Origin of the sequence: Marisediminicola sp. UYEF4 (assembly GCF_040546025.1) — a bacterium.
In the GTDB taxonomy this organism is placed as follows: domain Bacteria; phylum Actinomycetota; class Actinomycetes; order Actinomycetales; family Microbacteriaceae; genus Marisediminicola.
On the sequence record NZ_JBEPNA010000017.1, the window covers coordinates 1 to 56,765 of the forward strand.

55 protein-coding genes (1 of these 55 running past the window's edge) are annotated in these 56,765 nt (G+C 69.1%); 17 read left to right on the forward strand and 38 right to left on the reverse strand.

The genetic code is table 11. The features are described 5' to 3' along the window. Window positions 1–317: 317 nt before the first annotated feature. The gene (locus tag ABIB15_RS12925; protein WP_354479320.1) at window positions 318–2,150 is read left to right on the forward strand and encodes an HNH endonuclease signature motif containing protein; all 1,833 of its coding nucleotides are present in this window, start codon (window positions 318–320) and stop codon (window positions 2,148–2,150) included. A gap of 506 nt (window positions 2,151–2,656) precedes the next feature. On the opposite strand, the gene ABIB15_RS12930 is transcribed toward ABIB15_RS12925, so the two are convergent. The 6 genes from ABIB15_RS12930 to ABIB15_RS12955 are packed head-to-tail and all read right to left on the reverse strand — an operon-like array spanning window position 2,657 to window position 7,367. Next, window positions 2,657–4,129, reverse strand: coding sequence for an amidohydrolase (locus ABIB15_RS12930; RefSeq protein ID WP_354479323.1), 1,473 nt, complete (start codon window positions 4,127–4,129; stop codon window positions 2,657–2,659). Next, a complete protein-coding gene (locus ABIB15_RS12935) occupies window positions 4,126–4,740 on the reverse strand; it encodes an FMN-binding negative transcriptional regulator (protein WP_354479326.1) in 615 nt (204 codons plus the stop codon). The genes ABIB15_RS12930 and ABIB15_RS12935 overlap by 4 nt, the downstream gene beginning before the upstream one ends. A 60-nt stretch (window positions 4,741–4,800) precedes the next feature. Then, window positions 4,801–5,862: an Fpg/Nei family DNA glycosylase gene (locus ABIB15_RS12940; protein ID WP_354479329.1), complete on the reverse strand. Its 1,062-nt coding sequence runs from the start codon at window positions 5,860–5,862 to the stop codon at window positions 4,801–4,803. A 4-nt stretch (window positions 5,863–5,866) separates the two neighbouring features. Then, window positions 5,867–6,385, reverse strand: coding sequence for a ribose-5-phosphate isomerase (locus tag ABIB15_RS12945; RefSeq protein ID WP_354479332.1), 519 nt, complete (start codon window positions 6,383–6,385; stop codon window positions 5,867–5,869). Between the two features lie 20 nt (window positions 6,386–6,405). Continuing rightward, window positions 6,406–6,735 (reverse strand): cupin domain-containing protein, encoded by a 330-nt coding sequence (locus ABIB15_RS12950; protein WP_354479335.1) that lies wholly within the window; start codon window positions 6,733–6,735, stop codon window positions 6,406–6,408. Further along, a complete protein-coding gene (locus ABIB15_RS12955) occupies window positions 6,735–7,367 on the reverse strand; it encodes a mycothiol-dependent nitroreductase Rv2466c family protein (protein ID WP_354479338.1) in 633 nt (210 codons plus the stop codon). The genes ABIB15_RS12950 and ABIB15_RS12955 overlap by 1 nt, the downstream gene beginning before the upstream one ends. Before the next feature lie 113 nt (window positions 7,368–7,480). Here ABIB15_RS12955 and ABIB15_RS12960 point away from each other — a divergent pair, with 113 nt between their 5' ends. The 7 genes from ABIB15_RS12960 to ABIB15_RS12990 all read left to right on the forward strand — a co-directional run bounded on the left by ABIB15_RS12960 (window position 7,481) and on the right by ABIB15_RS12990 (window position 16,151). Beyond that, window positions 7,481–9,343, forward strand: a complete 1,863-nt coding sequence (locus ABIB15_RS12960; RefSeq protein ID WP_354479464.1) for an alpha-amylase family glycosyl hydrolase — start codon at window positions 7,481–7,483, stop codon at window positions 9,341–9,343. Window positions 9,344–9,423: 80 nt separating this feature from the next. Further along, window positions 9,424–10,101, forward strand: a complete 678-nt coding sequence (locus ABIB15_RS12965) for a hypothetical protein (RefSeq protein WP_354479340.1) — start codon at window positions 9,424–9,426, stop codon at window positions 10,099–10,101. A gap of 69 nt (window positions 10,102–10,170) precedes the next feature. Further along, window positions 10,171–12,717, forward strand: a complete 2,547-nt coding sequence (gene pepN, locus ABIB15_RS12970; protein ID WP_354479343.1) for an aminopeptidase N — start codon at window positions 10,171–10,173, stop codon at window positions 12,715–12,717. A 55-nt stretch (window positions 12,718–12,772) separates the two neighbouring features. Then, window positions 12,773–13,732 (forward strand): ABC transporter ATP-binding protein, encoded by a 960-nt coding sequence (locus ABIB15_RS12975; protein ID WP_354479346.1) that lies wholly within the window; start codon window positions 12,773–12,775, stop codon window positions 13,730–13,732. Beyond that, window positions 13,729–14,586, forward strand: a complete 858-nt coding sequence (locus ABIB15_RS12980; RefSeq protein WP_354479349.1) for an ABC-2 transporter permease family protein — start codon at window positions 13,729–13,731, stop codon at window positions 14,584–14,586. Before ABIB15_RS12975 ends, ABIB15_RS12980 begins: the two co-directional genes overlap by 4 nt. Window positions 14,587–14,646: 60 nt before the next feature. Then, on the forward strand, window positions 14,647–15,660 hold the full coding sequence (locus ABIB15_RS12985) for a mechanosensitive ion channel family protein (protein ID WP_354479352.1): 1,014 nt from the start codon (window positions 14,647–14,649) through the stop codon (window positions 15,658–15,660). After that, complete coding sequence (locus ABIB15_RS12990; RefSeq protein ID WP_502908974.1) at window positions 15,657–16,151, forward strand: globin; 495 nt, start codon at window positions 15,657–15,659, stop codon at window positions 16,149–16,151. Before ABIB15_RS12985 ends, ABIB15_RS12990 begins: the two co-directional genes overlap by 4 nt. Window positions 16,152–16,252: 101 nt before the next feature. Here ABIB15_RS12990 and ABIB15_RS12995 read toward each other — a convergent pair whose 3' ends face one another. The 4 genes from ABIB15_RS12995 to truB are packed head-to-tail and all read right to left on the reverse strand — an operon-like array spanning window position 16,253 to window position 19,037. Next, window positions 16,253–17,200, reverse strand: a complete 948-nt coding sequence (locus ABIB15_RS12995; protein WP_354479355.1) for a bifunctional riboflavin kinase/FAD synthetase — start codon at window positions 17,198–17,200, stop codon at window positions 16,253–16,255. Between the two features lie 3 nt (window positions 17,201–17,203). Beyond that, window positions 17,204–17,647 (reverse strand): hypothetical protein, encoded by a 444-nt coding sequence (locus ABIB15_RS13000; RefSeq protein ID WP_354479358.1) that lies wholly within the window; start codon window positions 17,645–17,647, stop codon window positions 17,204–17,206. A 53-nt stretch (window positions 17,648–17,700) separates the two neighbouring features. Continuing rightward, window positions 17,701–18,069 carry a hypothetical protein gene (locus tag ABIB15_RS13005; RefSeq protein ID WP_354479361.1) on the reverse strand — a complete coding sequence of 123 codons (369 nt, stop codon included), beginning with the start codon at window positions 18,067–18,069 and terminating at the stop codon, window positions 17,701–17,703. After that, window positions 18,066–19,037, reverse strand: coding sequence for a tRNA pseudouridine(55) synthase TruB (gene truB, locus ABIB15_RS13010; protein WP_354479364.1), 972 nt, complete (start codon window positions 19,035–19,037; stop codon window positions 18,066–18,068). The genes ABIB15_RS13005 and truB overlap by 4 nt, the downstream gene beginning before the upstream one ends. A gap of 101 nt (window positions 19,038–19,138) precedes the next feature. Between truB and ABIB15_RS13015 the strand changes: the two genes are divergently transcribed. Continuing rightward, a complete protein-coding gene (locus tag ABIB15_RS13015; protein ID WP_354479367.1) occupies window positions 19,139–20,137 on the forward strand; it encodes a ketopantoate reductase family protein in 999 nt (332 codons plus the stop codon). Here ABIB15_RS13015 and ABIB15_RS13020 read toward each other — a convergent pair. After that, window positions 20,134–20,694: a nucleoside/nucleotide kinase family protein gene (locus ABIB15_RS13020; protein ID WP_354479370.1), complete on the reverse strand. Its 561-nt coding sequence runs from the start codon at window positions 20,692–20,694 to the stop codon at window positions 20,134–20,136. The genes ABIB15_RS13015 and ABIB15_RS13020 overlap by 4 nt on opposite strands. Before the next feature lie 138 nt (window positions 20,695–20,832). Between ABIB15_RS13020 and nhaA the strand changes: the two genes are divergently transcribed. Both nhaA and ABIB15_RS13030 read left to right on the forward strand, forming a co-directional pair. Then, a complete protein-coding gene (gene nhaA / locus ABIB15_RS13025; RefSeq protein WP_354479373.1) occupies window positions 20,833–22,236 on the forward strand; it encodes a Na+/H+ antiporter NhaA in 1,404 nt (467 codons plus the stop codon). A gap of 199 nt (window positions 22,237–22,435) precedes the next feature. Next, the gene (locus ABIB15_RS13030; protein WP_354479469.1) at window positions 22,436–23,314 is read left to right on the forward strand and encodes an iron-sulfur binding domain-containing protein; all 879 of its coding nucleotides are present in this window, start codon (window positions 22,436–22,438) and stop codon (window positions 23,312–23,314) included. Between the two features lie 19 nt (window positions 23,315–23,333). Here ABIB15_RS13030 and rbfA read toward each other — a convergent pair whose 3' ends face one another. The 16 genes from rbfA to ABIB15_RS13110 form a co-directional block, all read right to left on the reverse strand. Continuing rightward, window positions 23,334–23,873 carry a 30S ribosome-binding factor RbfA gene (rbfA, locus tag ABIB15_RS13035; RefSeq protein WP_354479376.1) on the reverse strand — a complete coding sequence of 180 codons (540 nt, stop codon included), beginning with the start codon at window positions 23,871–23,873 and terminating at the stop codon, window positions 23,334–23,336. Between the two features lie 146 nt (window positions 23,874–24,019). Beyond that, window positions 24,020–26,731 (reverse strand): translation initiation factor IF-2, encoded by a 2,712-nt coding sequence (gene infB, locus ABIB15_RS13040; protein WP_354479379.1) that lies wholly within the window; start codon window positions 26,729–26,731, stop codon window positions 24,020–24,022. Between the two features lie 90 nt (window positions 26,732–26,821). Further along, a complete protein-coding gene (locus tag ABIB15_RS13045; protein WP_354479382.1) occupies window positions 26,822–27,130 on the reverse strand; it encodes a YlxR family protein in 309 nt (102 codons plus the stop codon). A gap of 226 nt (window positions 27,131–27,356) precedes the next feature. After that, a complete protein-coding gene (gene nusA / locus ABIB15_RS13050; RefSeq protein WP_354479385.1) occupies window positions 27,357–28,349 on the reverse strand; it encodes a transcription termination factor NusA in 993 nt (330 codons plus the stop codon). Between the two features lie 92 nt (window positions 28,350–28,441). Beyond that, a complete protein-coding gene (locus tag ABIB15_RS13055) occupies window positions 28,442–29,161 on the reverse strand; it encodes a hypothetical protein (RefSeq protein WP_354479388.1) in 720 nt (239 codons plus the stop codon). Beyond that, the gene (locus ABIB15_RS13060) at window positions 29,158–30,213 is read right to left on the reverse strand and encodes a vWA domain-containing protein (protein WP_354479390.1); all 1,056 of its coding nucleotides are present in this window, start codon (window positions 30,211–30,213) and stop codon (window positions 29,158–29,160) included. The genes ABIB15_RS13055 and ABIB15_RS13060 overlap by 4 nt, the downstream gene beginning before the upstream one ends. Next, window positions 30,210–31,196: a vWA domain-containing protein gene (locus ABIB15_RS13065; RefSeq protein WP_354479393.1), complete on the reverse strand. Its 987-nt coding sequence runs from the start codon at window positions 31,194–31,196 to the stop codon at window positions 30,210–30,212. The genes ABIB15_RS13060 and ABIB15_RS13065 overlap by 4 nt, the downstream gene beginning before the upstream one ends. Further along, window positions 31,187–31,660: a hypothetical protein gene (locus tag ABIB15_RS13070; protein ID WP_354479395.1), complete on the reverse strand. Its 474-nt coding sequence runs from the start codon at window positions 31,658–31,660 to the stop codon at window positions 31,187–31,189. Before ABIB15_RS13070 ends, ABIB15_RS13065 begins: the two co-directional genes overlap by 10 nt. Continuing rightward, on the reverse strand, window positions 31,647–32,534 hold the full coding sequence (locus ABIB15_RS13075) for a DUF58 domain-containing protein (RefSeq protein WP_354479396.1): 888 nt from the start codon (window positions 32,532–32,534) through the stop codon (window positions 31,647–31,649). The genes ABIB15_RS13070 and ABIB15_RS13075 overlap by 14 nt, the downstream gene beginning before the upstream one ends. Window positions 32,535–32,545: 11 nt before the next feature. Continuing rightward, window positions 32,546–33,547 (reverse strand): AAA family ATPase, encoded by a 1,002-nt coding sequence (locus ABIB15_RS13080; protein WP_354479399.1) that lies wholly within the window; start codon window positions 33,545–33,547, stop codon window positions 32,546–32,548. A gap of 26 nt (window positions 33,548–33,573) precedes the next feature. Further along, entirely contained in the window at window positions 33,574–35,430 is a 1,857-nt protein-coding gene (locus ABIB15_RS13085; RefSeq protein WP_354479402.1) for a proline--tRNA ligase, read from the reverse strand. A 295-nt stretch (window positions 35,431–35,725) separates the two neighbouring features. Then, on the reverse strand, window positions 35,726–36,874 hold the full coding sequence (ispG, locus tag ABIB15_RS13090) for a flavodoxin-dependent (E)-4-hydroxy-3-methylbut-2-enyl-diphosphate synthase (RefSeq protein ID WP_354479404.1): 1,149 nt from the start codon (window positions 36,872–36,874) through the stop codon (window positions 35,726–35,728). Between the two features lie 494 nt (window positions 36,875–37,368). Then, window positions 37,369–37,848, reverse strand: a complete 480-nt coding sequence (locus tag ABIB15_RS13095; RefSeq protein WP_354479406.1) for a GNAT family N-acetyltransferase — start codon at window positions 37,846–37,848, stop codon at window positions 37,369–37,371. Between the two features lie 3 nt (window positions 37,849–37,851). Next, a complete protein-coding gene (locus tag ABIB15_RS13100) occupies window positions 37,852–38,520 on the reverse strand; it encodes a DUF4166 domain-containing protein (protein WP_354479409.1) in 669 nt (222 codons plus the stop codon). Next, complete coding sequence (locus ABIB15_RS13105; protein WP_354479412.1) at window positions 38,517–39,134, reverse strand: SRPBCC family protein; 618 nt, start codon at window positions 39,132–39,134, stop codon at window positions 38,517–38,519. The genes ABIB15_RS13100 and ABIB15_RS13105 overlap by 4 nt, the downstream gene beginning before the upstream one ends. A gap of 84 nt (window positions 39,135–39,218) precedes the next feature. Then, on the reverse strand, window positions 39,219–40,154 hold the full coding sequence (locus ABIB15_RS13110) for a LysR family transcriptional regulator (RefSeq protein ID WP_354479415.1): 936 nt from the start codon (window positions 40,152–40,154) through the stop codon (window positions 39,219–39,221). Window positions 40,155–40,224: 70 nt separating this feature from the next. Here ABIB15_RS13110 and ABIB15_RS13115 point away from each other — a divergent pair, with 70 nt between their 5' ends. After that, complete coding sequence (locus tag ABIB15_RS13115; protein ID WP_354479418.1) at window positions 40,225–41,184, forward strand: DMT family transporter; 960 nt, start codon at window positions 40,225–40,227, stop codon at window positions 41,182–41,184. Window positions 41,185–41,236: 52 nt separating this feature from the next. Here the strand turns inward: ABIB15_RS13115 and ABIB15_RS13120 are convergent, their stop codons facing one another. The 7 genes from ABIB15_RS13120 to ABIB15_RS13150 form a co-directional block, all read right to left on the reverse strand. Next, window positions 41,237–41,818, reverse strand: coding sequence for a GIY-YIG nuclease family protein (locus ABIB15_RS13120; protein WP_354479420.1), 582 nt, complete (start codon window positions 41,816–41,818; stop codon window positions 41,237–41,239). A 240-nt stretch (window positions 41,819–42,058) separates the two neighbouring features. Further along, window positions 42,059–43,144, reverse strand: a complete 1,086-nt coding sequence (locus ABIB15_RS13125) for an alpha/beta fold hydrolase (RefSeq protein WP_354479423.1) — start codon at window positions 43,142–43,144, stop codon at window positions 42,059–42,061. Next, window positions 43,141–43,806 (reverse strand): 3-oxoacid CoA-transferase subunit B, encoded by a 666-nt coding sequence (locus ABIB15_RS13130; protein WP_354479426.1) that lies wholly within the window; start codon window positions 43,804–43,806, stop codon window positions 43,141–43,143. Before ABIB15_RS13130 ends, ABIB15_RS13125 begins: the two co-directional genes overlap by 4 nt. A 2-nt stretch (window positions 43,807–43,808) precedes the next feature. After that, window positions 43,809–44,642, reverse strand: coding sequence for a CoA transferase subunit A (locus ABIB15_RS13135; protein ID WP_354479429.1), 834 nt, complete (start codon window positions 44,640–44,642; stop codon window positions 43,809–43,811). Beyond that, window positions 44,639–45,595, reverse strand: a complete 957-nt coding sequence (locus ABIB15_RS13140; RefSeq protein ID WP_354479432.1) for an alpha/beta fold hydrolase — start codon at window positions 45,593–45,595, stop codon at window positions 44,639–44,641. The genes ABIB15_RS13135 and ABIB15_RS13140 overlap by 4 nt, the downstream gene beginning before the upstream one ends. Further along, complete coding sequence (locus ABIB15_RS13145) at window positions 45,592–46,341, reverse strand: 3-hydroxybutyrate dehydrogenase (protein ID WP_354479434.1); 750 nt, start codon at window positions 46,339–46,341, stop codon at window positions 45,592–45,594. Before ABIB15_RS13145 ends, ABIB15_RS13140 begins: the two co-directional genes overlap by 4 nt. 13 nt (window positions 46,342–46,354) lie before the next feature. Beyond that, a complete protein-coding gene (locus ABIB15_RS13150) occupies window positions 46,355–47,023 on the reverse strand; it encodes a TetR/AcrR family transcriptional regulator (RefSeq protein ID WP_354479437.1) in 669 nt (222 codons plus the stop codon). A 304-nt stretch (window positions 47,024–47,327) separates the two neighbouring features. On the opposite strand from ABIB15_RS13150, the gene ABIB15_RS13155 reads away from it, so the two are divergent. Next, on the forward strand, window positions 47,328–48,509 hold the full coding sequence (locus ABIB15_RS13155; protein WP_354479440.1) for an acetyl-CoA C-acetyltransferase: 1,182 nt from the start codon (window positions 47,328–47,330) through the stop codon (window positions 48,507–48,509). 16 nt (window positions 48,510–48,525) lie between these two features. Here ABIB15_RS13155 and ABIB15_RS13160 read toward each other — a convergent pair whose 3' ends face one another. Continuing rightward, window positions 48,526–49,851, reverse strand: a complete 1,326-nt coding sequence (locus tag ABIB15_RS13160) for a M50 family metallopeptidase (protein WP_354479443.1) — start codon at window positions 49,849–49,851, stop codon at window positions 48,526–48,528. A 102-nt stretch (window positions 49,852–49,953) separates the two neighbouring features. On the opposite strand from ABIB15_RS13160, the gene ABIB15_RS13165 reads away from it, so the two are divergent. Together ABIB15_RS13165 and ABIB15_RS13170 are read left to right on the forward strand one after the other, a co-directional pair. After that, a complete protein-coding gene (locus ABIB15_RS13165; protein WP_354479445.1) occupies window positions 49,954–51,414 on the forward strand; it encodes a serine/threonine-protein kinase in 1,461 nt (486 codons plus the stop codon). Next, entirely contained in the window at window positions 51,411–51,887 is a 477-nt protein-coding gene (locus ABIB15_RS13170) for a hypothetical protein (RefSeq protein ID WP_354479448.1), read from the forward strand. The genes ABIB15_RS13165 and ABIB15_RS13170 overlap by 4 nt, the downstream gene beginning before the upstream one ends. A gap of 21 nt (window positions 51,888–51,908) precedes the next feature. Here ABIB15_RS13170 and ABIB15_RS13175 read toward each other — a convergent pair whose 3' ends face one another. The 3 genes from ABIB15_RS13175 to ABIB15_RS13185 form a co-directional block, all read right to left on the reverse strand. Continuing rightward, a complete protein-coding gene (locus ABIB15_RS13175; RefSeq protein ID WP_354479451.1) occupies window positions 51,909–52,991 on the reverse strand; it encodes a 1-deoxy-D-xylulose-5-phosphate reductoisomerase in 1,083 nt (360 codons plus the stop codon). Window positions 52,992–53,093: 102 nt separating this feature from the next. Continuing rightward, window positions 53,094–54,068 carry an FKBP-type peptidyl-prolyl cis-trans isomerase gene (locus ABIB15_RS13180; protein WP_354479453.1) on the reverse strand — a complete coding sequence of 325 codons (975 nt, stop codon included), beginning with the start codon at window positions 54,066–54,068 and terminating at the stop codon, window positions 53,094–53,096. Window positions 54,069–54,164: 96 nt separating this feature from the next. After that, a complete protein-coding gene (locus tag ABIB15_RS13185) occupies window positions 54,165–54,656 on the reverse strand; it encodes an OsmC family protein (protein ID WP_354479456.1) in 492 nt (163 codons plus the stop codon). Window positions 54,657–54,693: 37 nt separating this feature from the next. Here ABIB15_RS13185 and gabT point away from each other — a divergent pair, with 37 nt between their 5' ends. After that, window positions 54,694–56,040, forward strand: a complete 1,347-nt coding sequence (gabT, locus tag ABIB15_RS13190; RefSeq protein WP_354479458.1) for a 4-aminobutyrate--2-oxoglutarate transaminase — start codon at window positions 54,694–54,696, stop codon at window positions 56,038–56,040. Continuing rightward, window positions 56,037–56,765 carry the 5' portion of an asparaginase gene (locus ABIB15_RS13195; protein WP_354479461.1) on the forward strand. 297 nt of this gene lie beyond the right edge of the window, so the window shows 729 of its 1,026 coding nt (coding positions 1–729); it begins with the start codon at window positions 56,037–56,039; its stop codon lies beyond the right edge, outside the window. The genes gabT and ABIB15_RS13195 overlap by 4 nt, the downstream gene beginning before the upstream one ends.

Consider the following 56,765-nt stretch of genomic DNA (forward strand, 5'->3'; position numbering starts at 1 on the left):
GCCCCCCCCCGCCCCCCGCCGCCCCCCCCCGCCCCCCCCGCCTCCGCTTCAGTGTTTCCCCGCTTCGGGGCCTTCTCCTTCTCGGGCGCATCGGCCCTTCGCCCCGCGAGCTCGGCGCCGTCCGGTCCTACTCCGCGTTTCACCTCCACCAGCTCTTCTCGCCGTTTCACCTCCACCGGCTCTTCTCCCCCGCTCTTCGTCTCCTGCTGTTCTTCTCCTCCACAGGCACCTCTCCTCACCGCCCCCTGTGGACAAATACTTATCCCCATCAGGCGTTTCCTCTTTCGAAAGTTTGTTCGAAGTGGGAGAATTGTGGCATGGAACAGCTCCCGAACACGCTCCGCGAGACCGCCGACACGGTCGCCGCGCTCGGGGCGTCCGCGGGGGAGTTCACCGCGCTGGACAACGTGTCGCTGTTCGCCGCGCAACGCTCGGTCACCTCGTTGCGCCGGGCGGCGGATACCTATGCGGCGTGGATCGCGGCGGCGATCGCGAAGCACTCCGACCGGGCCCTGGGCCATGCGGGGATGGCGATCAGTGCCGGGTTCGTCAGTGCGGAGGCGTTGATCCAGTCGATCTCCGGCAGCACCCGGGCCGAGGCCGCGAAACTGGTCCAGGTCGGCACGATGCTCGCCGAGACCGAAGCCGCCGCAGCGTTCGCGGAGACTGCAGCGTTCGCGGAGGCGAACCCCGACTGGGACGGGACCGGTCCCGCCGGAATCGATCCCGGCGCGCCTGCCGGTCACGGCTCCGACCCCGCTGGCCACGACCCTGCCGCGGCCGACCCGGGCACGCCGGGCACGCCGGGCACGCCGGGCAACCCCGGCAACCCCGGGCGTCTGCCTCCGGGGATGCCGGTGTGGCAGGCGCCGATCGCCCGCGCGGTCGCCGCCGGTGTCCTCTCCGTCGACGGCGCCGAGGCGATCCGCCGCGGGTTGGGCGGGATCGATGACGCGGTCACCGTCGAGCAGCTCACCGCCGCCGCGGAACACCTCATCACCGCCGTGAACCCCGGCACCGCCGGCGCCGGCCGCGTCCTGGGTGCGGACGAAGTGCAGCGTCTGGCCCGTAGGCTGCGGGACGAGCTCGACACCGACGGGATCCGCCGGCGGGAGAAGGAACAGTACGACCTGCGTGCGGTGCGCAAATGGCGCACCGCCGACGGCATGCACCACGGCATCTGGCGCCTGCACCCCGAGGACGGTGCCCTGCTCGATGCCGCGTTCTCCACGATCCTGTCCCCCAGGCGTGGCGGTCCCCGCTTCGTCGACGAGGAAGAACAAGCCAAAGCCCAGAAACTGGTCGAGGACCCCCGCACGGACGAGCAGATCCTCGCCGACGCCCTGATCGGCATGATCCGCCTCGCCACCGACGCCGACCCCGGCACCATGTTCGGCTCCCGCCGCCCCGCCGTCCGCGTCATCATCACCAAGAAAGACCTCCACACGAGCACCTCGCCGACAGGCGCCAGACCCGGCACTGCAGGCGGCCCCGGCACCGGAGTCGCCACCTTCACTACCACCCCGAGCACGCCCGGCGATGCCACCTCCACCGCCACCTCCAACGCCAACCCTGTCGCCGTTCCGCTCGGAGACCTCGGCCACCACACACTCCCGCTCCTGACCCCGCCACTCCTGCCACCTGTGCTGCCCTTGCAACCGCTGCTGCCGCTGCTTCCCGGGATCAGTGCCGATCAGGGGTGGATCGAGGGCACCCTCGACCCGGTCTCGATCGAGACCATCGGGCGCAACCTCTGCGACACCGGACACATCCCCGTCCTGTTCGACGACGACGGCCAATGCCTCAACGTCGGCCACACCCAGCGCCACTTCACCGCCCGACAACGCATCGCCCTCGCCCTGCGCGACGGAGGCTGCATGTTCCCCTCCTGCGACAGACCACCCTCCTGGTGCGAAGCACACCACGTCCGACACTGGGAACGAGACAACGGACCCACCGATATCGACAACGGCATCCTCCTCTGCCGAAGACACCACCTCCTCCTCCACGACAACCACTGGGAAATCATCAACATCAACAACAGCTACTGGCTCCAACCACCAAAAAACATCGACCCCACCCAAACCCTCATCCTGCTCCCCAGCAGAACACCCACCATCGCCGCGATCACCAAAGGGAGTGCCAAATGATTGGGAACACGAGCAGCGCAGGCACTCCGTGTAGGCGGGCGACGAGGCCGCTCTCCGGCTCGCGGTCACCGCGGCCCTCAGACCCGCAGCGGAGGCCGCCCTCAGCTCTGCAGCCATGGTGGCTCTTCAGCCACGCATCGCGTTGCTCCCGCATGTGCGCCGATGAGCCTCGGCACTCAAGCCTCCGAATACGGTCCCCGTGCGGCATGCCGTGAGTGCCACGCGAGCCCCGCATGGGATCCGACCCCTGCCCGGGTGGCACTCCGCTAACCCGCCGCTCTCTCGGTTCCCGGGCACCCGACCGCTCGCCGGCGAAGGCGGGGATACCGCCGGAACCTCGTAGTCCGGGGGCAGGACTTGGAGACTGGAGACTGGAGACTGGAGGCTGGAGGCTGGAGGCTGGAGGCTGGAGGCTGGAGGCTGGAGGCTGGAGGCTGGAGGCTGCTACCTGCTGCCTGCTACCCGCTGCCGGCGCACTGTCAGCGGGGCCCCGCATACCTTCTCGGTCAGAGTTCGTTGTGCGTGAAGTACCCCGCGAGCAACGTCGCGGCCACCGGCATCGCCCGCAGCTGGTCCGGAGTAGCAGCGAGTGGGTCGATGTCGAGGATCGCGAGATCGGCCACGTTGCCGCGCGTTACGGTCTGCACCCCGTTGGTCGACGCCGCGATGGCCTGCGCGATCGTGATTCGTTGCTCCGGATGCCACGGCTCCCGGCCGTCCCTCGTTCGACCCACGGCCGCCGCGATCGTCACCCAGGGGTCGAGCGGCGCGACCGGAGCGTCGGAGCCGAGGATCAGTTCCGCACCGGCATCCAGCAGGCTGCGCAGGGCAAAGGCGCGATCGGTGCGTCCCGACCAGTACCGGTCGGCGATGTCGCGGTCGTCCATGGCGTGCTCCGGCTGCACGCTCGCGGCGACACCGAGCTCCGCGAAGCGCGCATAGTCGACCTCGCGGACCAGTTGGGCATGCTCGATGCGTCCGCGGCAGCCCGCCGCCGCGAACGAGTCGAGTGCGAGCCGGTTCGCCTCGTCCCCGATCGCGTGAACCGCCGGGGTGAACCCCGCGCGCGATGCCTTGCGCATCAGCGCAACGAGTTCGGCGGTGGGCAGATTGAGCTGCCCGCTCGCATCCGACCCCACGAGCCCCTCGTAGGGCTCGCCGCAGAACGCGGTTCGGGTGTTGAGCGACCCGTCGGTGATGATCTTGAACGGGCCAACGCTCAGCAGACCGTCCGTGCCCTCGATCACCTGCCCCGTGCGCAGTCCGGCCTCGATGGCCGAGTCGAGCCACGGGGTGTAGACGCCCGTCGCGATTCGCAGGCCCCGGAATCCCGCGGCGAATCGTCTCGTCCAGTCCTGCACCGTGTCGGCCATCTCGAGATCGACGACACCGACGACACCGCGCCGCGCGACGTCTGTCGCGGTCGCCGCCACCCACTCGTCAAGCACGTCTGCAGGAACCGTCTGCGCCTCGGTGGTGACCTTGAACGCGTCGTCCTCGCGAAGAATGCCGGTCGGATGCCCCGCCATGCCGAACGCCGCGAGCGCGGCACTGTTGAGCCAGGTGCAGTGCAGGTCGCCGCTCAGGATGACCACCGGAATGTCGCCGACGACGGCGTCGAGGTCGTGCTTGGCCGGTGGCGTCGCCCACATGCCGTCGCGGAAGCCGAAGCCGATGAGCGGCAGCCCTTCCGCCGGCCGCTCGGCTGCGGCCATCATCGCCGCCGCGTCGGTGGCCGAGCTTGCCCCGGTGAGGTCGACACGTCGACGCGTCAGGGCGGTCTGGGTGAGGTGAACATGCCCGTCCCAGAGACCCGGCATGACGAAGCGGCCGTCGAGGTCGATCGTTGCGGTACCCGTCAATCCCGTTCCGATGGCGGTTATCACGCCGTGCTTGAGCAGGACGTCGACGGGCGCGCTGCCCGCGTGAACCTGGCCAGTCCCGCCGACGATGCGGGCGCCCTTCAGCAGCAGGCTCATGCGCCGTGCACGAATCGCATCTCGCGGGCGAGGGCCGGCTGGGCGTACTGGTCGCCGTGCTCGAGTTGCTCGACGATACGGGCGACGACCTCACCGGGCTTGTTCTGGCTTAGCTTGAGTCGGGCGTCGAACCTCGTGACGACGAGCCGAACGCCGACCGTGCCGCGGGCGATGCGGCGCGCCTGACCCTCGTCGATGTCGAGGCTCATCGGCTCGGCCAGCGGCGCCTCGAAGTGGTCGACAAGCTCGCCGAGCACGCGAAAATTCTCCTCATCGCTGAGGATCTCGGGGGTGCCATAGAGGTGCGCGGTCACGTGGTTCCAGGTCGGCACAAAGTCATCGGATGCATACCAGCTCGGCGAAATGTATCCGTGCGGCCCCTGGATGATCACGAGCACCTCGTGCGAACCGAGCTCGTGCAGTTGCTCGTCAGGGCGGCCGACATGGCTCACGATTCTGATCTGGTCGGTGTGCTCTTCAAGGATCACCGGGTAGTGCGATGCGACGAGGCCCGTGCTGGTGTTGGAAACGATCGTGGCCCATGGGTTCTCACGGATGAGTCGGCGGACCTCGTCAGGATCATCGAGAACGTAGTGGGGAGTGTGGCGCATCAGATAATCCTCTCTCACCGAGACGTCACTCGCGACAGGCGCGCTCGCAGTGCCGCCCGGTCAGGTCTGATCGTTTGGGCACCAGTAGAGCTTGCGCCCCGCGGCCATCTCGACGGCGACGGGGGTTCCGCACACCCGGCACGGGAGGCCCGCGCGGTGGTAGACCCAGTGCCGGTCGTCACGGTGAGCGAGTGCCGCCGCCTTCTGCTTTGCGCCGAGCCCGTCCATGGTCATCATCTGCCCATGCTGAACCCCGAGCTTCAACAGCTTCGACCAATCCCGCCACAGCGCCCGCACCGTCTCTTCAGGCACGTCTCGGCCAGGCGTATGGGGGTTCAGGCGGGCCCGGAACAGCAGCTCCGCGCGGTACACGTTGCCGATCCCGCTCACGACGGACTGGTCCATCAGCAGGAGCCCGATCGGCGTCGGCTTCTTGCGGACGACCGCGACGAAGCGGTCCTCGCTGCGCTTGCCAGGATCAACGAGCGGATCGGGGCCGAGCCGGGCGATGACGGCCTGGACCTCTTCCGGGCTCAGGACCTCGCACGCGGTCGGACCGCGCAGGTCCGCGACAGTGTCGTGAGTGAGCAGCCGCACCCGCACGGCCCCGACAGGCCCAGGCGGAAAGGTGTCGGCTGTGGCCCCGAGCTTCTCCTGCTCCGCCATGCGCAGGCGGGCGACACGGGGTGCGCCGATGCTGTGGAGCGAGTCCTCCCCCGCGGCGTCGACCGGGCCGCTGCGCTCGGCTGCACCGCTGTGCTCCCCTGCGCCGCTGCGCTCGGCTGCACCGCTGCGCTCCCCTGCACCACCCTGCTCCGGCGTGCCCTTCTGGTTCGTCTGGCCCATGCGCCCGTTCGCCGCGAGCACTGTCGCGTCGGCGGTGATGTCACCCGCGAAGTCCCAGGCGCCGTACATGCCGAGGTGCACCCGCAGCCACCGCCCGTGGTCGAACTCGAGGAACATCTGCTTGCCGACCGCCCGGGCATCCGTCATCACGTGCCCGTCGATCTCCGCCGCACCCGCAGCGAACCTGCCCTGCGGCGACGACGCCGATACCCGATTGCCCACGAAGTGGAGCCGGAATTGCCGGGCGATGCGGTGGACGGAATGGCCTTCGGGCATCTGGCTAGACGGTTCCGGACTCGAGCGTCGCGGCGGGCGAATCGATTCGGTGCCCCGCGATGAGCCCGGTGCGCTCATACTCGGCGAGCTGCGCGATCCGGCGCGCGTGGCGCTCCTCGTTCGTGTAGGGCTGTCCGATGAACGCGTCGATGAACGCCTTCGCCTCGTCCACGGTGTGCTGGCGGGCACCGATCGAGATCACGTTCGCGTCGTTGTGCTCGCGTGCGAGCCGCGCGGTCGCGTCGCTCCAGACGAGTGCGGCGCGGGCGCCGGTGACCTTGTTCGCCGCGATCTGCTCGCCATTGCCCGATCCACCGAAAACGACACCGAGGGCCGGTATCCCGGCCGACTGCTCCGCGACGACGGCGAGCGCGGCATTGATGCAGAAGCTCGGATAGTCGTCGAGCGGGTCGTAGCTCTCCGGACCGTGGTTGATCACCTCGTGCCCGGCACCGCGGAGGTGCGCCTGGAGGTCACGACTGAAATCGAGCCCGGCATGGTCGGTGGCGATATGGATTCGCATGACCCAAAGTCTAGGAGCAGTCAGGCGAGGTAGATCTTCCTCAGCGTCTCCGAGACCGTCCACACGGTTCGCTTGCCGGCATCGAAGCGGCCGACCGACCCCGGCGCGAGCTCAACGGCTGCCGAGCCGTCCGCGAACTCGACCCGCCCGGCGCCGGCGACGACGACGAATAGCTCATCCACCTCGACATCCGACATCGCACCCGGCGACATCTCCCATACCCCGTATTCCCGCCCGGCGAAGCTGCCGAGCACGACCGAGCCGGTGGTCGGCTGGCCGGAGACCACCTGCTCCGGGGGGACCGGCTCGTGGGACAGCTCGACGGCAAGCGCCTCGGCGTGATCCATCATCAGTCGAATTCGGGGACCCGGGTGCGGGAGCGCTTCAGCTCGAAGAAGCCGTCGTAGGAGGCCGCGGCGACGACGCCGTCCCAGAGCACGAGTGCCTGCTCACCCTTGGGGGCCGGCGACATAACGGGTCCGAAGAACGCGACACCGTTCACGGCGATCACGGGGGTGCCGACATCCTGCCCCACCCTGCCGATGCCCTCGAAGTGCGACGCGCGCATCTGCACGTCGTGCTCGTCGGTGTCGGCGAAGCGGGCGAGTTCGGCGGGAAGGCCGGCCGCCTCGAGGGCTCCCGGGATCACCGAATCCGGATCCGCGTCGCCCTGCAGGTGGATGCGGGTGCCCAGCGCGTCGTAGAGCGCCTTCACGGCCTCCTGGCCGTGGATCCCCTTCGCCGCCGCGACGAGCCTCGTGTACTTGAGTGCCCTCGGGAGGAAGGCGCGGTGGGACTCGTCGAGGTCGTCGTTGTCCTCGTTGAGCACCGCCAGGCTCATGATGTTCCAGGTGACGGCGATGTCGCGGTGCTTGGCCACCTCGTCCACCCAGCGTGAGGTCATCCACGCCCACGGGCAGGAGGGGTCGAACCAGAATTCGACGGAAACGGTGTCGGGAGCGGCAGCAGGCACAGAAGTCACTGCGCGATCCTATCCGCGTCGTGCCGCCTGATTGCTGAGCGCGGTTCTAGACTTGTACCGTGCCGCCCACCAATGACGACAACCGCGCTCACGCATCCCTTCTCTGGGAGAACGTGTCGGAACTCTGGTCGGGCACAGCCTCCGACCTCGACGAACTCACCGCACGATTCGCGGAGGTCTACCCCGCACTGCGCGACCTGTTCACCGAGATCTACGGCGAGCGCGACGACTGCGACGAGCAACTCGACCTCCTCGTGCAGCAGATGGCCGATTCCTGGCAGGACCGGGCGCCGGAGCTCAAGGAGCACGACGCGCGCCGGGAGGCGAACCCCGACTGGTTCCAGTCCGGCGACATGCTCGGCGGCGTCTGCTACGTCGACCGGTACGCGGGCGACCTCGACGGGGTGCGCGCGAAGATCCCGTACTTCCAAGAACTCGGCCTGACCTACTTGCACCTCATGCCGCTGTTCCTCGCTCCCGAGCGCAATTCCGACGGCGGCTACGCGGTCTCCAGCTACCGGGATGTCACTCCGGCACTCGGCGACATGGACCAGCTCCGCGCGCTCGCGGCCGACCTCCGGGCCGCGGGGATCTCGCTCGTCGTCGACTTCATCTTCAACCACACCTCGAACGAGCACGAGTGGGCCAGACGCGCCATCGCGGGCGACGACGGCTTCGCGGACTACTACTGGATGTTCCCGGACCGGAAGATGCCCGACGCGTACGAGCAGACGGTGCGGGAAATCTTCCCCGACGACCACCCCGGCTCGTTCGTGCAGCTCGAGGACGGGCGCTGGGTATGGGCGACATTCCACTCCTTTCAGTGGGATCTGAACTACTCCAACCCCGCGGTGTTCCGCGCGATGGCCGGAGAGATGCTGTTCCTCGCCAACGTCGGAATCGACATTCTGCGCATGGACGCCGTCGCCTTCATTTGGAAGCAGCTCGGCACGGTGTGCGAGTCGCTCCCCCAGGCGCACACCCTCATCAAGGCCTTCAACGCCGTCTGCCGCATCGCGGCTCCGTCGCTGCTGTTCAAGTCCGAGGCGATCGTGCACCCCGACGAGGTGGTGCAGTACATCGATCCGGCCGAGTGCCAACTCTCGTACAACCCGTTGCAGATGGCGCTGATCTGGGAGTCGCTCGCGACGCGCAGTGTTGGGCTGCTCTCCCAGGCGCTCGACCGACGGCACAACCTGCCGGCCGGCACCGCATGGATCAACTACGTGCGCAGCCACGACGACATCGGCTGGACGTTCTCCGATGAGGATGCCGCGGAGCTCGGCATCAACGGCACGGAGCACCGGCGCTTCCTCAATGCCTTCTACGTGAACCGGTTCGAGGGCAGCTTCGCCCGCGGGGTGCCATTCCAGGACAACCCGCGCACGGGCGACTGCCGCATCTCCGGCACCACGGCGTCACTCGTCGGGCTCGAGCAGCACGCGGCCGGCGCGATCAGCCGCATCCACCTCGCCCACTCCGTCGTGCTGAGCACCGGCGGGATCCCCCTCATCTATCTGGGCGATGAGGTCGGCCAGCTGAACGACTACAGCTACACCGACGACCCCGACCATGCCGCCGACAGCCGCTGGGTGAACCGCCCGCCGTACCCCGTCGACCGTTACGTCGAGCGCGATGATCCGCGAACCGATTCCGGCATGATCTACGCGGGCCTGCGCCGTCTCATCGACGTGCGTCGCGAGACGCCCGAGCTCGCAGGCGGTCACCTGATCGGCTTCGAAACGAACAACCCGCACGTTCTGGGCTACCAGCGGCCGGGCGACGGCACGACGGTGGTCGTCCTGGCGAACTTCGCCGACACTGACGAACTCGTCTCGGCCGCGACGCTGTCGGGTTTCGTGCCGAGCGCGCACGAGCTCACCCGCGGCGAGGACGTCTCTCTCGCCGGCGGTCTGCGACTGCGTCCACACGAATTCGCATGGCTGAGAACTGCGGAGGTAGACCCAGCGAATTAGCGGCGCAAGGGACTGGCCTTGTCCGGCACCGAGTAGGAGACTTTAACCCCGATGGATTCCGGTTTCTCTGGAGGTGTCTCATGGCAGCGATCAGTTCTCTCTCCCCCGACGTGATGCCCGTGCTGTCACGCGGCAAGCACCGCAGCCCCAAGCGCGGAGCATGCTTCATGGAGTTCGCATCGTTTTTGGCGGGCGAGCGGTGGAGCGATCACCCCGCGTGCACTCATCCCGCACTCGCTTCTCTCGCCCGGCTGGTGAACGACTGGACGACCGATGCGAGCCGCTCGCGCCTCGGCGAGATGATCCCCTCGGTCATCGGGCTTGTCGGCGATGACGAGCGAGTCGAACTCGTAGTCGCCGTGCGCGCAGCATCCGCGGCTCTTCCCGTGGCGAGCGAAGCGCGGCAGCGTGCCCTCGCCGTCGGGCTCATCCGCTGTGAGGCGAGGCTCGCCGAGGTCGACCCGGACGGGGCAGCCGATGTGAACCTGATCGTCCGTGCCGCGCTCAACCAGGCGCCTCTCGCCGAACTGTGGGCGACCCAGCAACTCGCGTCGCTGATGACGCGCCAGCCGAAGACTTTCGCCCCGATGTACGACGCCATCGTCAACGTTGCGGTCGCGGGAATCGGTGAGGCGTGCATCGACGACCCGGACACGCGGCTGCGCAAGCTGCTGCAGACGGCGATCGACGATTGCGACCGGTTGCTGCGCACGCCGGAACGGTCACGGCAGAACAGGGTGTCGCTCACCCCGGCCTGACCTCGTTCGAGTGACGGATAGGGTGGGTTCGTCGGTCACGAGCCGACCCGCCGTCACGAAGGAGCAGTTGTGCCAGGAGAAAACCTCACCAGGGTCGAAGCGCAAGAGCGGAAGGCCACGGTGTCGGTCGAGAACTACGACGTCACGCTCGACCTCACCACCGACAGCGAGACCTTCCGCAGCACCACCGTGGTGCGTTTCTCCGCGAGCGCCGGTGCGTCGACCTTCATCGACCACCTCACCCGCACGGTGCATTCGGTTCACCTCAACGGGCGCGAGCTGGACCCGGCCGTGGTGAACGACGGCGTGCGCATCCAGCTGCACGACCTCGCCGACCTCAACGTGCTCACCGTCGTCGCTGACGCCGAGTTCACCAACACCGGCGAGGGACTGCACCGCTTCGTCGACCCCGTCGACGACGAGGTGTATCTCTACTCGCAGTTCGAGGTGCCCGACTCCCGCCGCGTCTTCGCCGTGTTCGAGCAGCCCGACCTCAAGGCGACCTTCACCTTCACGATCACCGCTCCGGCCGTGTGGGCCGTGGTCAGCAACTCACCCACCCCTGAGCCCGAGCCCGTTGAGGGCACGACGAGTGCGACATGGCGGTTCGCCCCCACCCCGGTGCTCTCCAGTTACGTCACCGCCATCGTCGCCGGCCCGTACCAGGAAACCCGTTCGACCCTCACCTCGAGCGACGGCCGGGTGATCCCGCTCGGCATCTTCGCCCGCAAGTCGCTCAGCCAGTACCTGGACGCCGACTACATCTTCGCCAAGACCCGGGAGGGCTTCGCCTACTTCGAGGACAAGTTCGACTACGCGTACCCGTTCGAGAAGTACGACCAGCTGTTCGTGCCGGAGTTCAACGCCGGCGCCATGGAGAACGCTGGCGCGGTGACCTTCACCGAGACCTACGTGTTCCGCGGCAAGGTGACCGACGCGGTGCGCGAGCGCCGTGTCGTCACGATCCTGCACGAGCTCGCCCACATGTGGTTCGGCGACCTCGTCACCATGAAGTGGTGGAACGACCTGTGGCTCAACGAGTCCTTCGCCGAGTGGGCCTCCACGATCGCCACCGCCGAGGCGACCGAGTGGACTGAGGCCTGGACCACCTTCCAGGCGATGGAGAAAAGCTGGGCGTACAAGCAGGACCAGCTGCCCTCCACGCATCCGGTGTTTGCGACGATCAACGATCTCGAAGACGTGCAGGTCAACTTCGACGGCATCACCTACGCGAAGGGCGGCTCCGTTCTCAAGCAGCTCGTCGCCTGGGTCGGCATCGACGCCTTCTACGCCGGGGTGGCGGCGTACTTCAAGAAGCACGCCTACGGCAACACCGAACTCGGCGACCTGTTCACCGAGCTTGAGGCGACCAGTGGCCGCGAGCTGACCGAGTGGTCGAAGCTGTGGCTCGAGACGGCGGGCGTCAACACGCTGCGGCCCGAGATCGAGACGGATGCCGCGGGCAAGATCACCTCGTTCGTCATCGTCCAGACCGCGGCGCCGGACTACCCGACGATCCGCCCGCACCGCCTCGCCATCGGCTTCTATGACCTCGCCGGTGGCAAGCTCGTTCGCGTCGACCGGCTCGAGATCGACGTCGACGGCGAACGCACCGAGGTGTCCGGCTTCGTCGGCCGCGAACGCCCGGGGCTCGTTCTCGTCAACGACGATGATCTCGCCTACGCCAAGGTGCGCCTCGACGAGAGGTCGCTCGCGACCGCGATCGACCACCTGTCCGCGATCGAGAACCCGCTTGCACGGGCAATCGTCTGGGGCTCAGTCTGGGACTCGACCCGTGACGGCGAGACCACGGCCAGCGACTACGTGCGCCTCGTTCTCGGCAACATCGCAACCGAGTCGGAGTCGACCACCCTCCGCACGACGCTCACCCAGCTCCTCACCGTGGTGCGGGTCTACATCGACCCCGCAACGAGGAACGAGGCGCTCACGAGCGTCGCCGACGAGCTGCTCACGCTGGCCAGGACCGCGGATGCTGGATCCGACTCGCAGTTCCAGTTCGTGAAGTTCTTCGCGAACCTCGCCAATACGGCGGAGCATGTCGCGGCCCTGCGCGGCCTCCTCGACGGCACCGCGCCGCTCGTCGGGCTCGAGGTCGACACCGACCTGGGCTGGGAGCTGCTCGAAGGGCTCGTGCTCAACGGCGCGGCCGGCCACGAGGAGATCGGCCACGCGCTGGCGAAGGACAACACCGCCAATGGGCAGCAGGCGGCTGCCCGCGTGACCGCCGCGATTCCGACCGCCGAGGGCAAGCTCGCGGCGTTCTCCTCCCTCGTCGACAGCGACGAGCTGCCGAACGCGATCGTGCGCCAGACCACGGTTGGTTTCCAACACACGAATGACCCGTCGTCGCTCCAGCCGATCGTCGAGCGCTACTTCGACAGCATCCGCGGCATCTGGGAGTCGCGCTCGCACTCGATCGCGGAGAACCTCATCGTCGGTCTGTACCCCGCTGGCCTTGCCGATGCTGCTCTGCGCGACGCAACGACGAGCTGGCTCACCTCGAATCCCGACACGCCCGCGCTTCGTCGCCTCGTGATCGAGAATCTTGCGGGTGTCGAACGCGCCCTCATGGTGCAGGCGAAGGACGCCGAGTAGGGCTGATTCGCGGCTCCCGCGCTGTCCCCTAGATTCTTTACATGAGGATAATTTTATGATCGAAGCACGCGAGCTCAGCAAGCACTACGGAGGCAAGAGGGCGGTGGACTCCGTCAATTTCACGGTGCGTCCCGGCATGGTGACCGGTTTCCTCGGGCCGAACGGCGCGGGGAAGTCGACCACGATGCGACTCATCGTGGGCCTGGACAGGCCGTCCTCCGGGTCGGTCACGGTGAACGGCAAGCCCTATGCCGCTCACCGCGCACCGCTCCGCGAGGTCGGGGTGCTGCTCGACGCGAAGGCGATCCACACCGGGCGCAGTGCCGTGAACCACCTGCTCGCTGTCGGCGCGACCCACGGAATCGGTCGCCGGCGGGTCGACGAGGTGATCGGGCTGACCGGGCTCGACTCTGTGGCGCGCAAGCGCGTCGGCGGCTTCTCGCTCGGCATGGGCCAGCGCCTCGGCATCGCCGCCGCGCTGCTCGGCGACCCTGCAACCCTCGTGCTCGACGAACCCGTGAACGGGCTCGACCCCGAGGGTGTGATGTGGGTGCGCAGCCTCGCGCGGCAACTCGCAAGCGAAGGCCGCACGATCTTCCTCTCGTCGCACCTGATGAGCGAGATGGCCCTGACCGCCGACCACATCATCGTGCTCGGCCGCGGCCGCGTCATCGCCGATGCCCCGGTCGCCGACATCGTCGCCCTCTCCGGCGGGACCCTCGTGCGGGTGCGCACCCCGCACGCCGCACGTCTCGGCGAACTGCTCGCCGAGACCGCGCTCGGGACCGAAGTCCAGGTGCTCGCCGACTCGAGCACGACCGAGCCCGACGTGTTCCAGGTGAGCGGTCTCAACGCGGCCCGGATCGGCGAACTCGCCGCGTCCGCCGGCATCGCGCTGCACGAGCTCACCCCGGTGGCGGGATCGCTCGAGGAGGCCTACATGTCCCTCACCCAGAACGAGGTCGAGTATCACGCCGGCGGAACCGCGCCCGCATCCGAAGGAGCGTTCCGATGAGCACGACCACCGCACCACAGCCACTCTCGGCAGAGGGCGTCGACCGGCTCCCCAGGCTCAGCTTCGGCGGCATCCTGAGGTCCGAGTGGATCAAGCTGGTCAGCCTGCGCTCCACCATCTGGTGCTACGCCCTGATCGTCGTTGGGGGCATCGGGTTCGGCGTGCTCGTCGCGCTGACCTTCCCCTCGTCGACCACGGGCGAGGTCCCGGATGCCGTGCAGCAGTCCACCGCGGTGCAGGTGGCCACCCTCGCGCTGGGATTCACCGCCTTGGCCAGCGTCGTCCTCGGCGCCCTCGTCATCACGGGCGAATACGGCACCGGGATGATCCGCTCCACCTTCGCCGCGGTGCCCAGGCGCCTGCCCGCCCTGTTCGGCAAGGTCGTCGTGTTCGGCGTGACGACCTTCGCGGTCGGACTCGTCACGATTCTCGGCACGGCGCTGGTCACCGCACCGATGCTGCCGGGCATCGGGGTCACGCCCGACTTCGCCGAGCCGGCCTACCTGATCGCTCTCGTCGGCGGCGCGGGATACCTCGCGTTGATCGGCGTGTTCGCGCTGGCGCTCGGCGCCATCGTGCGCCACAGCGCCGGCGCCATCGCCTCCGCCCTCGGTGTCATCCTCGTGCTCCCGACGGTGGCACTGATCCTCTCCGCGATCACCCAGGCGGAGTGGATCCAGAGCGCCGCCCGCTTCCTGCCCGACGTGGCCGGCGGCAGGATGTTCGTCTACACCGCGGGAGAGGCCGCCGCGACCGACGTCCTCGCGCCGTGGCAGGGACTCCTCGTGCTGCTGGCCTGGGACGCCGCGCTGTTGCTGCTCGCCGCCGTGCTGATGAAGCGCCGCGACGCCTAGCCCCGCTGTGGTCGCGCGCCCTCGGCTTCGGCGGAGGGCGCGCGAATACACTGATCTGATATGACTGCTCCAGCTCCTGACCAGACCCCGTTCGACTGGGATGCCGTTCGCGCCTCGTTGAGTGAGTTCGCGCTCGAATTCAACTGGCTCTTCCAAATTCTCGGAATCATCGCCGGAGCGATCGTCCTCCGGATAGTTCTGCACTTTGTTATCCGCCGGGTCGTGAACCGAGTCGTCTCCGGTGTGAAGAAGAGGCAGAACGTCGATGACACCCAGTCGATCATCGCGTCTCCGCTCGCCGCCGTGCGAGTCGTGCAGCGCACCAGAACCCTCGGCTCCGTTCTCAACAACGTCGTCAGCGTCGTCATCGTGATCGTGGCGCTGCTGCTCATCGTGACCGCGATCAACACCAACATCATCGGTTCCTTTGCGCTCATCACGGCCGCCCTCGGCGCGGGCCTCGGCTTCGGCGCGCAGAACATCGTCAAGGACGTACTCAACGGCCTGTTCATGGTCGCCGAAGACCAGCTGGGTGTCGGCGACGTCGTCGACCTCGGCGAGGCCACCGGAGTCGTCGAGAACGTCGGCATCCGGGTCACCCAGGTGCGCGACATCGATGGCACGCTCTGGTTCGTGCGCAATGGCGAGATCCTTCGCGTCGGCAACAAGTCGCAGGGCTGGGCCCGGGTCATCATCGACCTGCCCGCCCCATACCACTCGGATGTCGAGGCGGTGCAGGCCACCCTGCTCGCTACAGCCCACGAGATGGCCAACAGCCCGCAGTGGCGCCGCAAGATCATCGAGAAGCCCGAGATCTGGGGCCTCGAGTCGATCTCGGCCGAGGCGCTCGTGATCCGGCTCGTGATGAAGACGCGCACGGCCGACCAGTGGGATGTCGCGCGGGAGCTGCGCTTCCGGCTGAAGAAGGCCCTCGACGACACGGGAGTGAACCTTCCCGCGCTCAACCGCGTCGTGTTCGACGGCCAGCGGGAGACCTCGCAGCCGGTCGGCGATGCGGTCGCCCGCGGCACCGCCCCGGTCACGACCGTACCCAAGGATCGGAGCGCCACGTGATCGACATCACCCCCGCCGCACCCCCAGGCGATTCCGCCTCGGAGGGTGCCGCGACCTCTCTGGTGGGCGCCCTCCCCGTGACGCTGCGGGGAGCCGAGCACGGCGCCGCGGTCGGTGAGAGCTTCTACACCCACGTCGGCGGGCGCGCGACCTTCGAGAAGCTCGTGCGCGCCTTCTACGCCGGCGTGCGCGAGGACCCGAAGCTCTGGCCGATGTACCCGGCATCCGACCTCGAGGGGGCCATCCAACGCCTCACGGGATTCCTCGAGCAGTACTGGGGCGGTCCGGGGACCTACAGCGAGCAGCGCGGCCACCCGCGCCTGCGCATGCGGCACCAGCCGTTCAGGGTCAATCCAGAGGCGCGCGACCGGTGGCTCGCCCACATGCGTGTCGCCGTCGACAGCCTCGAGCTTGCGCCGCTCGACGACGCGATGCTGTGGGACTACCTCGAGCGGGCCGCCCACGCGATGGTGAACACGTTCGACGAGTAGGCGCGCCACCCTGACTCGCCCCAAAATGCGGCCTCAGCTGGCCACGACACAGCGTTTGTGGGCAGCTCGCGAGTGAACTGCGGGTGCGGGTGCGGGTGCGGCTAGCCGACCACGGTCGCCCGGGCGAGCACTCCGCGCACGTCGAGGGTGTCCTGACCCATCTGGGCGATGAGCTTGTCGAGCGAGTCGAACTTGGCCATTCCGCGGATACGGTCGACGAATTCGACGTCGACGATTCTGTCGTAGAGGTCAAGGTCTTCGTCGAGCACGTGCGCCTCGACCTGGCGCTCCGGCACACCCTCGAACGTCGGGTTGTTGCCGATCGAGATCGCGGCCGGCATCGTCACGCCGTCGACGGTGAGGCGTCCGGCGTAGACGCCGTCTGCGGGGATGAACCCCTCGAGCTGAGGTGACAGGTTCGCCGTCGGGTAGCCGAGCGCGCGTCCTCGCCGCTGGCCGTGCACGACCATGGAGCGCACCGAGGGGGGCCGCCCGAGCAGGCGGCCGGCTTCCGCGACGTCGCCGTCGGCGAGCAGCTCCCGGATGCGAGTGGACGAGACGCGGCCGTCGCCGTGGTCGAGACGCGGCTCGAGCTGCCGCACGTCGAAGCCGAGCTCGGCGCCGAGGCGGGTGAGCAGCGCGAAGTCTCCCTTGCCTCCCGCGCCGAAGCGGGTGCCGGGCCCGACGAGCACGACCCGCGCGTCGAGGGCGACGACGAGCACCCGGCGCACGAACTCCTCCCCGGTCATCGAGCTGAGCGCCGGGGTGAAGGGCAGCTGCACCAGGGTGCGGAGCCCGGTGCGCTCGAACAGCTCGCGCTTCTGGTCATTGCTCGCGATCGCGTCGGGGCAGCGCTCGGGGGCGAGGAGGCTGAGCGGATTGCGGTCGAAGGTGATCGCCGCCGCCTCCAGCCCGCGCTCGTGAGCGACCGAGAGGAGCGCGTCAAGCACGTGCCGGTGCCCGACATGCATGCCGTCGAACTTGCCGAAGGTCACCGCGGTGGGCCCGAAGCCGGCCGGAATGGAGTCGAGTGAGTCGAAGAATCGCATGGTCTAACGTCGCGGGCCCGCGACGCCCTCCTCGATCTGTCGCTGTTTCGACGGGCGCCGCTGATTCAGCCAGACGAGACCGAGCACGGGGAGGACGAGCGGGATGAAGATGTAGCCGCGGCCGAAGTACGACCACACCGTGTCGGCGGGGAACAGCACCGGGTCGACCACGCTGAGGGTTCCGACGACGAGCACGCCGAGCAGTTCGAACCCGATCGTGGCCCACGCGATCGCGTACCAGCGGGGGCCGCGCGCGACAAGGGCGATCGTCGCGACCACGTAGACGACCGCCGCGACGGCAGAGAGCACATAGGCGATCGGTGCGGTGTCGAACTTCGTCAGAATCTGGAAAACAGAGCGGCCTGTCGCGGCGAGGGCGAGGATCGCGTATACGACAACGAGGACCCGGCCGATGCCGGGCGTGCGAGGAGGACCTGTCTGAACCATCATCATCAAGATTAGGCCAAACGGCAGGGTCCGTCCTCCGGGCGCGGTGGGCGTCAGGCCAGCTGCACGAACCAGATCTCATTCATGCGGTACAGCATCACCGCGATCGACAGGCAGGTGACCCCGAGCACGACGGTGCTCCACCGGTTCCGCTCGACGAGGGCCCACAGCCCCGCGAGCGGGGGCAGGATGATCGCCGACACGAGGTACAGGTAGAACTCGAGCAGGCTGCCGGTCGGCACATTGCCCACGAGCGGCGCGGTGAGCGAGACGACGAGCTGGGCGAGCAGCATCAGCTCCACGAGGAGCGTCGCGCCCAGGGTGAGGTCGGCTGGGGTGCGACCGGCGAGCCCCAGGCCCAGGCACAGCAAGCCGGCGCCGACGGCGATCCCGACCTGCAGCCAGGTGAACCACTCGATCATGCTGTCACCTCGTCGGTCGGGAAGTTCACGAGCGGCCTGCCCACGCCCGAGTCGATCGTAAGCAGACCCACGAGGCGCCCGCCGGGGGCGAGTGCCGCCACGGGCGCGGCATCCGCCGTGTCGGCGAAGCGGATGCGCTTGCCGTGGGTGAGGTCGATGGCCTGCTGCGCGTCGAGCGCGATCGTGGGAAACAGCGCCGCCGCGGCATCCGCGGGTGAGAGCAGGTGGTCGGCGACGACCATCGTCGCGAGGTCCGCGGCATCCTCGACCCGGAAGGGGCCGATCCGGGTGCGGCGCAGCGCGGTGAGGTGACCGCCGACGCCCAGCGCAGCGCCAAGGTCGCGGGCGAGCGCGCGGATGTAGGTGCCGGAGGAGCACTCGACCCGCACATCGAGGTCGAGGTAGGTGGTGTCGGCGGTGTCGGCGGTCGAGGTCGAGGTCGAGTCAGTCGTGTCCGTACCCGGCGCGGCCCCGCCAGCCACGCGTCGCGTGCCGAGCAGCTCGAAGGCCGACACCGTCACGGCGCGCGAGCGCAGCTCGACGGTCTCACCCGCCCGCACGAGCGCATAGGCGCGCTTGCCGTCAACCTTGATGGCACTCACCGTGCTCGGCACCTGCTCGATGGCGCCCGTGAGCTTCGCGATCTCGGCGACGACCGCCTCCGGGGTGACCGCGTCGATGTCCTCGGTGCTGGCCTGGTCGAGCCGGTCGCCCTCGCGGTCGTCGGTCACCGTCGACGCGCCGAGGCGGATGGTGGCGAGGTACTCCTTGTCGAGCCCGACCACGTAGGTGAGCAGCCGGGTCGAACTATTGATGCCGAGCACGAGCAGGCCCGTCGCCATCGGGTCGAGGGTGCCGGCGTGGCCGACCTTCTTCGTGCCCGCGCGTTTGCGCGTTCGGGAGACCGCGTCGTGGCTCGTGATTCCCGCGGTCTTGTCGACGAGCAGGATGCCGCTGGTGCCGCTCACGAGCCGGCCCGGGTGCGCGCGGTGGCGCGGCGGTGGGAAATGGTCACCATGCCAGAGTACGAGATGCGGGAGCGTCACCCGTGCGCCGTAGGCTGGAGGTCATGAAGGTGGCGGTGATCGGCGCGGGCGCCGTCGGGGGCACCATCGCCGCGCTGTTGGACCGTGCCGGACACGACGTCGAGGTCACCGCCAGGGGCGAGCATCTCGAGGCGATCGCGGAACGCGGCATCCGCCTCACCGGCGCCTGGGGCGAGCACACCGCCCACGTCACGGCATCCGAATCATTGCGCGCTCGTCCCGAGATCGCATTCGTCACGACCAAGGCGCACGACGCCGACGCCGCGGTGCGGGCGGCCGGCGACCTGCTCGACGGTATCCCCGTCGTCATCGTGCAGAACGGGCTCGGCGGCGTCTCGGGCGCGACGAACGCGAATCCGCGGGCCCACGTGGTCGGCGCCCTCGCGCTCTTCGCCGCGTCGTACCTCTCCCCCGGCGACATCGCCGTCACCGCGACCGGGTCCCTGTATCTCGGGCAGGATTCCGCGGGAGCGTCCGACGTCGCAGGGCGGATGCTCGGTGAGGTGCTGCCCGTCGTCGTGACGCGCGACTTCGCCGGCGCCCTCTGGACGAAACTCGTCGTCAACCAGATCAACGCCCTCCCGGCGATCACCGGGATGAGTGCGCAGACGGTCATCGCCGACCGTGCCCTTCGCCGGATCATGACCGACGGCATGCGCGAGACCGTGCGAGTCGCCCTGGCGACGGGCGTGTGGTTCGCGCCGCTGCAGGGCCTCACCCACCGGATCCTGGTCGCCTTCGTGCGGGCACCCTTCGCCATCGCCCAGTTGCTGCCCCTGCTGTTCGCGCGGCGCATGAGCACTGTTCCGAACCCCGGATCGACCCTGCAGAGCATCCGTCGCGGACAGCGCACCGAGGTGGACTACCTCAACGGGGCCGTGGTCGAGGCTGCACGAGCGGCGGGACGCGCTGCACCGGTCAACGCCTCACTCGTCGCCCTCGTGCACGAGGTGGAGGCGAGCGGGCGGTTCCTGACCCCGGCAGAGGTGCACGCGCGGGCCGGGCGCTCGCGGCGCCTCTAGCAGGCGTCGGCGAAGACCCGGCGCGGATGCTCGGCGTCGGCGTTGTCGATGATCGCCACAGCCGCTGCTCGGGGGTGCGCCTCCGACTCGTAGAGGGGGTTGGCGGCGCGGCCGGCGCCGGAGTCGAGCCAGACGGAGTAGTTCCACAGTCCCGCAAGCTCCGGTCGGTTGAGGAAGACCCCATCGACCAGGAGGATCGCGTCGGCCGGGACCGGCTGCGGCTCCTGCTCCGGGGACGACGCCTCGGGCTCGCCGGAGCGGAACGGATGCGCAAGCACTCGGCGGAACGCCTGGTAGTCGAACGCGTCGCGGTAGAGGCCGTCGGGGGCGCTCCCGCGCGCCTCCCGCTCCGGTCGCATGAAATCATCCATGGAGGAGCGCACCACGTGGCTCCCGATCGTGCGGAACGCGGCGGCGAGGTCGTCGGCGAATCGCGCGGTGCCCGCGCTGTCGTCACCATCGACGGCGACGAGGACGCGACCGCGAGAATAGTTGTGCAGAATCTCGGTCGCGAGCGCCTCGAGGGTGTCGGCTCGTGCGGGGGTCCATTTCGCCATGCGCGCCAGCATATGTCAGCACGTCGGGAGCAGACCCGGGCGGCGCGCGGGCGGCATCGCCGGTAGACTCTCTCGAAGGTGAGCTGGGAAGTCTGGTCGGCATTCTCATCGTCGTACCCCCAATCCCCCAGGAGATTCATGGCATCCCGCACTCCCTCGAGCGCCACGCAGAACACCATTCCCGCCCGCGGGAGCTACCGTGAAGCCCTCCGCATCGGCGCCCTCCTCCGGCGGGAGACAGTCGGCGGGATCCTGCTGGTCTTCGCTGCCGCGATCGCCCTGATCTGGGCGAACTCCCCCGCCTCCGACAGCTATTTCGCGCTGCGGGACTTCCGCATCGGCTACGAGCCATGGAAGCTCGAGCTGAGTCTCGGCGCGTGGGCCGCCGACGGGCTGCTCGCAATCTTCTTCTTCCTCATCGGCCTTGAGCTCAAGAAGGAGTTCATAGCCGGCGACCTGCGCACCTTCAACCGCGCCATCGTGCCGGTCGCGGCCGCCGCGGGCGGCGTCGCCGTTCCCGCTCTCATCTACACCGCCGTCAACATCTTCAGCCCGGAATCGCTGCGCGGCTGGGCCATCCCCACGGCCACTGACATCGCGTTCGCCGTCGCGGTGCTCGCGATCGTCGGGTCACACCTGCCCAGCGCCCTGCGCATCTTCCTGCTGACCCTCGCGGTCGTGGACGACCTGATCGCCATCTCGATCATCGCCATCTTCTACTCCGACGACGTGCAGTCCACTCCGCTGCTGCTCGCGCTTATCCCGTTCGCGATCTACACCTTCCTCGCCCAGAAATACCGGCTCTTCTTTGACCGCCGCGTGACGGCAGCGTGGTTGATCCTCCTCCCGATCGGCTTCGTTGTCTGGGCGCTCGTGCACGCGGGCGGAATCCACGCCACCGTCGCCGGCGTGATCCTCGGCTTTGCCGTGCCTGTCCTGCACCGCAAGGCGGGGCGCGCCGACAACAACGGACCCGGCCTGTCGGAGGTCTTCGAGCACCGCTTCCGCCCGCTCTCCGCCGGCTTCGCCGTGCCCGTGTTCGCGTTCTTCTCCGCCGGCGTCACTGTCGGTGGCTGGGACGGACTGGTCGCGGCTGTGACCGACCCCGTGGCCCTCGGCATCATCCTCGGCCTGGTCGTCGGAAAGCCGATCGGCATCGTGGGCACCACCTGGCTCATGTCGAAGATCGCCGGGGTGCGCCTCGACCCCGCACTGCGCTGGATCGACCTGATCGGCGTCGCCATCCTCGCGGGCATCGGATTCACGGTGTCGCTGCTCATCGCCGACCTCAGCTTCACCCCCGACGGCACGACGAACGATCACGCCAAGGTGGGCATCCTGCTCGCCTCCATACTCGCCGCCCTGCTCGCCTCGGTGATCCTTCGGGCGCGGAACCGCGCCTACCGTCGCATCGAGGCCGATGAGGCCGTCGATGCCGACCACGATGGCATCCCCGACGTCTACCAGCAGGATGTCGCCGAGGGCGGGCCGGAGATCGTCCAGGGCGACGACGGTGCAGCCGCCGGGGGCACCCGCTCCTGAGTTTCCGTTCAGGCGGGTTTCGACACGGTCGCTGCGCGACCTGCTCAACCAGCAGCAACCCCGCCGATTGAGCAGGCCGGCCACCAGCAAGTACCCGCCGATTGAGCAGGCTGGCCACGGCCGTGTCGAAATCCAGCACCGGCTTCGACACGGTCGCTGCGCGACCCGCTCAACCAGCAGCGGTCGTCCGCTGTCCTAGATTGGACAGGTGAGCATCGCCCCCGACCTCAACGACTGGTTCCGCGCGAACGCCCGCGACCTGCCGTGGCGCCGACCCGGCTTTACGGCGTGGGGCACCCTAGTGAGCGAGTTCATGCTGCAGCAGACCCCCGTCGTGCGCGTCATCCCCCGGCTGGGCGAGTGGCTCGACCGCTGGCCCACTCCGAGCGCCCTCGCCGCCGTGCCGCCCGGGGACGCCGTTCGGGCCTGGGCGAGCCTGGGCTATCCCCGGCGCGCCCTCAACCTCCACGCGTGCGCCGTCGCGATCGACGACCTCCACGGCGGAGTAGTGCCGGAGGATGTCGACGAGTTGCTCGCGCTGCCAGGGGTCGGGCCGTACACCGCGCGCGCGGTCGCCGTCTTCGCCTACGGCCACCGGCATCCGGTCGTCGACACCAACGTCCGACGCGTGCTCGCGAGGGCCGTCGACGGACAGGGTGAGCCGGCTCCCCCGTCGACCCGGCGCGATCTTGCCGCAATGGACGCCCTGCTGCCGGCGCCGCTCGCCGACGCACTGGTCTTCAACGCCGCGGCCATGGAGCTCGGCGCGACAGTGTGCACCGCACGGGCACCGAAGTGCGACGACTGCCCCATTCGGGATGCATGCGCCTGGCGCGCGGACGGGTATCCGCCCTACCTCGGTGCACGCAAGGCGGTGCAGAAGAGGTTCGAGGGCTCCGACCGGCAGGTTCGCGGGCGTATCCTCGCGGAGCTGCGCGCAGCGGGCGTGCCCGTTCCCGCGGGCGAACTGACCGCGGCCTGGCCCGACGACGCCCAACGGTCGCGCGCGATCGCCGGACTGCTCAGCGATGGTCTCGCCGTGCGGACGGATGCGGGTTACGGCCTACCCGGTCACTGACCGGGTGGGCGGGCGGCGCTCAGCTATTGCTGCTGTCGCTGTCGTCGGGGTCCACTGCGACGGGGTCCACTGCGACGGGGTCCACCGGGTCGAGGTCCACGTCGTCGAGGTCATCCTCGGCATCGAGTTCCTCGCCGATGATGCGCGGCTTCACGTAGGGGTCTTCGTCGCCGGCATACTTCGCGGTCTTCTTGAGGGTCTCGACTTCACGGTCGCGCTTGGTGGCCTCGGCCAGCAGCTCTTCGATGTGCTTGGCATTCTCGGGGATCGCATCTGCGATGAACTGCAGCGAGGGGGTCAGTCGCGAGGTGAGGTTCTTGCCGACCTCGCTGCGCAGCATCCCGGTCGCCGACTTGAGGGCGGCGGCCGAGTCGGCGCGCTCCTCCTCGGAGCCGTAGACGGTGTAAAACACGGAGGCGTGCTGCAGGTCGCCCGTCACCTTCACGTCGGTGATGGTGACGAACCCGATGCGCGGATCCTTGATGCCGCGTTCGAGAGTCTTGGCCACGATCACTTTGATGCGGTCCGCCATTTTTGCGGCGCGTGCCGGATCAGCCATTTCAGTGTTCCTTTGTTCTTCGTGTCGTTCAGTGGTGGTGCCGCCCCACGGCGCGGACGGGCGGGACGGCGGAAGTCGGATCCTCGTGATCGAGCGATCCGTCTCCCGCGCACCCCGCCGCATCCGACGTGTGAGCGATTTCCCGCTTAGACGCGGGGCTTTTCCTTCATTTCGATCGTCTCGATCTCGTCGCCGATCTGGATGTCGTTGAACTTGCCGAGTCCGATACCGGCCTCGAAGTCCGTACGCACCTCGGTGACGTCATCCTTGAAGCGGCGAAGCGACTCGATCGCGAGGTTGTCCCCCACCACGACCCCGTCGCGGATGACCCGCGCCTTGGCGTTGCGGGTGATCGTGCCGGAGCGGACGATGACACCAGCGACGTTTCCGAACTTGGAGGAACGGAACACCTCGCGGATCTCTGCGACACCGGACTGGACTTCCTCGAACTCGGGCTTGAGCATGCCCTTGAGCGAGTTCTCGATGTCCTCGAGGGCGGCGTAGATCACCGAGTAGAAACGCACGTCGACGCCTTCACGAGCGGCGCGCTCGCGCGCCTTCGTGTCGGGCCTGACGTTGAATCCGATGATGATCGCGTTGTCAACGGTGGCGAGGTTGACGTCGCTCTCGGTGACGGCACCGACACCGCGGTGGATGATGCGCAGCTGAACCGAGTCGTCGACGTCGATCTTGAGCAGCGACTCCTCGAGAGCCTCGACGGCACCCGACACGTCACCCTTGATGATGAGGTTGAGCGCGTCGACCTTGCCGTCTTCGAGTGCCTTGGTGAAGTCCTCGAGGCTGATGCGCTTGCGGCTGCGGGCCAAGAGCGCGTTGCGCTCCACGGCTTCGCGCTTTTCAGCGATCTGGCGCGCGGTGCGGTCGTCGTCGGTGACCAGGAACGTGTCACCAGCGCGGGGCACCGAGGTCAGGCCGAGCACGGCGACCGGACGGGCCGGCGTCGCGAACTCGACCGATTCGCCGTTCTCGTCGAACATCGCACGAACGCGCCCATAGGCGGTTCCGGCGACGATGGGGTCTCCGACCTCGAGGGTTCCCGACTGGATGAGCACGGTCGCAACCGCACCACGCCCCTTGTCGAGCTTGGCCTCGATGGCGACTCCACGCGCATCCTTGTTGGGGTTCGCGCGCATGTCGAGTCCGGCGTCGGCGACGAGGAGAACCGCGTCGAGCAGCTCCTTGACACCGGTTCCATTGAGAGCGGAGACGTCGATGAACATCGTCTCGCCTCCGTACTCCTCTGCAACGAGACCGAACTCGGTGAGCTGCTGGCGCACCTTGGCCGGGTTCGCACCCGGCTTGTCGACCTTGTTCACGGCGACGACAATCGGCACGTTCGCGGCCTGGGCGTGGTTGAGCGCCTCGACCGTCTGCGGCATGATTCCGTCGTCGGCCGCGACCACGAGGATCGCGATGTCGGTGACCTGGGCGCCACGGGCCCGCATAGCGGTGAACGCCTCGTGGCCCGGGGTGTCGATGAAGGTGATGGCGCGATCGACGCCCTCGTGCTCGGCGACGATCTGGTACGCACCGATGTGCTGCGTGATGCCACCGGCCTCGCCGGCCACAACATTCGCGTTCCGGATCGAGTCGAGCAGCTTGGTCTTTCCGTGGTCGACGTGACCCATGACGGTGACCACGGGGGGACGGATCTCGAGGTCCTCGTCGTTCTCGTCCTCGAGCTCCTGGTCCAGGTCGAGCGAGAAGCCGAGCAGCAGCTCGCGGTCCTCGTCCTCCGGGGAGACCATCTGGATCTTGAACCCCAGCTCATCGCCGAGGATGTCGAAGGTGGCCTCGTCGAGCGACTCGGTGGCCGTCGCCATCTGGCCGAGGTGGAACAGCACGGTGACCAGGTTGCCGGGGCTCGTGTCGAGCTTGTCGGCGAAGTCGGTGATGGATGCTCCGCGGCGCAGCCGGATGATCGTCGTGCCGTCACCTCGGGGAACGCTCACGCCGCCAAGCGACGGGGCTTCCCTCAGTTCGAATTCGGCTCTCTTCGTCCGCTTCGACTTGCGGGCCTTGCTCTTGCCGCCACCGCGACCGAACGCACCAGCGGTTCCGCCGCCGGGGCCACGGCCACGTCCGCCACCGCCACCGGGGCGGGGCGCACTGAAACCGCCACCGGGAGCACCGGGAGCGCCACCCGGACGCGCGAATCCGCCACCGGCGGGCCGGGCGCCGCCCGCACCTCCGGGGCGCTGGAATCCACCCGCGGCCGCGGGACGCTGGCCGAAGCCGCCCGGACGGGCACCCTGGCCGGGTCCGCCGGGACGCGGTGCGCCCGGACGCGGAGCCGCCGGACGCGGGATTCCGGTCGAGCTCGTCGGGGGACGTGTCTGCATCCCCTGCGCGCTCGCGTACGGGTTGTTGCCCGGACGCGGGGCACCGGGACGCTGCATCCCCTGCGCGCTGGCGAAGGGGTTGTTGCCCGGGCGCGGGGCGCCGGGACGGGGAATGCCGGAACCACCGTCGGCAGATTTCTCGGCGGGAGCATCGGCCGGAGCGGGCTCGGCTACCGGCGCGGCGGGGGACGGTGTGCTCGACGCGGGCACCAACGGTGCCGCTGCAGCGGGGGCTTCGGGCTCGGCGACGACGACGGGTCCTGGAGTCGGTGCGGACGGACGCGGAGCTGCCGGGGCAGCAGGCGCGGCGGCCGGCTTGGCCGGAGCGGTGATGCCGTCGGCCGCGAGCGCGGCCCGAAGCTTGCGTGCTACCGGGGGTTCGATGCTGGACGACGGTCCCTTGACGAACTCGCCCATTTCCTTGAGCTTCTCAAGGGCCTTCTTGCTATCAATACCGAGTTCGCTGGCGATCTCGTGTACGCGTGGTTTAGCCACAATTCTCCTGTCTGGGGCCTTCTCCCTGACAGGAAAAAGCCGTTAGTCGAGTACGGGACTCATTTCGAGCCGCTCATTATTCGTTGCTCATTAGTTGTTCACTGGGCCGTTCAGCCTGTTCTCTAGGGCGCCGTTGCCAGCGCCGATGGCGTGATTGCGTAGTTCCTGTCGGAGTGCGTCCCCGTCGATCATCGCAGCGGGATTCCGAAGCGAACGGCCTATGGCCTTGCGCGTCAGAGCCGTTTCGAGGCAATCAATGGAGGGATGCACCCAAGCGCCTCGGCCGGGAAGCGTCATGGAGTGATCCATAACGATCTCGCCGTCATGTGCCACCAGCCTCAGAAGGGAGGTCGCGGAGGCCCGCTGACGACAGCCGAGGCAGGTTCTTACGTTCTTCATGGTACACCTGACCTGATTGTTTTACGCCGGGCCAACTCAGGACTCGAGAATCGAGTGCGCTTGGATGGCCTTCATTGGTCCGGCCGGCCCAACGATGGCGCGTCGTTCCGTACCGCGCGCGCATCGACGGCTTACGACTCGAGAATGCTATCTGGCTGGATGTCCGACAGCAGTCCGGCCGGCCCAACGCTGGCGCGTCGTTCCGTACCGCGCGCGCATCGACGGCTTACGACTCGAGAATGCTATCTGGCTGGATGTCGATGCGCGCGCCCGTCAGCTTGGCGGCGAGGCGGGCGTTCTGGCCCTCCTTGCCGATCGCGAGCGAGAGCTGGTAGTCCGGCACGAGGGCACGAACGGCCTTGGTCGACTCGTCGATCACGAACGAGGAGGTGACCTTCGCCGGCGATAGCGCGTTGGCGACGAACGTGGCGAGGTTGGGGTGGTAGTCGACGATGTCGATCTTCTCGTTGTTGAGCTCCGCGGTGACGGCACGCACGCGCTGCCCCATCTCGCCGATGCAGGCGCCCTTGGCGTTGACCCCCGGCTCGTTCGCCTTGACGGCGATCTTGGTGCGGTGGCCGGCCTCGCGGGCAAGCGACACGATCTCGACGACGCCGCTCGCGATCTCGGGAACCTCGAGGGCGAACAGCTTGCGGACGAGCGACGGATGCGTGCGCGACACGGTGATCTGCGGGCCCTTGAGCCCGCGGCCGACGGCGGTGACGTACACGCGGATGCGGGCCCCGTGCTTGTACTCCTCGCCGGGAACCTGCTCCTCGGGGGGAAGGATCGCCTCGATGGTGCCGAGGTCGACGTGGATCATCCGAGGATTCGGACCCTGCTGGATGACACCGGCGATGATGTCGCCCTCGCGGCCCTTGAACTCGCCGAGCACATGCTCGTCGGCGATGTCCCGCAAACGCTGGTTGATGACCTGCTTCGCGGCGAACGCCGCGATGCGGCCGAAGTCGCTGGGGCTGTCGACGGCTTCACCGACGACCAGGCCCTCCTCGTCGTACTCGGCCACAAACACGGAGACGTGGCCGGTCTTGCGGTCGAGGTGCACTCGGGCCGGGATGGCGCCGTCGACGGGCTCCGCGGCATCCGTGTGCTTGAGGTAGGCAGTCAGGATCGCCTGCTCGATGATGGCGACCAACTCCTCGAACGGAATTTCGCGCTCGCGCTCAAGGAGCCGCAGCACGCTCAGATCGATGTCCACTGAGGGCCTCCACTATTCAGATAGGAACTCCCGAACAGAACGTGCCCGGGGAAGTCATCACCTAAGTTACCAGTGCATCCGGCCCCGCCGCGCTACCAGGGGCGGTCGGTGAAGGCGCCGCCGGAGTCTTCTCCGCGATTCTGCGCCTCGCGCTCGGCCTTCTCCCCCGCCGCGTCGTCATTTTGCTCGCGCAGCTGCTTGAGCTGCTCTTGCTCGCTGCCCGGCGCGTCGTCCGCCCCGTCGCCGGTCGTCGGCGGCGCGGAGCGGTCGGACTTGGCGTCGAGACGTTCGCTCGCATCCGACAGCTCCTGTCCGGGGTCACGTCCCTCCTGGCTGTTCTGCGGCGCGTTGGGGGGCTCGCACTCGGGTCCGGCCGCCTCGATCACAGCCTTCGCGGTGGCGTACAGGCGGGCGGCTCCGGCCAATTGCCCCTGCTGCGCGTAGCTGTCGCCGAGCAGCTCCCAGCTGAGCGAGAGGTTGACGGCCACGTCGCACCGCTGCGCGTCCGGTGCCTGCGCGAATGCCCGCTCGAGGTCTGTGATCGCGGGGATGGTGTCGCCGGCGGCGGCCCTCGCCGTGCCCCGGTCGAAGTGGGCGATCCACGGTTCGAACTCGTTCCAGTCGAACAGCGGGTCGAGCTGCTCCGCACTCGCGGCATAGCTTCCGCGTTCGTAGCTCTCGAGCGCGGGGCCCGCAGCGCCCTGGAGGCCGAGGAGCTTTCCAGCGAGCATGAGCGCGGCGATCGCGAACGGCACCGACCCGATCAGCAGGATCCAGCGCAGTCGGCGGCGCCCTGGGTCTGCCACGGTCACGAGCGCGCCTCCGCGGCTCGGCCGGAGTTACCGGAACGTGGGCGCGAACGCGCGATCGTGAGGCCCACTGCGGCGAGCTCGCCGAGCGCGAGCAACGCGAGAGGGATGGCGAGAACCCAGTAGAACTCGACGGGGCCGTCGAGGCTGCCGGCCCTCACCGTTGTCGGCCCGACGTCGAGGCCGTCCGCGAACTGCCGTGCCGCTCCGTCGTCGCTGTGCCGGTAGTCAACGCCGAGCTCCCCGGCGATGACGGCCAGGTTCGCCTCGTCGAGCATCGATACGGCGTCGGAGCCGGTGCTCGGATCCTGGATGTAGGCCACCGCGGCAGGGTCGTCATCGGCGGAAAAACCGTCGAACACCCGCATCCGCCCGCCCTCGGGGGTTCCGTAGCCGAGCACCCCTCCCCCGTCGATGAAGTCGGCGATGGCGGCAAACGAGCCGGGAACCTCGGACCGGGTCTGCTCGCCGTCGCCGAGGTAGAACAGCACCCGGGAGCGTTCCGGATGCGCGGCGCGCGCCGTAGCGAGCAGCTCGCCGACAAACTCCACGGGCGCGTCGATGCCGCTCCCGCGCGAGTAGTACGTGATCTCGGACGTCAGAGCCGACGTCGCCGATGCGAGCGCCGTCGCGTCCGTGGTGAGTGGCACGCGCTGCACCATGGTCGAGTCGAAGGTGGTGAGCGAGAACTGGGCTCCGACCAGCTGATCGGATACGGCGGTGATGTCGGCCTTCACGGCGTCGAGCCGGGTGGCGGGCACGTCGCCGTCCGGCTCGATCGCGCCAGCCTCGGCGTCTTCGGCCGCCATGCTGCTCGTCGTGTCGACAACGAAGTACACCTCGAGGCCGCCCGATGCGACCGGCCCGCGGGCCTCGCCGACGATCGAGGGGCGCAGGGAGATGAGGATCAACAGCACCACCATGACCAGCCGCAACGCCCAGCCGAGGCGCTCCCCCGATCGCCGGGCCCGCGCGAGACGCCACAGCACGGCGCCGCCGAGCACCGCACCGAGCACGGCGATGACCGGCACCGGCAGCACGGGAATGAGGTTCATCGCTGCAGCCTCCAGGCGAGGGCAATGAGGCCGGCGAGCCCGAGGAAGGCGAACACGACGGGGAGCGCGGGCTGGTCGGCTTTCACGAGCTGCGGTGCGCCGCGGGAGATGGTGGCCTGCTCGGCGTCAATCCGCTCGACGATGGCGTCGATCGTGCGCGGGTCGTCGATGCCGAAGTAGGAGCCGCCCGTGCCCTCGACGACGCCCTGGAACTCGGCGGCGAAGCGGGCCAGGTACTCCCTGGCGCCCGAATCGCCGGGGTTGATGCCGTAGACGCGGATGCCCGCCTCGCTCGCGAGCTCCCCCGCCTCGGTCAGGGTGAAGATCGATTCGCCGACCGCGAGGTTGTCGGTCGCGAGGATGATCGACCTCGAGCGGTCCGCCTCAGGGGTGTCGAAGCGGAGTGAGCACGCCGCGAGCCCGTCTCCGATGAGCGACGAGCCGTCGCCGAAAAAGGTGCCGTCGAAGTAGGCGATGTCCTCATTCACGAACTGCTCGGTGATCGTGGCGAACTGCTCTCGGATGTAGCCGTAGTCGGAGGTGAGGGGAAAGTAGGTGACCGCGGACGCATTGAACACGACGAGGCTGACGCGCTCACCCTCGAACTCGTCGACGAGCTGCCCGAACACCTCGACGAGCTCGGTGTCGTACTCGACCATCGACCCCGACACGTCGAGGCACAGCACGATGTCGCGATTGCTGAGCTGCGGGTAGACGATGCTCGTCGCGACGGGACGGGACGCGAGGGTCACCCCGGCCACGAGCACGATCGCGGCGAGCGCGCCGAAGGCCAGCAGCAAGGCCCGATAGCGCGCGAGAGCCGTGCGGTAGCCCGGCAGCGCGGTCAGGCGGTCAGAGTGCGCGATTGCGCGCCCGCCGACTGACCGGCGGCGGCCCCGCCGGTAGACGAGCACCACAACACCGGCCGCCACCGCCGCAAGCAGCGCCCAGAGCATGGGCATCCACCAGTAGATCAGCTCCACGAGTACACCATTCGTCTGGCGACCTCGGCGGCGTCACGAACGCTACCGCGCTCGACCGCCTCGAATTCGCCAGGGTACAGCTGTGCGACGGCGTCGCTGAGCGGGGTGTCGCGGCCTTCGCGCAGCTCGGCGAGCGTCATGTGCGGGGCGCGGATGCCGCTCGACTCGTACGCGAACAGACGCAGCAACAGGCTCAGCCGCTGATGCGCCGCGCGCACGCTGAGCTCACCTCCGAGGTGGGCGGTCTCGACCTCGGAGATGAGCACCTCGTACTTGCCGCGCAGGGCCGGCACGTCCACCGGCATCCAGCTCACATCGACCTCGGGCTCCTCGACCCGCGCCTGGCGGGTGAGAAGCGGCACGACGATGTAGAACGCCGCGAGCACGAGCAGGATCACGACCGCGAGCGCCGCCCAGAGCGGCGAGTAGGCCACGGGCGGGAAGAAGCCGTTACCGCCGGGCATGCCGGTGCCCCTCGAGCAGGCGGAACAGGCCGGGAACGACCTCGGCCTCTGCCTCGACCCGACCGCTGCTGATCGCGAGCGAGTCGAACAGCTCGTCGGCGGCGGCCATCCTGGCCCGGGCCGCCTCGGCGAACTCGGCCCGCAGGTGCCGCTGGGATCTCACGGCCCTCGGCAGCTCGGCCCCGTCGGCGACGTCGTACATGTCGCCGGACGTCCAGTCGGCGCGGGTCGGGTCGGCGTCGCCGACCGTCAGCCAGAGTATCTCGTGCTGCACCGAAAGGCGCCGCAGGAGCCGCTGCTGCACCTGGTCGATCACCCGGTCGTCGGCGATCACGACGAGGATCATCCGGCGCCGGAAGCTCCGCGCGACGTACGCCAGCTGCGTGCTCAGGTCGCTGCGGCCCGAGCCGAGCGTCGTGCGCGCCGCCATCAGCTGGAGCAGGCGCTCGAGGTGCGCGTCGGTCGACTCGGGGCGGCGGTACTCTGTCTGCTCGGCGTCCCCCGCGAGGATCGCGACGAGGTCGCCGTGCCGGGCGGCGAGATAGCCGACCACGCCGGCGGCCAGGATCGCGATGTCGATCTTGTGCTCACCACTCGCGGCCACCGCCGCCATGTTTCGCCCGGTGTCGGTGACGAGAAGCACGGTGTGCTTGCGCGAGGCGATGTAGCGCCTGGTCATCGGCGTCCCCATTCGGGCCGTCGCCTTCCAGTCGATGTCCTTGACCTCGTCGCCGGGCACATAGTGGCGCAGGTCGTCGAACTCGATGCTGCGCCCGTGGAAAACCGAGGTGTACTCGCCCTCGAGCATCCCGCGCACCTTGCGGTGAGCGTGGATCGACAGTCGCGTCTTAACCTTGCGCAGCAGACTCGTCATGGTCGCGCGGGTCAGGGGGCCTGCACGGCGGCGAAGACCGCGTCGATGATCGTCTCGGCGGCAATGTCGTCGGCGATCGCCTCGAAGTTCAGGATGATGCGGTGCCGCAGCACGACGTGGCGCAGTTCCTTCACATCGTCCGGGATCACGTGGTCGCGCCCCTTCAGCAGGGCGAGGGCGCGCGCCGCCTTGCTGAACGCGATGCTCGCGCGGGGGCTCGCGCCGTAGTCGATACAGTCGGCGAGGTCGGCGGCGATGTAGGTCGCGGCGTGCCGGGTCACGTACACGGCCGAGACGATGTAATTCGTGATCGCCGGGTCGAGGTAAACGCGCTTCGCGGCATCCTGCAGGAACAGCACGTCGTCGAGCTGAACCGAGCCGTGCGCCGTCGGCCGGTCGAATACGCCGTCCTGGATGCGGTCGAGGATCTCGACCTCCTCGGAGAAGTCGGGGTAGTCGAGCACCTCCTTGAGCAGGAAACGATCCAGCTGAGCCTCAGGCAGGTGGTAGGTGCCCTCCTGCTCGATCGGGTTCTGCGTCGCGAGCACGAGGAACGGGTTCGGGAGCTCGTGGATGACGCCGCCGATAGTGGTCTGCCGCTCCTGCATGGCCTCGAGCATCGCGCTCTGGGTCTTCGCGCTCGAGCGGTTGATCTCGTCGAGCAGCACGAAATTCGCGTGCACCGGGCCGAGCTGGGTCTCAAAGCTCGACTTGGCGTAGTCGAAGATCTGGGTGCCGATGATGTCGCTGGGGAGCAGGTCGGGGGTGCACTGGATGCGCTTGAAGCTCGCGTGCACCGCATCGGCGAGTGCCTCCGCCGCGGTCGTCTTCGCGAGGCCGGGCACCGACTCGAGCAGGATGTGACCGCCGGTCATGAGTGCGATCAGCAGGCTCGTGCGGAGCCCCTTCTGCCCGACGACCTTCTCGTCGTACGACGACGTCACCGTCGTCAGGATCGACGTCGCCCTCTCGAGTTCGTCGGGGCTGATCCGGATGCGGGGCGCGTCAGTCACGTTCTCTTTCTTCGGCCAGTCGAAGGTTACGGCGCGAGGACCGCGGCGATCGAGTCAATCGCAACCGACTGGCGGTCTCCTGTGCGACGGTCCCAGAGTTCGACGTTGCCCTCTGCGGCGCCGCGCCCCACGATCACGATCGTCGGAACACCGAGCAGCTCGGCGTCGCCGAACTTGACGCCGGCCGACACCTTGGGCCGGTCGTCGAGCAGAACGTCCTTGCCGCGCGCCTCGAGTTCGGCGGCGATGGCCTCGGCGACCGCGTGAATCCCGGCCTCCTTCGTCGCGGCGATCACGAGCACGTCGTAGGGGCTGACGTTGGCGGGCCAGATGAGACCCTTCGCATCGTTGTTCGCCTCGGCGATCACGGCGAGGATGCGGGTGACGCCGATGCCGTACGAGCCCATCGTGACGGTGACGAGCTTGCCGTTCTCGTCAAGCACATTGAGTCCGAGGGCCTCCGCGTACTTGCGGCCGAGCTGGAAGACGTGGCCGATCTCCATGCCGCGGGCTGTCTCGATCGGGCCGGAGCCGTCGGGGGCGAGGTCGCCCTCGCGCACCTCGGCGACCTCGAGGAAGCCATCGGCGGAGAAGTCGCGACCGGCGACGAGGCCGAAGACATGCTTCTGGTCGATGTTCGCTCCGGTGACCCACTGGGTGCCGTCGACGATGCGCGGGTCGAGGAAGAAGCGGATGCCCGTGGACGACGCCGGCGCGTGGCCGGCGGGGGCCTCGGCATCCGGCGTGCGGGGCTCGTTCGACTTGCCCGACTTGGACTTCGGCGCCTCGGCGACGACGCCGCGGCCGAGCACCGCTCCGTCGGCCGACCACGGGCCGATGTAGCCCTTGACGAGCTGCGGTTCTCTGGCGAAGTCGGCTGCGGTGGCCGCTTCGACCTCGGCCGGGGCGAACGCGACCTCGATGCGCTTGAGGTCGACCTCGCGGTCGCCGGGCAGCCCGATCGAGATGAGCTCACGACTGCCGTCGAGGTGGCTGAGGGCGAGCACGACGACCTTGAGGGTGTCGGCGGCGCTCCACTCGCGGCCGTCGGGGCGCGGGTGGCTCGCGTTGGCAAGGTCGACGAGGCTCTGGATGGTCGGCGTGTTCGGGGAATCGAATACTTCCGGGGCGGGGAAACCGGAGTGGTCGATCGCCGCGGGCACGATCGTGCGGAAGGCCTCGACGTTGGCGGCGTAGCCGCCTCCGGTGCGCACGAAGGTGTCCTCGCCGATCGGGGTCGGGTGCAGGAACTCCTCGCTGCGCGAGCCGCCCATCGCACCGGCATCCGCCTGCACGATCACGTAGTCGAGGCCGAGGCGCTGGAAGATGCGCTCGTACGCGTCGCGCTGAGCCTGGTAGCTCGCGTCGAGGCCGGCGTCGGTGTAATCGAAGGAGTAGGCGTCCTTCATCGAGAATTCGCGGCCGCGGAGGAGGCCCGCGCGGGGGCGCGCCTCGTCGCGGTACTTGTCCTGGATCTGGTAGATCGACAGCGGGAGGTCCTTGTAGGAGCCGTAGAGGTCCTTGACGAGCAGCGTGAAGACCTCTTCGTGGGTCGGCGCGAGCAGGTAGTCGGCGCCGTGCCGGTCCTTGAGGCGGAAGACGCCGTCGCCGTATTCGGTCCAGCGCCCGGTGATCTCGTACGGCTCGCGCGGCAGCAGTGCCGGGAAGTGCACCTCCTGGGCGCCGATGCCGTCCATCTCCTCGCGGATGACCGCCTCGATCTTGCGGCGCACCTTCAGGCCGAGCGGCAGCCAGGCGAAGACGCCCGGGGCCTGGCGGCGGATGTATCCGGCACGCACGAGCAGGCGGTGACTGGTCACATCCGCGTCGGACGGGTCTTCACGGAGAGTGCGGACGAAGAGCTGAGAGAGGCGAGTTGGCACAACCGCAATGATACCGCCGAGGTTCGGGTGGCTCGTGCGGTGCGGTGCGGGCAGCCGGTGCCGCCACCTGCGCCGTCGTGCGCCGCGCATCGCGCCGAATGTGCCTCCCCGCGCCCGGTGTGCCCGCTGCTGCAGCCACTCTCGGCGTCAACAGGCACACTCGGTGCTGTCACGCCCCGACTACACCCCTGTGGTGGTCATTCGCCCGTGATTGAGCGCAACACACGGGCAACGTGGCCGCGGGCAGCGGTCGCCCCAAAAGCGCGGGTCACACGAGCCGACGCGGCCCCAGAGGCTAGACCGTAACGACCTCGGGCGAACCGATCGCGCCCGGCGGCATCTCGGCGGCAAGCCGATTGGCCTCTTCGATGAGAGTCGCAACGATGTCGGCCTCCGGCACGGTCTTGATGACCTCGCCCTTGACGAAGATCTGGCCGCGACCGTTGCCGCTCGCCACTCCGAGGTCGGCCTCGCGGGCCTCGCCCGGTCCGTTCACGACGCAGCCCATGACGGCGACGCGCAACGGAACCGTCATACCCTCGAGGCCGTCGGTGACGTCGTTGGCCAGCTTGTAGACATCCACTTGGGCGCGTCCGCAGCTCGGGCAGGAGACGATCTCGAGCTTACGCTCGCGGAGGCCGAGCGACTGCAGGATCTGCAGCCCGACCTTCACCTCCTGGGCGGGCGGCGCCGAGAGCGACACGCGGATGGTGTCGCCGATGCCCTCGCCGAGCAGGATGCCGAAGGCGGTCGCCGACTTGATCGTGCCCTGGAACTCGGGGCCGGCCTCGGTCACGCCGAGATGCAGCGGCCAGTCGCCGCGCTCGGCGAGCAGGCGATATGCCTTGACCATGGTGACGGGGTCGTTGTGCTTGACGGAGATCTTGAAGTCGTGGAAGTCGTGCTCTTCGAACAGGCTCGCCTCCCACACGGCGCTCTCGACGAGCGCCTCGGGGGTGGCCTTGCCGTACTTCTGCAGCAGGCTGGGCTCGAGCGAGCCGGCGTTGACGCCGATGCGGATGCTGACGCCGGCGGCCTTCGCTGCGGCGGCGATCTTGCCGACCTGGTCGTCGAACTTGCGGATGTTGCCCGGGTTCACCCGCACCGCGCCGACGCCGGCGTCGATCGCGCTGAAGACGTAGCGGGGCTGGAAGTGGATGTCGGCGATCACGGGGATCTGGCTCTTGCCGGCGATGATGTGGAGCACGTCCGCGTCGTCCTGGTGCGGGACGGCGACGCGCACGATGTCGCATCCGCTCGCCGTCAGCTCCGCGATCTGCTGCAGGGTCGCGTTGATGTTGGTGGTCTGCGTCGTGGTCATCGACTGCACGCTGACCCTGGCGTCACCGCCGACCTTGACCTTGCCGACCGAGATCTGGCGGGTCTTGCGACGCGGGGCGAGGGTGGACGGGACTTTGGGCATTCCCAGATTGACTGCAGGCACCCGCCTAGCTTACGACGCGGGCGAGGGGACAAGCTGGAAGAGTCGGGTACGGATGGACTCGTTGGGTGGATTGACGAGGCACATCACGATCCGTCGCCTCCGCGTGCCGCGCGTCCGGCCGCGCCGAGTGTGCCTATCCGCGACGAGTGTGCCTATTCGAACGGGCACTCTCGTCGCGTTGGGGCACACTCGGCACGCAGCGACCCGAGGGTGGCGAATGTGCCCGTTGGCGCCCAGTGTGCCCGTTTGGGTGCCCCCAACGCGGAGGTGGCTGGCGGCGCGCCAGCGGCGCCGAGTGTGCCCGTTAGCGCCGAGCGTGCTCGTTCCAACGGGCACTTTCGTCGCGTTGGGGCACAGTCGGCACGCACTCTCTGCGCGGAGGTGGCCGCCGCGAGTCGGCGGCGCCGAGTGTGCCTGTACGAACGGCGGCTCGAGCCCTTCGACGGGCTGAACCCGCCCCGGGCCACGACCTAGATTGAGGTCCGAAGCCGCGCTCAGCGCACCATTCTGATGTCCCGAACGCCGCCGAAGTCCTCATCGATCTTCTCGGCGCCGTCCGGCGAGAACCCGTTCCGCGCGTAGAAGGCGTGGGCGCGCGGGTTGTCCGCCAGCACCCAGAGGGATGCGCCTCGGCCGCCGAGCGCGGCATCGAGGAGCAGCTGTCCCCGCCCCGAGCCGTGGTGCGCCGCGAGCAGGTAGATGGCACCGACCTCGAGGGTCCGCACCGGGGGCTCGTCGCGCGACGGGCCGGTGCACGCGAATCCGACGATCTGCCCGTCGAGGATCGCCACCCATACCGTGCCCGATTCCGCCGCGATGATCTGGTTCCACATCCGGGTTCTGGCGCTGGCGGGGAAGCTCTCGATGACGCCGTCGGGGAACTTTCCCGAATAGGTCTCGATGTGCGCCAGGTAATGGACGCGGCCAATCTCGTCCGCGTCGCCGATCAAGGCCTGCCGCACGGAGCCGGCCACCTCTTAGACCCGCCTCTCGTGCCGCAGCGGCTTCAGTCGGAGAGGCGCGTCGGTCGCGGGCGGGAACTCGCAGGTGAACTCGCCCTCGTAGCCGAACAGGAATCCGAAGAACGCGTTGCGCACCTCCATCCTGATGCGGAACACCCCCGCCTCATCGTCGAAGCTCTCGTGCAGGTCGGCGCGGCCGCTGAACAGCATGGGGAAGCGGTACGAGACCCCGCCCTCGTGGAACCGCTGCGCTCCCGAGCGCAGGTGCAGCGATCCGTCGGGCAGGACCGCGAGGTCGAGGTCGACGGCGAGGTGCTGGTGGGTGCCGAGGTAGTCGACGATTCGTCCCTCGCTGAGGATCATCGTGGCGTCGAACCTGCTGGGCGCCGATCGGATGCTGTATTCGCGCACGAACGTCACCGTCTCGCGGCCGTATGGGTCGAGGTAGGGGAAGTTGTGCACCGTGAACGCGACGTCGTCGCCGTGGTCGGGGATGAGGATGTTGCGCACCTTGCCGAGCTGCAGGAAGGGGACCGTCCACCACGGCCCGCGGCGGATCCGGGCCATCACGCCGGTGCCGACGCATCCGTACCCCGCCTCCAGCCCCACGCCGAACCGGCGGCGCATCATTGGATGCAGCCTGGCGAAGTCCTCGCCGAGCGCGGCCTCGAAGATCGAGGTCATGGCGCCTCCAGTGCGTCGAGGGTCGCCGGCGCCGCGTCCATCGCGCGGCCGCGCGCCGGGGTGCGCAGGCACCGCGACGCCCTGGGCCGCCCCGGCATCCAGAACAGGAGAACGGATGCCACCGGCCAGCGCTCCGGCGGGGTGCCGGTCTCAGCCCAGATCCGGAGACGGTCGAAGCTCCACGCGGTCATCCAGCCGATCAGGCGGCGCAGCACAAGCCGGTTCAGCACGCGCCCCCAGCCGGGCGTGTAGTCGTAGCCGGTGATGAAGGTGACCGTGGAGCCCGTGGGCACGTAGCGCCAGTACCCGCGGCCGGCGCCGAGCGGCGAGAGCCGGTCGCCGGTACTGAACCTCAGCGCCGAGGTGCGGGTACCGTCGGGGCGGCGGCGCTCCCCCAGCGAGGTGCCCGTACCGCGGATCGTGTGGAAGGGCAGGCTCCGCTCGTAGTCGAAGCGGTAGCCGCCGTCGGGGAGGTTTCCTGTCGGCACGATCCGCGAGAAGCGCAGGTCCCAGCGGGAGTGCAGCGAGGGGTCCTGGGTCAGCTGCCAGACACGATCCATGTCGGCGTTGACGACGATTTCGACGTAGATGGCCGTTGGCGCCCGGCCGGTCATCCGGCCACGCCCCCGCCGATTCGATCAAACCTGAGGGTTGGTCCGGTCGACATGGGTTTGACGATACTCCGTGCGGAGCCGACGTCAGTACCCGACCTGCCCCGCGCCGGGCACGCGCTCGGAGGCCGGCACCCGCAGCACGTCCCGGATCGCGGCGATGACGGTCGCCACCGACGCCTTCCGCAGCACCTCGGGCCGGGAGAGGATGTCGATCTGGCGCCCGATCTCGATTCCCGCGAGTGGCTTGAGCACGACGCCCGGGTGGGCATCGGGGTTGCCCATGTAGCGCGGCAGCAGCGCGACGCCCTGTCCCGCCGCGACGAGGGAGACGACGATGGGGAACTCGTTGAGCCGGTGGCGCACGCGCAGCGTGGCGCCGGCCGCGGCGCCGAGGGCGTGCAAGGCGGATGCGAGCGGGAACGACTCCTGCACCGAGATCCATTCCTCGTTCGCGAGGTCCGCCGGCTGCACCTCGGTCGCCCCGGCGAGCCGGTGCCCCACGTGCATTGCCACGTCGAGCGGCTCGAACACGAGCGGAGTGACGGCGATAGACGCGGGCCAGGGGTTGCCCCAGGGCAGCCGGTGGGCGATCACGAGGTCGACGTCGGCGACGAGCCGGGCGAACGTATCGACGGTGACGTCCGTGTCGCTGCAAATCACCCGTGGGCCGCTCTCGGCATCCATTCTCCCCAACAGTTTCGGGAAGATCGCGAGTGCGGCACTGTGCAGCGCCGCGACGGTCACCTCGCCGCGGCCGTCGGAGAAGTGGCGTTGCACAGCGAGCTCAGCGTCGCTCATCGATGCCAGCACGTGCACGGCCGCCGCGGCCAGCACCCGGCCTGCCTCGTTGAGCACGAGGGTGCGGCCGCTCTTGGCGACGAGCTTTTCGCCCATCTCGTCCTGCAGCGCCCGCAGCTGCTGCGACACGGCGGACGTCGTGACCGACAGCCTCGCGGCTACCGCGCTGAGGCTGCCGAGTTCGGAGAGTTCGCGTACGATCCGCAGCTGGTACAAATCCATGAAGCAAATCTAAACTATCGGTGCATAAGACAGCGTTGTTGCTTAGGCGTTAGTGCCGCAGGATTCATCTGTGCCTCCCCGCCTTCTCCGCCGCCTCGCCCGCGCCCAGCCCACCGACCTCATCTTGATTGCCGTCGCATTCTTCTGGGGCAGCAGCTTCCTCGTCACGAAGATCGTGCTCGAGCGGGTGAGCATCGGTGCGACCCTCGGGCTGCGCTTCCTGATCGCGGCGGCCGTGTTGGCCGTGGTCGTCGTCCTCCGCCGGGAGCGGGTGTTCACGATCGCGAACCTCGCCGCCGGTTTGATCATCGCGCTGATCGTCGGCACCGTGATGGCGCTCGAGACGGCCGGGGTCAGCGTCACGAGCGCCACGAACGCGGGCCTCATCATCAGCCTCGCGATCATCATCACGCCGCTGTTCGACTCCCTCTTCAAGCGCAGCTGGCTGCCGGGCGGCTACTTCCTCTGCTCCGCGGCGGCGGTCGTGGGGGTGGCGCTTCTCGTCACGCAGGGCGGCGCGTACCTGCCCCGCGCGGGCGATCTCGTCATCCTCGCCGCGGCCGTCGTGCGCGGCTTCGGCACCACGGTCATCTCGCGGCTGACCCGGTCGCAGTCGTCCAGCCCCCTGTCGCTCACGTTCGTGCAGCTCGCGGTGATGGGCGTCGCGTTCACCCTCGCCGACCTGGCCGGCGTGCGGGATGCCGTCTCGACGATCGGCTGGACGGACTGGGCCGCGCTGGGGTACCTGGCCGTCGCCTGCTCGGTCTTCGCCTTCCTCGCCCAGACCTGGGCGATCAAGAAGACATCCGCATCGCGGGCGAGCCTCCTGCTCGGCTCGGAGCCGGTGTGGGCCGTGCTCGTCGGGGTCGCGGTCGGCGGCGAGGCCCTCGGCACACTGGGGTTCGTCGGAGCGGCGGTGATCATCGCCGCGACCTACGTCGGACAGGGCATCGAGGCACGGCATCGCGCCAGCGCGGCCGCCGCGGCCGGCGGACCGGTCCCCGCACCCACTCCCGTTCTCACGGGCTGAGGCCTGCGGCCGGGCAGCGCGGCGGATGCCAGTCGCTGCCGATGCCGGGAGGTCACGTGCCGTGCCCGAGGGCCAGCCGCTCACTCAGCCAGCGCTTGTGCTGCGCCCAGGGATCCTCGACGCCGTCGCCCAGAATCCGGATGTGCTGGGCGAGGGCATCGTGCACCTCGAACCATTCGCTGCGCAGGATGCGATGGGCCGCGAACTGCGCGTGCCTGCGCTGCTCGAGCAGGCGGTCGCCGCGTTCGAAGGCGAGCAGTTCGTCGTAGCGGAGCCCGGCCAGCCGTTGGCGAGGATTGCCGGACGTGCCGATCTTGATGCGATCGCGGAAGCGGAGGTAGTAGACGACGTCGACCCGAACCCCGACCCCGGATGCCTCCTGGTCGGGCATCTCGCCGACCCTCCACTCGCAGATGGCGCAGAGCCAGCCCGAGGGGTACCTGACGCCGAGACGGGAGCCGCAGGCCACACATGGTGAGGGGAGAACGTCGGTCACTCCGACCTCGCGGACCACCCAGTCGTGGGCGGCGAGGAGGTGCCGGGCGCAGAGGTTCAGTGGGGCGCCGGGCACGACCGGCTCGTCGCAGGCTTCCCCGGTGTCGGAGGCGATCGCGCAGGTGGTGCGGGAGCTCATCCATCCACGCTACGCCGGGCGACCGACAGTGCGGCAGGGCCCGGCGTCACCGTGCGCCCGCTGACCGACGCAACCGGTGCGCCGGTCCCCCAGCCAGCTCATGCGGGTGTTGTTCAGTCACGCGGGTGCGATTACACCCGCATGAGTGAACAACAGCCGCGCGACCGTGCGCCGGCCGCGCGACCGCGTGCCCACCTGCGATTGCCGGCCACCGGAGCGGCGCCGCCGTCGCGCGATCGCTCAGTCCGTCGGCGTGGCCGCCCCCGGCGTGGCCGCCCCCTGCAGCGCCGCGGCGAGCGCCTCGTCGAACGCCGCCGCGTGCTCGAGGTGCGGCGAGTGCCCACAGTCCGTGAGCACGAGCTCGGTGTAGGACCCGCCGGCCGCCCGGTACGCATCGAGCACCGCACGCGTCTGGGCGACCATCGGCTGCGCCGGCGCCACATCCTGGCCCGGCCAGCCCGGGATCACCCCGAGCTGGCCGAGGTAGTTGATGTCGAACAACGAGGTGTCCGAGACGATGACGTCATCGGCTCCGCGCACCCACAGGATGGGCGGCTTGAACGCAAGGTCGACGATCCCCGCCACGTTGAAGTTCGTCGGCGCCATGGTGTTGAGCACTCCCCGGCGGCCCGCGGCGAAGCCCGGCCAGCTCTCGGACGTCACCGAATCGCCGGGATAGTTGCCGACCCCGGTCGAGGTGGTGAGCATCGACTCGACCCAGATGTCCTCGAAGTCGAGCCTCTCGTAGCTGTTCACGTAGGTGGAGCGATAGACCCCGCGCGGTGAGCCCGCCTCATCGGACGTGTCGTGCCCCGCGAGCCGGGCAATGAAGTCGGGGTTGCCTCCCCCACCGCCGGTGCCGGCACCGTCGACCGACAGCATCCGCCCGTCCGCCCCGGCCGTGCCGCCGAAGCCGAACGGCGAGACCGGTGCGACGAGGGTGAGCCCGTCGACGAGCCCCTCGCGCTCGAGCAGCAGCTGCAGCACCACGCCGCCGCCCATGCTCCACCCGACGAAGTGGGCGTTCGAGACGCCGAGTTCGGCCAGCACAGACGCGACGTCGTCGGCGAAGTCGCCGAGTCCGCGCGTCGCGTCGACGTCGAGGGTCTCGCTGTCGCCGAAGCCGCGCAGGTCGATCGCGAGAGCGCGCACCGCGTCGGGCAGGGCGAGCATGCTGGGCTGCCAGAACAGCGACGACGAGACGTTGCCGTGCACGAAGACGACCGTCGGGCCGCCGTCCCGACCCGGGCGTTCGAGAACGGATGCCGTGAGCCGCGGCGTCGTCACGGAGCGGCGGGTGATGCCGTCGAACAGCGTCTCGATCATGATGCTGCCAGCCCCGCCGTCGCGACAACCACCGGCACGATCAGCGCCGGTTCCGTGGCGGCGACCACCTCCTCGGCGGTCACGCCCGCGGCGAGCTCGCGCAGCACCAGGCCGTCGTCGGTGACGTCGATCACGGCGAGGTCGGTGATGATGCGGTCGACCACGCGTCGCCCGGTGAGCGGCAGCGAGCACTCGTTCACAATCTTCGGACTACCGTCCCGCGCGACGTGCTCCATGAGCACGATCACCCGATCGGCCCCATGCACGAGGTCCATCGCGCCGCCGGGCCCCTTCACCATCTTGCCGGGGATCATCCAGTTGGCGAGGTCGCCGCGGGCCGACACCTGCATCGCGCCGAGGATCGCCGCGTCGATCTTCCCGCCGCGGATCATGCCGAAGCTCATCGCCGAGTCGAAGAACGCCGAGCCGGGCAGGAGGGTCACCGTCTCCTTGCCCGCGTTGATGAGGTCCGGATCGACGTGCTTCTCGAGCGGGTACGCGCCGACCCCGAGGATGCCGTTCTCGGACTGCAGCACGACCGTCATCCCGCTCGGCACGTAGTTCGGCACGAGCGTCGGCAGCCCGATTCCGAGGTTCACATAGGAGCCGTCGGTCAGCTCCATGGCCGCGCGTGCGGCCATCTGGGTTCGGGTCAGCGCCATGGTCAGGCTCCTTCGGTCGGTGCGGCGGCGGATGTGGTGGCGGATGTGGCGGTGTCGGATGCGACTGACGCAGCCGTGACGGTGCGCTTCTCGATGCGCTTCTCGATGTCGGCGCCGACCTCGACCACCCGGTGCACGTAGATGCCCGGGAGGTGCACGTGGTCCGGGTCGATCTGGCCGGGTTCGACGAGTTCCTCGACCTGGGCGATACAGATCCGGCCGGCCATCGCCGCGAGCGGGGAGAAGTTGCGGGCCGACTTGTTGAAGACCAGGTTGCCATGCCGGTCGCCGCGCAGCGCGTGCACGAGCGCGAAGTCAGTCGAGATGGACGTCTCGAGAACAAACTCGAGCGGACGCCCGCGCACGTCGAACTCGCGCACCTCCTTGGGCGGCGAGGCCAGGGCGACCCCGCCGTGGCCGTCGTAGCGCAGTGGCAGCCCGCCCTCCGCGACCTGGGTGCCCACGCCGGTCTGGGTGAAGAAGGCGGCGATGCCCGATCCCCCGGCGCGCAGCTTCTCGGCGAGCGTTCCCTGCGGCGTCAACTCGACCTCGAGCTCGCCCGAGAGGAACTGCCGCTCGAACTCCTTGTTCTCGCCCACGTACGACGAGGTCATCTTGCGGATGCGGCGGGCGGCGAGCAACAGGCCGAGGCCCCAGTCGTCGACGCCGCAGTTGTTGCTCACGACCTCGAGGTCGCGCACGCCGAGGTCGAGGATCGCCTCGATGAGGGCCATCGGGTTGCCGCACAGGCCGAATCCGCCGACGGCGATCGTGGCGCCGTCGAAGAGGTCGGCGACTGCGTCCGCGGCATTCGCCGCTGTCTTGTCGATCGTCATAGTGCGCGCTCCCGTGTTGGTGTTCGTGTGGGCGTTCGTGTCGGCGTTCGTGTCGGCGTCGCGAACGCGATCACCGGGCGCACGATGGTGAGCACCTCGCGCATGCCATGCTCGGCCATCACGATCGTGTAGTGGTTGACGCCGTCGATCTCGTGGATGCCCAAGCGGGGCACTCGCTCCCCCCACTCCGCGACCGTCTGCTCGCTGTAGAGCCCGGGAAGCTCGTTCGACAGGTTGCGCGGTGCCCTGATGAACCGCAGGGGAACGCGGATGCGCGCGAGGGCGGCGGCGTACCCCTCGTCGCCCGCGAGCTCGACGGCGTCCGCTGCGACGGCCTCGACGACGGCGGAGGGTGCGAGGTCCGGCGCCGTGCCCTGGAGGTCGTAGTCGACGTACTGCTCGATCGTCGGCGTCCAGTGCCCGACGAAGGCCGGATGCCCGCGCCAAAAGTCGCGGTAGTGCTCAACGCTCGGGAAGCGCAGCGCGAGGCGCCGCGCCGCCGGCCCGATGAGTGCCTCGGGCAGGTCCTCCGGGGCGACGCCGTCGGGGGCGGGGATCGGGAGCCCTCCGTCGATGAGCACGAGCCCGGCGACCCTGGTCGGATGGCGCGCCGCGAGGGTCGCGGCGACAAATCCGCCCATCGAGTGGCCCAGCACGACGCACCGCTCGACGCCGAACGCGTCGAGCACCGCCGCCGCGTCGTCGGCGTGGGCGGTCATTCCCCACGGCCCGCGCAGGGCGTTGCTGCGGCCGCGGCCGCGCAGGTCGGGGGCGATGATGCGCAGCTCGGGGGCGAGGGAGCCCAGCAGGGCCAACGCCCGGTGCGATGCCGTGATCCCGTGGATCGCGAGCACCGTCGGGGCGTCGTCCGGTCCCCACACCCCGACGGCGAGGTCGCCCCCGCGAACGGGGACGGTCGCCGTGCGGTATCGCGTGCCTGGTGCTGTGCTCATCGTGCGCTCCATCCTCCGTCCATCGTGTACGAGGCGCCAGTGACCATGCTGGCGGTCGCGCCGCTCAGCCATAGCACGAGGTCGGCGACCTCGGCCGGTTCGAGCAGCCGCTTGATCGCGCTCCCGGTGAGCATGACCTTCTCGATCACCTCGGACTCGGGGATGCCGTGGGCGATGGCCTGCTCCGCGATCTGCCGGTCGACGAGCGGTGTGCGTACATAGCCGGGGTTGACGCAGTTGCTCGTAACGCCGTGCGGCCCACCCTCGAGCGCCGTCACCTTGGACAGCCCTTCAAGCCCATGCTTCGCAGCCACATAGGCGGACTTGAACTCGCTCGCGCGCAGCCCGTGCACGGAGCTGATGTTGATGATTCGCCCGTACCCGCCCGCATACATGTGCGGCAGGGCAGCACGCACGAGCAGGAACGGAGACTCGAGCATGAGGCCGAGGATGTGGTGGAACTTGGCCGGATCGAAGCCCTCGATCGGGCTCACATGCTGGATGCCGGCGTTGTTGACGAGGATGTCGACGTCGAGGGTGAGGTCGGCGAGCGCCGCGGTGTCCGACAGGTCCACCTGCCACGCCTCGCCGCCGATGTCGTCCGCAACCCTGGTCGCGTCCTCGCCGTTGAGGTCGGCGACGACGACGAGCGCCCCTGCCTCGGCGAGGGCGCGGGCGACCGCCTCCCCGATACCGCTCGCGGCGCCGGTCACGAGCGCCTTGCGGCCGGCGAGTGGCGTCGTCATTCGAGTGTCCTCGTCATTGCGGTGCCTCCTTCGTCTCGGAATCCGAGCCGGGCGGGCGCGAGCCCAGCCCCGCTTGGATGAATCGCATCATCTCGTCGAACACCGTCGGGGGCACGACTCCCGCTGCTCCGTCGAGCGGGCCGTCCTCCGTGCCCTCCGCCCTGTCGCCCCACAGCACCCAGCGCATGCCGACCATCTCGCCGATGCCCATGAGCATCCAGGCCGCGACGGTCGGGTCTGCATCGATCTCGCCCGCGGCCTTGGCCCGCTCGAGCTCATCGGTGTAGCCCTCGACGATGCGGGTGTAGTGCCGCCGCAGTGCGCGCGGCGACACGAACTCCGCCTCGCGCACGATGCGGTAAAGCGCGGGGTGCGCTGCGGTGAACTCGAAGAAACCCTGGAATCCGAGCCGCTCGGCCTCGATGCGGGTCGTGCCCTTCGAGGCGGCTTCGCTCATACTGTGCCGAACGCGGCGGTTGAGGTCCTCGACGACCTCCTCGAACACGGCGAGCTTGCCGTCGAAGTAGAGGTAGAAGGTGCCCTGTCCGACGCCCGCCTCCTCGGTGATGCGCACGATCGAGGCCTCCGTGTAGCCGACCCTCGCTAAAATCGTCTCGGCCGCCTGCAGCAGCTTCGCCTTCGTGGCGATCCCGCGAGCGGTGCGTGGCTCCGTCTCGCTCATCGGGCGACCTCCCCCGACAGCTCGCGCCCGGCGAGCGCGACCTCGTCGGTCGCGATTCCGGTGCGGAGGACGACGTACGCGGCGTCGGTCTCGCCCCATCGGGAGTCGGGCACGCCGCCCACCGCGACGAGCGCTGGTCTCTTGTACTTCCTCGTGTCCTGGATGTGGGCGCCTCTCCTGGGAGGGGAAATGCAGCTGACCTGACACCTCGTTCAGGTTTCAGCACGACTCTAGGGTCCATCGCAAAGACTGTCAACCGGCGGGGGTACTGTCGAGATGAACGCAACCGGCGAAGGAGCCACCCATGTCGAACGACGTCGTTATCCTCGGTGCCGCACGCACCCCGCAGGGCCGCATCAAGGGCCAGCTCTCGACCCTGCCCGCTGTCGAGCTGGGCGCCATCGCGATCCGCGCGGCCGTCGCGAAGTCGGGCATAGACCCCGCCGCAGTGGACTTCGTGATCCTCGGCCAGGTGCTTCAGGCCGGCGCCGGGCAGAACCCCAGCAGGCAGGCCGCCATCAAGGCGGGCCTCGGCTGGAACGTGCCGGCCACGACCATCAACCGAGTGTGCCTTTCCGGCCTCAGCGCCATCATCGACGCCGCGAGACTCATTCGCACGGGCGAGGCGACTGTCGTCGTGGCCGGCGGCCAGGAGTCAATGTCGAACGCACCGCATCTTCTCGCGGGCTCCCGGGCCGGTTGGGCCTATGGAACGGTCTCCGCGCTCGACCACGCCGCCCATGACGGACTGACCGACGCGTTCGACGCCGTGTCGATGGGCGAGTCGACGGAGCGGCAAGTGACCGTGCTCGGCCTCACCCGCACAGAACAGGACGAGATCGCGGCGGGCTCGCACCAGCGGGCAGCCGCCGCCGCACAGGCGGGGCTCTTCGATGCCGAGATCGCCCCCGTCGAGATTGTCGGCCGCAAGGGCGACAGCACGGTGCTGACCACCGATGAGGGCGTCCGGCCCGACAGCACGGTCGAGTCGCTCTCCCGCCTCCGCCCCGCCTTCACGGCCGAGGGCACGATCACCGCCGGCAACTCCTCGCCGCTGAGCGACGGCGCCTCCGCGCTCGTGCTCGCCAGCCGCGACTACGCCGAGGCGAACTCGCTCCCCTGGCTCGCGATCGTCGAGCAGGCCGGCCAGGTCGCCGGCCCCGACAACTCGCTGCACTCGCAGCCGTCGCGCGCGATCAGCGCGGCACTGACGAAGGCGGGCTGGGCCGCCTCCGACCTCGACTTCGTCGAGATCAACGAGGCGTTCGCTGCCGTCGCCCTGCAGTCCTCGCGCGACCTTGGCCTGTCCGCCGAAATCGTGAACATCCACGGTGGGGCCATCGCGATCGGGCATCCGATCGGCTCCTCGGGAGCACGACTGGTGACGCACGCGGCGCACGAGCTCGCCCGCCGCGGCGGCGGACGGGCAGCAGTTGCCCTCTGCGGCGGCGGCGGCCAGGGCGACGCCCTGTTGCTTCGCCGCTGACCGGAACCGCGCCGGGTCAGAAGATGCTGATCGGCTTCACGATGTCGGCGTAGATGAGTAGGAGGCTCATCGCGCCCAGGACGACAACGACCCCCAGCGTGAGCGGCACGAGCTTGGCGGTGTCGACGGGACCGGGGTCCTTGCGTCCGAACAGCCGGGCGAAGAACCGGCGGATGCCCTCGAACAGCGCGCCGGCGACGTGGCCACCGTCGAGCGGCAGCAGCGGCACCAGGTTGAAGACCATGAGTGCCACGTTCAGCGACGCGAGAATCCCGATGAGCGCAGAGGCACGCTCGACGATCGGAATCGTGTCGATGCTCGCGATCTCCCCGGCGACACGGCCGACGCCGACGACGCTGATGGGCCCGTTCGGGTCGCGCTCCTCGGGCCCGAAGGCCGCGTTTGCGACGTCGACGAGTCGCTGCGGGAGGTTGAGGATAAGGTTCCCGACGCGCGAGATGTTGTCGCCGACCGCCGGGAGAACGGCGCTCACGGGCTGCTGCACGACCTCGATCGCGGCGCCGATGCCGAGGAAGCCGACATCCTGGGTGACCGGGTCGCCGCCTGCATCCTCCACGATGACCCCGGCCTCGTCGACCACGTACCGCTCGGACAGGCTCGGGACGGCGGTCAGCGGCACCTCGGAGCCGTCGCGGTCGACGACGATGCGCAGTTCCTGGTCGGGGGCGGCCCTGATGATCTCGGTGGCCTGCTCCCAGCTCTCGATCGGCGTTCCGTCGATCGACGCAATCGTATCTCCGGGGAGGATTCCGGCAGTGGCACCCGGCGATTCGGGGTCGCCCGCGACGCAGTCCTGGCGATCGCTCGTCGCCGGCAGAACGCACTCGGAGACGCTGCCGATAGTCGTCGACTGCTGCGCGACCCCGAAGCCCACGAGCACGACCGCGTAGAGCACGACCGCGATGACGAGGTTCATGAACGGCCCGCCGAGCATGATGATGATGCGCTTGAACACCGGCAGCCGATAGAACGTGCGGTGCTCGTCGCCCGCCGTCACCGTGTCGGCGCTCGCCGTCCGGGCATCCTGCACGAGGGTCTGGAAGAACCCGGTGCTCGCCGTGCGCGCCCCGGAGCCGCGTGCCGGCGGAAACATCCCCGCCATCGAAATGTAGCCGCCCAGCGGGATCGCCTTGATGCCGAACTCGGTCTCGCCGCGGGTGCGCGAGAAGAGGGTCGGCCCGAATCCGATCATGAACTGGCTCACCCTGACGCCGAAGAGCTTCGCTGGCACGAAATGTCCGAGCTCGTGGAGGGCGATCGAGAGGGCCAGGCCGACGACCATGATCAGGATGCCCACACTGAAGAGCACGACGATTTCCACGGGTCGATAGTACGCGCGCTGTGCTCGGGGAGTGCTGAACGACGGCGATGTTGCGCGCCAGAGGGGTCGAGCGGTGCCGGAGTCGCCCTTAAGATTGGCACCATGACATCCTCTTCCGCCGGGAGCGCCTCCTCCGACGAGCAGGTGGGCAACACGCTCTCCGACCGTTACCTGATTGAGGAAGTGCTCGGCATGGGCGGAATGTCGACCGTGTACCGGGCGTCGGATGCCGCGCTCGGCCGCACCGTCGCCCTCAAGGTGTTCCGCGCCGATCTCGCCGACGCCGACGACCTCCGCCGCCAGCAGTCCGAGATCCAGCTGCTCGCAAGCCTCAACCACTCGACCCTCGTCACGCTCTACGACGCCATCACCGATGAGGCCGACCGGGTCGCGCTCGTACTCGAGTACGTCGAGGGGCGCGACCTGCGCGATGAGCTCGCCGCGGGCGGCATCGACGAGCGCACGACCGCGATGATCGGCGCCGACATTGCGGACGCCCTCAACTACGTGCACGCGCGCGGGATTGTGCACCGCGACCTCAAGCCGGGCAACCTGCTGATCCCCACGCAGACTCCCGGCTCCACCGGACCGCGGGCGAAGCTCACCGACTTCGGCATCGCGCGGATCATCGACGACACCCATCTGACGGCCGCCGGCTCGGTCATCGGCACGGTCGGCTACCTGAGCCCCGAGCAGGCGCTCGGCGCGCCGATCGGTCCGGCGAGCGACGTGTACTCACTCGGTCTCGTGCTGCTGGAGTGCCTCACCGGCGCCCGCGCGTTCGGCGGCACCGGCGTCGAGGCGATCGCCGCGCGGATCTCCCGCGACCCGGAGATCCCCGCCAGCCTGAGCCAGCCGTGGATCGAAGCCCTCGGGCGGATGACCAGGCGCACCCCCGACGAGCGTGCGACCGCGGCGGAGGCAAGCGAGCTTCTGAGCAAGATCGCCCTCTCCCTGCCAGCCGAGTCGCCGGGCGAGCTGCCGGGCGAGCTGCCGGGCGAGCAGGGTGCGGACACGCCCACCATCCCCTTCACGCCGCTCACCCCCGCCGACGTCACTGCGCCGCACTCCCACGACTCGGACGACTCGACCGCGGCGGTCGCGGCGGGAGACTCCGATCCGACAGCGGCGCACAACAGTGGGAGGCCAGTCGACGCGGCGACGGCCGTGATGCCGACGGCGATGTCCGGCTTTGCCGGGTCGAACGACACGACGGCGGCGTTCGGAGGGTCGAACGACGCGACGGCGCGCTACGCCACCGCAACGCCGCCGGCAGCATCCGCCGCATCCGCCGCTCCGTCAACGTCTGCCACGTCCGCCGCATCCGCTGGAAGGTCGGCCCCGACCACACCCGCACGAGATCGCGGAACGCGGCCGAACCGCCGGCGGCTCGTCACCGTGATCGCGGCCATCGCCGCGCTGTTCATCGTGGGCTCCGCGATCGGAGCGCTCGTCGTGCAGGGCCAGGCCAACGAGCCAGCGGAGGCGACGATCGAGTACCCGTCCGTCGACGGCGAGCTCGGCAGCCACCTCGAACAGCTTCAGGGAAGCGTGACCCCATGATCCGAGCCGCTACCGCCCGCACCGCCACCGCGCTGACCGCCACCATGCTCGCCGTCACCCTGCTGCTTGGCGGGTGCGCGTCACCGGCCGCCTATTCGGAGGAGACCGCGCAGGACCTCCAGCAGCGTGTGCTCGCCGTGACGGATGCTGCCGCAGCCGCCGACTACGCCGCCGCTCAGGTGCGCATCGATGAACTCCGGGCTGCGGCGAACGACGCCCTCGCCAAGGGCGACCTCAGCGAGGAGCGTCACGCGGCGATCGTGTCGGCCCTCGACCTCGTCGAGTCGGACATCTCCACGGCGCTGGCCGCCGAGGCAGCCGCCGCCGAGGAAGCCGCACGCCTCGCCGAGGAGCAGCGCCTCGCCGAGGAGGCCGCCGCCGCCGCTGAGGAGGCCGCACGCCTCGCCGAGGAGAAGGCGAAGGAGCAGGACAACGGGGACAAGCCCGGGAAGGGCAGCAAGGACGACGACTGACGCGACGTCCGCCGGCGCCCGTCAGCCGATGGCCTGGATCCGCGCATCCGCCGCGTCGCGCGCCCAGCGCTCCGCCTCGAGCACCCCGGCCAGCGTGACCTCTCCCCCGTTGTGCGCGTCGACGACCGCGCTCACGACATCGAGAATGTCGAGGTAGCCGATCCGCCCCGCGTGGAAGGCCAGGACGGCCTGCTCGTTGGAGGCGTTGAACACGGCCGGCCAGGTGGCGCCGGCCCGTCCGACGCTCTTGGCGAGTTCGACCGCGGGGAAGGCCTCCGCGTCGAGCGGCTCGAAAGTCCAGGTGCTCGCCGCCGTCCAGTCGAGCGGGGCACCGACGCCGGGAACCCGGTGCGGCCAGTCGAGGCCGAGCGAGATCGGCAGGCGCATGTTCGGCGGCGACGCCTGCGCGATGGTGGAACCGTCGACGAACTCGACCATCGAGTGCACGATCGATTGCGGGTGCACCGTTACGTCGATCGCCTCGTACGGCACGTCGAACAGCAGGTGGGCCTCGATGACCTCGAGCCCCTTGTTGACCAGGGTCGCGGAGTTCGTCGTGATGACGAGCCCCATGTCCCAAGTGGGATGCGCAAGGGCCTCGCGCGGGGTGACGGAGGTGAGCGACTCGCGTGTGCGCCCCCGGAACGGCCCCCCGGATGCCGTAAGCACCAGCCGGCGCACCTCGCCGGGCTCGCCGGACCTGAGTGCCTGAGCGATCGCGGAGTGCTCAGAGTCCACGGGAACGAGCTGGCCAGGCCGGACGAGCCGCTTCACCAGATCGCCGCCGACGATGAGGCTCTCCTTGTTGGCGAGAGCGAGCGTCGCGGTCGTCTCGAGCACAGCGAGGGTGGGGCCGAGCCCGACCGAGCCGGTGATCCCGTTGAGCACGACATCGGCCGACACGGTGCGCACGAGCTGCTCCGCCTCGGCGGACCCGAGTGCGATGTGCTCCACGCCGAACTCGGCCCCCTGCTGGGTTGCCAGCTCGCGGTTGCGGCCGGCCCCGAGGCCGACCACCTCGAACCGGTCGGGGTTGGCCCGGATCACGTCGAGAGCTTGCACTCCGATCGAGCCGGTGGAGCCGAGGATGATGACGCGACGCATGGCCCCATCCTGCCACCGCCGCTGGCGCCCGCTACGCGAACAGCCCAGCCGCGGTGATCGCGGCTGGGCTGTTCGGCGTGCTGGTGCTTCCGGGCGCCGGTGCTACTGGGTGGCGAGGATGTCGACGACGAAGACGAGCGTGTCGGTCGCGCCGATCGGCGAGCCCTCCGGCGGCGCGTCGCCGTAGCCCTCGGCGGGCGGGATGACCGCGATCACCTGGGAGCCGACCTTCTGGCCGACGAGCGCCTTCGAGAACCCGGGGATCACTCCGCCGGTCGGGAAGGTGGCTGGCTCGCCGCGTTCCCAGCTCGAGTCGAAGATCTCCCCCGTGCCCCAGACCATGCCCGTGTACTGCACGGTGACGTTGGCGCCCTCTGCGACCTCCTCGCCGTCACCCGTGATGAGGTTGGCGATCTTGAGCTCGGCGGGGGCCTCGGCATCCGGGATCGTGATCGTGGGCGCGCCGTCCTCGGCGAGTTCCACGGCCGGGAAGCCCTCCTCGGCCGGCTGCGCCTCTCCCTCGGCGCGGGGCAGCACCTTGACGGGTTCGGAGATCTCGACCACGTCGATCACGAACACCATGGAGTCCTTGGCGCCGACCTTCAGGTCGGCCTGGCCGGCGTCCTGGAAGGCGTCCGCCGGCGGGATGACCGCGACGACGCGGTCTCCGGTGGTCGAGCACTGGAGGGCCTTGAGCAGGCCCGGAAGCAGCTGGGCCTCGTCGAGTGTGAACTGCTGCTGGCCGTCCTTCTTGTAGGTCGTCTTCTCGATCTCGTCACCCGAGGTCGCGTTATATGCGGCGAAGTCGACCGTGACAATGCTGCCCTCGACCGCGACGACGTCGCCGTCGCCCTCCTCGACGACGGTGCGCTGGGTCTTCTCGGCCTTGAGCGGCGACTCGAACTTGACCTTGGGCGCCTTGCCCACCTCCCCGGAAACCTCGACCTTCTCGGAGCTTTCGCCGGACGCGGCGGCCTTGCAGTCCGGCGCATCGGCCTTGGCCGTTCCGGTGGTACACCCGACGAGGGAGAACATGACGGTGGCGATCGCAAGCGTCGTGAGGAGTTTCTTCGACAAAAGTCTGCTTTCTGGTGGGGATCAAAGTCAGCCGCAAGTGTGTCGCACCGATATTGGCGCAACCTGAACGGCCAACTTACTAGGCTACCCGACCGATCACGCGGCCGCGATAGCTGTGGCGACCTCATGGGTCACCGGGAAGGAGACCGATGCCGCAATGAAGCACTTCCGCTCGGCCTCCTCGTGCAGCTCGACGGCGAGAGCGACGACTGCGTCCTCCTGACCAGGCGCGGCCTCCACCGTGACCTGCGGATGCAGCACGACCGAGGTGATGCTGCCCCCGCCGTCGGGCGTCTGCGCGAGCACACCCACCGGCGCATCGGCGTACTCCGTCACGACGACACCGTGGCTCGCGGCGACATGGAGGTAGCTCAGCATGTGGCACTGGGCGAGCGCGGCGACGAGCAGCTCCTCCGGGTTCCAGCGGTCGCGGTCGCCGTGGAACACACGGTCGGCCGAGCCGCTGATGTCGGGCTTGCCGGCAGCTTGGATCACGTGCTGGCGACCATACGAGCGGTAGTCACTGGTGCCGGATCCGCGGTTGCCCTGCCACTGGATCCGCACGCTGTAGTGGTGCTCTGAATTCATTCGTTCCCTCACTGATTGCGGCTAAACTCAGTCCACCATGACTGACATCCTCTCCGCTCGCGCCGACGCGCCGGTTTCCCAGCAGCGCCGCATCCTCACCGCCATTCCGGGCCCGAAATCGACCGTGCTGCAGCAGAGGAGACTCGCCGCTGTGCCGTCCGGTGTCGGCTCTGCCCTTCCGGTGTATGTCGAGCGGGCACACGGTGCAATCGTCGTGGATGTCGACGGCAACCAGTTCATCGACCTCGGCTCGGGCATCGGCGTGATGACGATCGGCCACACCAATGCGGCGGTCGTCGCGGCGGCGACGGCGCAGCTTTCCGAGTTCACGCACGCGATGTTCACGATTACCCCCTATGAGAACTATGTGCGCGTCGCCGAGCTTCTCGCCGAGCACACCCCGGGTACGCACGCCAAGAAGACGATGCTCATCAACTCGGGCGCCGAGGCCGTCGAGAATGCCGTCAAGATCGCCCGCAAGCACACCGGCCGCAGCGGTGTCGCCGTGCTCGACCACGCCTACCACGGCCGCACGAACCTCACGATGGCGATGACGTTCAAGGCGATGCCGTACAAATCGGGCTTCGGTCCGTTCGCCTCCGACGTGCATCACGCGCCGAACTCCTACCCGTTCCGCGATGGGCTGAGCGGGCCGGATGCCGCGGCGCGCACGATCACCTATCTCGAGAAGAAGGTCGGCGCATCCGACCTCGCCTGCCTCGTCGTCGAACCGATCCAGGGCGAAGGCGGCTTCGTTGTCCCCGCCGACGGGTACCTGCCCGCCCTGCAGGCGTGGTGCAACGCGAACGGGATCGTCTTCATCGCCGATGAGATCCAGAGCGGCATGGCCCGGACGGGCGCGTGGTTCGCGAGCGAGCACTTCGGAATCGTGCCGGACATGCTGCTCAGCGCCAAGGGCATCGCGGGCGGACTGCCGATCGCCGGTGTCACCGGCCGCGCCGAGATCATGGACTCCCCGCACGCGGGCGGGCTCGGCGGCACGTTCGGCGGCAACCCCGTCGCGGCCGCGGCCGCCGTCGCCGTATTCGATGAGATCGAGACCCGCGGGCTCCTCGCCGAAGGCGCCCGCATCGAGGGCATCCTCAAGCCGGGGCTGCTCGAGCTGCAGAGCCGCTACGACGTGATCGGCGACGTGCGCGGAATCGGCGCGATGCTCGCGATCGAGCTCGTGCAGCCGGGCACCCTCGACCCGAACCCCGCCGCCGTCTCCGCGATCGCCGCGTTCGCCGCCCAGCACGGGGTGATCATCCTCACCGCCGGCACCCTCGGCAACGTGCTCCGCTTCCTGCCGAGCCTCGCGATCAGCGACGACCTGCTCCGGGAGGCCCTCGACGTGCTCGGCGACGCCTTCGCGTCACTGTGACGTCCTCCCAACCACTGCTGACCCGCCGCCCCCTCGACCGTGAGGGTTCCGTCGAGCTCGCGGTGCTTGAGCGCGCGGGCCTGATCGAATCGAGACACATCGGCGCCGCGGTCGTCGTGGCGCCGGACGGCTCGGTGCTGCGGGAGCTGGGCGACTCGTCCGCCGAGATCTATGCCCGGTCCTCGCTCAAGCTCCTGCAGGCGGTCGCCGTGCTGCGCTCGGGCGCCACCCTCGACGGCGAGCGCGCGGTGCTCGCAACCGCGAGCCACGCCGGTACCGACGGGCACGTCCGTGTCGTCTCCGAGATCCTGGCGCTCGCGGGAGCGACCGAGGACGACCTCCGCTGCCCACCCGACTGGCCGCTCGACCGCGACGCGGCCTACTCCGCCCGCCAACGCGGCGACGGAATGCGTCGCATCACCATGAACTGCTCCGGCAAGCACGCCTCGTTCCTGCTCGCCTGCGCGGTCAACGACTGGCCGACGGCCGGCTACCTCGACCCGTCGCATCCGCTGCAACAGCTCATCCGGTCGACAATCGAGGATCTCACCGGCGAGGGGGTCGGCACGGTCGGCATCGACGGTTGCGGTGCTCCCGTGTTCGGCACGAGCCTGCGTGGCCTCGCGACGGCCGTCGGGCGCATCTCCGGCGCTGCCCGAGCCGACAGCGACCCGCTCGCGGCCGGGCTCGCGGCGGCCATCCTCGCCGACGGATGGGCGATCGAC

Bases quoted from the DNA above. Each gene is read 5' to 3' on its own strand.
- ABIB15_RS12925 (WP_354479320.1), top strand. From the start codon at position 318: ATGGAACAGCTCCCGAACACGCTCCGCGAGACCGCCGACACGGTCGCC.
- ABIB15_RS12930 (WP_354479323.1), bottom strand. From the start codon at position 4,129: ATGAGCCTGCTGCTGAAGGGCGCCCGCATCGTCGGCGGGACTGGCCAG.
- ABIB15_RS12935 (WP_354479326.1), bottom strand. From the start codon at position 4,740: ATGCGCCACACTCCCCACTACGTTCTCGATGATCCTGACGAGGTCCGC.
- ABIB15_RS12940 (WP_354479329.1), bottom strand. From the start codon at position 5,862: ATGCCCGAAGGCCATTCCGTCCACCGCATCGCCCGGCAATTCCGGCTC.
- ABIB15_RS12945 (WP_354479332.1), bottom strand. From the start codon at position 6,385: ATGCGAATCCATATCGCCACCGACCATGCCGGGCTCGATTTCAGTCGT.
- ABIB15_RS12950 (WP_354479335.1), bottom strand. From the start codon at position 6,735: ATGATGGATCACGCCGAGGCGCTTGCCGTCGAGCTGTCCCACGAGCCG.
- ABIB15_RS12965 (WP_354479340.1), top strand. From the start codon at position 9,424: ATGGCAGCGATCAGTTCTCTCTCCCCCGACGTGATGCCCGTGCTGTCA.
- ABIB15_RS12975 (WP_354479346.1), top strand. From the start codon at position 12,773: ATGATCGAAGCACGCGAGCTCAGCAAGCACTACGGAGGCAAGAGGGCG.
- ABIB15_RS12980 (WP_354479349.1), top strand. From the start codon at position 13,729: ATGAGCACGACCACCGCACCACAGCCACTCTCGGCAGAGGGCGTCGAC.
- ABIB15_RS12985 (WP_354479352.1), top strand. From the start codon at position 14,647: ATGACTGCTCCAGCTCCTGACCAGACCCCGTTCGACTGGGATGCCGTT.
- ABIB15_RS12995 (WP_354479355.1), bottom strand. From the start codon at position 17,200: ATGCGATTCTTCGACTCACTCGACTCCATTCCGGCCGGCTTCGGGCCC.
- ABIB15_RS13000 (WP_354479358.1), bottom strand. From the start codon at position 17,647: ATGGTTCAGACAGGTCCTCCTCGCACGCCCGGCATCGGCCGGGTCCTC.
- ABIB15_RS13005 (WP_354479361.1), bottom strand. From the start codon at position 18,069: ATGATCGAGTGGTTCACCTGGCTGCAGGTCGGGATCGCCGTCGGCGCC.
- ABIB15_RS13015 (WP_354479367.1), top strand. From the start codon at position 19,139: ATGAAGGTGGCGGTGATCGGCGCGGGCGCCGTCGGGGGCACCATCGCC.
- ABIB15_RS13020 (WP_354479370.1), bottom strand. From the start codon at position 20,694: ATGGCGAAATGGACCCCCGCACGAGCCGACACCCTCGAGGCGCTCGCG.
- nhaA (WP_354479373.1), top strand. From the start codon at position 20,833: ATGGCATCCCGCACTCCCTCGAGCGCCACGCAGAACACCATTCCCGCC.
- rbfA (WP_354479376.1), bottom strand. From the start codon at position 23,873: ATGGCTGATCCGGCACGCGCCGCAAAAATGGCGGACCGCATCAAAGTG.
- ABIB15_RS13045 (WP_354479382.1), bottom strand. From the start codon at position 27,130: ATGAAGAACGTAAGAACCTGCCTCGGCTGTCGTCAGCGGGCCTCCGCG.
- ABIB15_RS13060 (WP_354479390.1), bottom strand. From the start codon at position 30,213: ATGAACCTCATTCCCGTGCTGCCGGTGCCGGTCATCGCCGTGCTCGGT.
- ABIB15_RS13070 (WP_354479395.1), bottom strand. From the start codon at position 31,660: ATGCCCGGCGGTAACGGCTTCTTCCCGCCCGTGGCCTACTCGCCGCTC.
- ABIB15_RS13075 (WP_354479396.1), bottom strand. From the start codon at position 32,534: ATGACGAGTCTGCTGCGCAAGGTTAAGACGCGACTGTCGATCCACGCT.
- ABIB15_RS13100 (WP_354479409.1), bottom strand. From the start codon at position 38,520: ATGACCTCGATCTTCGAGGCCGCGCTCGGCGAGGACTTCGCCAGGCTG.
- ABIB15_RS13105 (WP_354479412.1), bottom strand. From the start codon at position 39,134: ATGACCGGCCGGGCGCCAACGGCCATCTACGTCGAAATCGTCGTCAAC.
- ABIB15_RS13110 (WP_354479415.1), bottom strand. From the start codon at position 40,154: ATGGATTTGTACCAGCTGCGGATCGTACGCGAACTCTCCGAACTCGGC.
- ABIB15_RS13120 (WP_354479420.1), bottom strand. From the start codon at position 41,818: ATGAGCTCCCGCACCACCTGCGCGATCGCCTCCGACACCGGGGAAGCC.
- ABIB15_RS13125 (WP_354479423.1), bottom strand. From the start codon at position 43,144: ATGATCGAGACGCTGTTCGACGGCATCACCCGCCGCTCCGTGACGACG.
- ABIB15_RS13130 (WP_354479426.1), bottom strand. From the start codon at position 43,806: ATGGCGCTGACCCGAACCCAGATGGCCGCACGCGCGGCCATGGAGCTG.
- ABIB15_RS13135 (WP_354479429.1), bottom strand. From the start codon at position 44,642: ATGACGATCGACAAGACAGCGGCGAATGCCGCGGACGCAGTCGCCGAC.
- ABIB15_RS13140 (WP_354479432.1), bottom strand. From the start codon at position 45,595: ATGAGCACAGCACCAGGCACGCGATACCGCACGGCGACCGTCCCCGTT.
- ABIB15_RS13145 (WP_354479434.1), bottom strand. From the start codon at position 46,341: ATGACGACGCCACTCGCCGGCCGCAAGGCGCTCGTGACCGGCGCCGCG.
- ABIB15_RS13150 (WP_354479437.1), bottom strand. From the start codon at position 47,023: ATGAGCGAGACGGAGCCACGCACCGCTCGCGGGATCGCCACGAAGGCG.
- ABIB15_RS13155 (WP_354479440.1), top strand. From the start codon at position 47,328: ATGTCGAACGACGTCGTTATCCTCGGTGCCGCACGCACCCCGCAGGGC.
- ABIB15_RS13165 (WP_354479445.1), top strand. From the start codon at position 49,954: ATGACATCCTCTTCCGCCGGGAGCGCCTCCTCCGACGAGCAGGTGGGC.
- ABIB15_RS13170 (WP_354479448.1), top strand. From the start codon at position 51,411: ATGATCCGAGCCGCTACCGCCCGCACCGCCACCGCGCTGACCGCCACC.
- ABIB15_RS13175 (WP_354479451.1), bottom strand. From the start codon at position 52,991: ATGCGTCGCGTCATCATCCTCGGCTCCACCGGCTCGATCGGAGTGCAA.
- ABIB15_RS13185 (WP_354479456.1), bottom strand. From the start codon at position 54,656: ATGAATTCAGAGCACCACTACAGCGTGCGGATCCAGTGGCAGGGCAAC.
- gabT (WP_354479458.1), top strand. From the start codon at position 54,694: ATGACTGACATCCTCTCCGCTCGCGCCGACGCGCCGGTTTCCCAGCAG.